General features: G+C 60.6%; 57 protein-coding genes (2 of these 57 only partly in view). 22 read left to right on the top strand and 35 right to left on the bottom strand.

The features are described from left to right. Positions 1-69, top strand: the 3' portion of a protein-coding gene (locus ACMDB8_RS10880; RefSeq protein WP_056722993.1) for an Lrp/AsnC family transcriptional regulator. 405 nt of this gene lie to the left of the window's left edge; only the last 69 of its 474 coding nucleotides appear in the window; its start codon lies beyond the left edge, outside the window; it ends in the stop codon at positions 67-69. Positions 70-84: 15 nt separating this feature from the next. Here ACMDB8_RS10880 and ACMDB8_RS10875 read toward each other — a convergent pair whose 3' ends face one another. After that, positions 85-1,098 (bottom strand): AraC family transcriptional regulator, encoded by a 1,014-nt coding sequence (locus tag ACMDB8_RS10875; protein ID WP_223541859.1) that lies wholly within the window; start codon positions 1,096-1,098, stop codon positions 85-87. 456 nt (positions 1,099-1,554) lie between these two features. Here ACMDB8_RS10875 and antA point away from each other — a divergent pair, with 456 nt between their 5' ends. The 3 genes from antA to antC are packed head-to-tail and all read left to right on the top strand — an operon-like array spanning position 1,555 to position 4,478. After that, positions 1,555-2,946: an anthranilate 1,2-dioxygenase large subunit gene (gene antA, locus ACMDB8_RS10870; RefSeq protein ID WP_409079315.1), complete on the top strand. Its 1,392-nt coding sequence runs from the start codon at positions 1,555-1,557 to the stop codon at positions 2,944-2,946. Next, complete coding sequence (gene antB / locus ACMDB8_RS10865; RefSeq protein WP_056723011.1) at positions 2,946-3,437, top strand: anthranilate 1,2-dioxygenase small subunit; 492 nt, start codon at positions 2,946-2,948, stop codon at positions 3,435-3,437. Before antA ends, antB begins: the two co-directional genes overlap by 1 nt. Before the next feature lie 18 nt (positions 3,438-3,455). After that, positions 3,456-4,478: an anthranilate 1,2-dioxygenase electron transfer component AntC gene (gene antC / locus ACMDB8_RS10860; RefSeq protein WP_223541857.1), complete on the top strand. Its 1,023-nt coding sequence runs from the start codon at positions 3,456-3,458 to the stop codon at positions 4,476-4,478. A 38-nt stretch (positions 4,479-4,516) separates the two neighbouring features. Here antC and kynB read toward each other — a convergent pair whose 3' ends face one another. The 3 genes from kynB to ACMDB8_RS10845 all read right to left on the bottom strand — a co-directional run bounded on the left by kynB (position 4,517) and on the right by ACMDB8_RS10845 (position 6,463). Next, a complete protein-coding gene (kynB, locus tag ACMDB8_RS10855; protein WP_056723141.1) occupies positions 4,517-5,179 on the bottom strand; it encodes an arylformamidase in 663 nt (220 codons plus the stop codon). Positions 5,180-5,447: 268 nt separating this feature from the next. Next, positions 5,448-6,086, bottom strand: coding sequence for a hypothetical protein (locus ACMDB8_RS10850; RefSeq protein WP_409079314.1), 639 nt, complete (start codon positions 6,084-6,086; stop codon positions 5,448-5,450). A gap of 53 nt (positions 6,087-6,139) precedes the next feature. Next, on the bottom strand, positions 6,140-6,463 hold the full coding sequence (locus tag ACMDB8_RS10845) for a hypothetical protein (RefSeq protein WP_409079334.1): 324 nt from the start codon (positions 6,461-6,463) through the stop codon (positions 6,140-6,142). A gap of 467 nt (positions 6,464-6,930) precedes the next feature. Here ACMDB8_RS10845 and ACMDB8_RS10840 point away from each other — a divergent pair, with 467 nt between their 5' ends. From ACMDB8_RS10840 to ACMDB8_RS10830, 3 genes are all read left to right on the top strand, one after another. Further along, positions 6,931-7,416 (top strand): adenosine-specific kinase, encoded by a 486-nt coding sequence (locus ACMDB8_RS10840; protein ID WP_223542282.1) that lies wholly within the window; start codon positions 6,931-6,933, stop codon positions 7,414-7,416. 322 nt (positions 7,417-7,738) lie between these two features. Then, entirely contained in the window at positions 7,739-8,548 is an 810-nt protein-coding gene (locus ACMDB8_RS10835; RefSeq protein WP_409079313.1) for a glycosyltransferase, read from the top strand. 83 nt (positions 8,549-8,631) lie between these two features. Beyond that, on the top strand, positions 8,632-9,435 hold the full coding sequence (locus ACMDB8_RS10830) for a 2OG-Fe(II) oxygenase (RefSeq protein WP_409079312.1): 804 nt from the start codon (positions 8,632-8,634) through the stop codon (positions 9,433-9,435). Positions 9,436-9,527: 92 nt separating this feature from the next. On the opposite strand, the gene ACMDB8_RS10825 is transcribed toward ACMDB8_RS10830, so the two are convergent. From ACMDB8_RS10825 to ACMDB8_RS10805, 5 genes are all read right to left on the bottom strand, one after another. Continuing rightward, positions 9,528-10,277, bottom strand: a complete 750-nt coding sequence (locus ACMDB8_RS10825; protein WP_056723023.1) for a hypothetical protein — start codon at positions 10,275-10,277, stop codon at positions 9,528-9,530. 102 nt (positions 10,278-10,379) lie between these two features. After that, a complete protein-coding gene (locus tag ACMDB8_RS10820) occupies positions 10,380-12,029 on the bottom strand; it encodes a DUF5666 domain-containing protein (protein ID WP_409079311.1) in 1,650 nt (549 codons plus the stop codon). Continuing rightward, on the bottom strand, positions 12,026-12,868 hold the full coding sequence (locus tag ACMDB8_RS10815; protein ID WP_056723028.1) for a DUF6502 family protein: 843 nt from the start codon (positions 12,866-12,868) through the stop codon (positions 12,026-12,028). The genes ACMDB8_RS10820 and ACMDB8_RS10815 overlap by 4 nt, the downstream gene beginning before the upstream one ends. A gap of 198 nt (positions 12,869-13,066) precedes the next feature. Beyond that, on the bottom strand, positions 13,067-13,639 hold the full coding sequence (locus tag ACMDB8_RS10810) for a hypothetical protein (RefSeq protein ID WP_056723030.1): 573 nt from the start codon (positions 13,637-13,639) through the stop codon (positions 13,067-13,069). Between the two features lie 13 nt (positions 13,640-13,652). Continuing rightward, on the bottom strand, positions 13,653-13,784 hold the full coding sequence (locus ACMDB8_RS10805; protein WP_263291783.1) for a hypothetical protein: 132 nt from the start codon (positions 13,782-13,784) through the stop codon (positions 13,653-13,655). A gap of 181 nt (positions 13,785-13,965) precedes the next feature. On the opposite strand from ACMDB8_RS10805, the gene ACMDB8_RS10800 reads away from it, so the two are divergent. Beyond that, a complete protein-coding gene (locus tag ACMDB8_RS10800) occupies positions 13,966-14,772 on the top strand; it encodes a glycosyltransferase family 2 protein (protein WP_223542279.1) in 807 nt (268 codons plus the stop codon). A gap of 75 nt (positions 14,773-14,847) precedes the next feature. Here the strand turns inward: ACMDB8_RS10800 and ACMDB8_RS10795 are convergent, their stop codons facing one another. The 3 genes from ACMDB8_RS10795 to mqo form a co-directional block, all read right to left on the bottom strand. Continuing rightward, positions 14,848-15,495, bottom strand: coding sequence for a c-type cytochrome (locus tag ACMDB8_RS10795; protein ID WP_409079310.1), 648 nt, complete (start codon positions 15,493-15,495; stop codon positions 14,848-14,850). A 10-nt stretch (positions 15,496-15,505) separates the two neighbouring features. After that, positions 15,506-16,765 carry a molybdopterin-dependent oxidoreductase gene (locus ACMDB8_RS10790; protein WP_223542278.1) on the bottom strand — a complete coding sequence of 420 codons (1,260 nt, stop codon included), beginning with the start codon at positions 16,763-16,765 and terminating at the stop codon, positions 15,506-15,508. 306 nt (positions 16,766-17,071) lie between these two features. Next, complete coding sequence (gene mqo / locus ACMDB8_RS10785; protein ID WP_056723037.1) at positions 17,072-18,718, bottom strand: malate dehydrogenase (quinone); 1,647 nt, start codon at positions 18,716-18,718, stop codon at positions 17,072-17,074. A 393-nt stretch (positions 18,719-19,111) separates the two neighbouring features. On the opposite strand from mqo, the gene ilvD reads away from it, so the two are divergent. Then, on the top strand, positions 19,112-20,794 hold the full coding sequence (gene ilvD, locus ACMDB8_RS10780) for a dihydroxy-acid dehydratase (RefSeq protein WP_056723040.1): 1,683 nt from the start codon (positions 19,112-19,114) through the stop codon (positions 20,792-20,794). 83 nt (positions 20,795-20,877) lie between these two features. Here the strand turns inward: ilvD and ACMDB8_RS10775 are convergent, their stop codons facing one another. Beyond that, positions 20,878-21,528 (bottom strand): DUF2238 domain-containing protein, encoded by a 651-nt coding sequence (locus ACMDB8_RS10775; RefSeq protein ID WP_056723042.1) that lies wholly within the window; start codon positions 21,526-21,528, stop codon positions 20,878-20,880. Positions 21,529-21,685: 157 nt separating this feature from the next. Between ACMDB8_RS10775 and ACMDB8_RS10770 the strand changes: the two genes are divergently transcribed. After that, positions 21,686-22,117, top strand: a complete 432-nt coding sequence (locus ACMDB8_RS10770) for a nuclear transport factor 2 family protein (protein ID WP_223515445.1) — start codon at positions 21,686-21,688, stop codon at positions 22,115-22,117. A gap of 47 nt (positions 22,118-22,164) precedes the next feature. On the opposite strand, the gene ACMDB8_RS10765 is transcribed toward ACMDB8_RS10770, so the two are convergent. Beyond that, positions 22,165-22,980 (bottom strand): AraC family transcriptional regulator, encoded by an 816-nt coding sequence (locus ACMDB8_RS10765; RefSeq protein ID WP_056723046.1) that lies wholly within the window; start codon positions 22,978-22,980, stop codon positions 22,165-22,167. A 133-nt stretch (positions 22,981-23,113) separates the two neighbouring features. Between ACMDB8_RS10765 and ACMDB8_RS10760 the strand changes: the two genes are divergently transcribed. Continuing rightward, entirely contained in the window at positions 23,114-23,632 is a 519-nt protein-coding gene (locus tag ACMDB8_RS10760) for a carboxymuconolactone decarboxylase family protein (protein ID WP_056723048.1), read from the top strand. A 100-nt stretch (positions 23,633-23,732) separates the two neighbouring features. On the opposite strand, the gene ACMDB8_RS10755 is transcribed toward ACMDB8_RS10760, so the two are convergent. Further along, positions 23,733-24,821, bottom strand: coding sequence for a polyamine ABC transporter substrate-binding protein (locus tag ACMDB8_RS10755; protein ID WP_056723050.1), 1,089 nt, complete (start codon positions 24,819-24,821; stop codon positions 23,733-23,735). 54 nt (positions 24,822-24,875) lie between these two features. Continuing rightward, complete coding sequence (locus ACMDB8_RS10750) at positions 24,876-26,177, bottom strand: NAD(P)/FAD-dependent oxidoreductase (RefSeq protein WP_409079309.1); 1,302 nt, start codon at positions 26,175-26,177, stop codon at positions 24,876-24,878. Positions 26,178-26,337: 160 nt separating this feature from the next. On the opposite strand from ACMDB8_RS10750, the gene ACMDB8_RS10745 reads away from it, so the two are divergent. Further along, on the top strand, positions 26,338-27,237 hold the full coding sequence (locus tag ACMDB8_RS10745; protein WP_056723054.1) for a LysR substrate-binding domain-containing protein: 900 nt from the start codon (positions 26,338-26,340) through the stop codon (positions 27,235-27,237). Between the two features lie 121 nt (positions 27,238-27,358). On the opposite strand, the gene ACMDB8_RS10740 is transcribed toward ACMDB8_RS10745, so the two are convergent. The 3 genes from ACMDB8_RS10740 to ACMDB8_RS10730 are packed head-to-tail and all read right to left on the bottom strand — an operon-like array spanning position 27,359 to position 30,332. Beyond that, entirely contained in the window at positions 27,359-28,867 is a 1,509-nt protein-coding gene (locus ACMDB8_RS10740; RefSeq protein WP_056723056.1) for a tripartite tricarboxylate transporter permease, read from the bottom strand. A 15-nt stretch (positions 28,868-28,882) separates the two neighbouring features. Further along, a complete protein-coding gene (locus ACMDB8_RS10735; protein WP_223542273.1) occupies positions 28,883-29,365 on the bottom strand; it encodes a tripartite tricarboxylate transporter TctB family protein in 483 nt (160 codons plus the stop codon). A 1-nt stretch (position 29,366) separates the two neighbouring features. Beyond that, positions 29,367-30,332: a Bug family tripartite tricarboxylate transporter substrate binding protein gene (locus ACMDB8_RS10730; RefSeq protein ID WP_409079549.1), complete on the bottom strand. Its 966-nt coding sequence runs from the start codon at positions 30,330-30,332 to the stop codon at positions 29,367-29,369. Between the two features lie 312 nt (positions 30,333-30,644). Between ACMDB8_RS10730 and ACMDB8_RS10725 the strand changes: the two genes are divergently transcribed. After that, positions 30,645-33,056 (top strand): DUF3772 domain-containing protein, encoded by a 2,412-nt coding sequence (locus ACMDB8_RS10725; protein WP_409079427.1) that lies wholly within the window; start codon positions 30,645-30,647, stop codon positions 33,054-33,056. A 105-nt stretch (positions 33,057-33,161) separates the two neighbouring features. On the opposite strand, the gene ACMDB8_RS10720 is transcribed toward ACMDB8_RS10725, so the two are convergent. The 4 genes from ACMDB8_RS10720 to feaR (ACMDB8_RS10705) form a co-directional block, all read right to left on the bottom strand. Continuing rightward, a complete protein-coding gene (locus ACMDB8_RS10720; RefSeq protein ID WP_409079426.1) occupies positions 33,162-34,652 on the bottom strand; it encodes an aldehyde dehydrogenase family protein in 1,491 nt (496 codons plus the stop codon). 48 nt (positions 34,653-34,700) lie between these two features. Beyond that, positions 34,701-35,090 carry a c-type cytochrome gene (locus ACMDB8_RS10715; RefSeq protein WP_056723067.1) on the bottom strand — a complete coding sequence of 130 codons (390 nt, stop codon included), beginning with the start codon at positions 35,088-35,090 and terminating at the stop codon, positions 34,701-34,703. A 328-nt stretch (positions 35,091-35,418) separates the two neighbouring features. Further along, on the bottom strand, positions 35,419-35,751 hold the full coding sequence (locus tag ACMDB8_RS10710) for a hypothetical protein (RefSeq protein WP_223542451.1): 333 nt from the start codon (positions 35,749-35,751) through the stop codon (positions 35,419-35,421). 454 nt (positions 35,752-36,205) lie between these two features. After that, on the bottom strand, positions 36,206-37,114 hold the full coding sequence (gene feaR / locus ACMDB8_RS10705) for a transcriptional regulator FeaR (protein WP_056723069.1): 909 nt from the start codon (positions 37,112-37,114) through the stop codon (positions 36,206-36,208). A 281-nt stretch (positions 37,115-37,395) separates the two neighbouring features. Here feaR (ACMDB8_RS10705) and ACMDB8_RS10700 point away from each other — a divergent pair, with 281 nt between their 5' ends. Then, positions 37,396-38,718 (top strand): hypothetical protein, encoded by a 1,323-nt coding sequence (locus tag ACMDB8_RS10700; RefSeq protein WP_409079425.1) that lies wholly within the window; start codon positions 37,396-37,398, stop codon positions 38,716-38,718. A gap of 239 nt (positions 38,719-38,957) precedes the next feature. Here the strand turns inward: ACMDB8_RS10700 and ACMDB8_RS10695 are convergent, their stop codons facing one another. After that, positions 38,958-39,254, bottom strand: coding sequence for a DUF6124 family protein (locus ACMDB8_RS10695; protein ID WP_056723073.1), 297 nt, complete (start codon positions 39,252-39,254; stop codon positions 38,958-38,960). 237 nt (positions 39,255-39,491) lie between these two features. Next, positions 39,492-40,001, bottom strand: coding sequence for a 4-hydroxyphenylacetate 3-monooxygenase, reductase component (gene hpaC / locus ACMDB8_RS10690; RefSeq protein ID WP_056723075.1), 510 nt, complete (start codon positions 39,999-40,001; stop codon positions 39,492-39,494). A gap of 259 nt (positions 40,002-40,260) precedes the next feature. On the opposite strand from hpaC, the gene ACMDB8_RS10685 reads away from it, so the two are divergent. Next, complete coding sequence (locus tag ACMDB8_RS10685) at positions 40,261-40,890, top strand: response regulator transcription factor (RefSeq protein ID WP_053161157.1); 630 nt, start codon at positions 40,261-40,263, stop codon at positions 40,888-40,890. 152 nt (positions 40,891-41,042) lie between these two features. On the opposite strand, the gene feaR (ACMDB8_RS10680) is transcribed toward ACMDB8_RS10685, so the two are convergent. The 9 genes from feaR (ACMDB8_RS10680) to ACMDB8_RS10640 all read right to left on the bottom strand — a co-directional run bounded on the left by feaR (ACMDB8_RS10680) (position 41,043) and on the right by ACMDB8_RS10640 (position 48,963). After that, positions 41,043-41,963, bottom strand: coding sequence for a transcriptional regulator FeaR (gene feaR, locus ACMDB8_RS10680; RefSeq protein ID WP_409079424.1), 921 nt, complete (start codon positions 41,961-41,963; stop codon positions 41,043-41,045). 152 nt (positions 41,964-42,115) lie between these two features. After that, entirely contained in the window at positions 42,116-43,066 is a 951-nt protein-coding gene (locus tag ACMDB8_RS10675) for a PDR/VanB family oxidoreductase (protein WP_056723078.1), read from the bottom strand. 156 nt (positions 43,067-43,222) lie between these two features. Further along, positions 43,223-43,963 carry an SDR family NAD(P)-dependent oxidoreductase gene (locus ACMDB8_RS10670; protein WP_409079423.1) on the bottom strand — a complete coding sequence of 247 codons (741 nt, stop codon included), beginning with the start codon at positions 43,961-43,963 and terminating at the stop codon, positions 43,223-43,225. A gap of 10 nt (positions 43,964-43,973) precedes the next feature. Beyond that, a complete protein-coding gene (locus tag ACMDB8_RS10665) occupies positions 43,974-44,474 on the bottom strand; it encodes an aromatic-ring-hydroxylating dioxygenase subunit beta (RefSeq protein WP_409079422.1) in 501 nt (166 codons plus the stop codon). Beyond that, on the bottom strand, positions 44,471-45,754 hold the full coding sequence (locus ACMDB8_RS10660; RefSeq protein WP_409079421.1) for an aromatic ring-hydroxylating oxygenase subunit alpha: 1,284 nt from the start codon (positions 45,752-45,754) through the stop codon (positions 44,471-44,473). The genes ACMDB8_RS10665 and ACMDB8_RS10660 overlap by 4 nt, the downstream gene beginning before the upstream one ends. Positions 45,755-45,777: 23 nt before the next feature. Further along, positions 45,778-46,926 carry an amidase gene (locus ACMDB8_RS10655; RefSeq protein WP_409079420.1) on the bottom strand — a complete coding sequence of 383 codons (1,149 nt, stop codon included), beginning with the start codon at positions 46,924-46,926 and terminating at the stop codon, positions 45,778-45,780. Next, positions 46,923-47,393 carry a nuclear transport factor 2 family protein gene (locus ACMDB8_RS10650; protein WP_223542134.1) on the bottom strand — a complete coding sequence of 157 codons (471 nt, stop codon included), beginning with the start codon at positions 47,391-47,393 and terminating at the stop codon, positions 46,923-46,925. Before ACMDB8_RS10650 ends, ACMDB8_RS10655 begins: the two co-directional genes overlap by 4 nt. Positions 47,394-47,396: 3 nt before the next feature. Further along, positions 47,397-47,768: a hypothetical protein gene (locus tag ACMDB8_RS10645; RefSeq protein ID WP_056723091.1), complete on the bottom strand. Its 372-nt coding sequence runs from the start codon at positions 47,766-47,768 to the stop codon at positions 47,397-47,399. Positions 47,769-47,799: 31 nt separating this feature from the next. Beyond that, positions 47,800-48,963, bottom strand: coding sequence for an acyl-CoA dehydrogenase family protein (locus ACMDB8_RS10640; RefSeq protein ID WP_409079419.1), 1,164 nt, complete (start codon positions 48,961-48,963; stop codon positions 47,800-47,802). A gap of 321 nt (positions 48,964-49,284) precedes the next feature. Between ACMDB8_RS10640 and ACMDB8_RS10635 the strand changes: the two genes are divergently transcribed. The 7 genes from ACMDB8_RS10635 to ACMDB8_RS10605 all read left to right on the top strand — a co-directional run bounded on the left by ACMDB8_RS10635 (position 49,285) and on the right by ACMDB8_RS10605 (position 55,270). Continuing rightward, complete coding sequence (locus ACMDB8_RS10635; protein WP_409079418.1) at positions 49,285-50,766, top strand: PAS domain-containing sensor histidine kinase; 1,482 nt, start codon at positions 49,285-49,287, stop codon at positions 50,764-50,766. A 223-nt stretch (positions 50,767-50,989) separates the two neighbouring features. Beyond that, positions 50,990-52,138 carry an amine dehydrogenase large subunit gene (locus tag ACMDB8_RS10630; protein ID WP_056723097.1) on the top strand — a complete coding sequence of 383 codons (1,149 nt, stop codon included), beginning with the start codon at positions 50,990-50,992 and terminating at the stop codon, positions 52,136-52,138. Positions 52,139-52,149: 11 nt separating this feature from the next. Further along, on the top strand, positions 52,150-52,689 hold the full coding sequence (locus ACMDB8_RS10625) for a MauE/DoxX family redox-associated membrane protein (RefSeq protein WP_409079417.1): 540 nt from the start codon (positions 52,150-52,152) through the stop codon (positions 52,687-52,689). Positions 52,690-52,694: 5 nt separating this feature from the next. After that, positions 52,695-53,321: a methylamine dehydrogenase accessory protein MauD gene (gene mauD, locus ACMDB8_RS10620; RefSeq protein ID WP_056723101.1), complete on the top strand. Its 627-nt coding sequence runs from the start codon at positions 52,695-52,697 to the stop codon at positions 53,319-53,321. 18 nt (positions 53,322-53,339) lie between these two features. Further along, positions 53,340-53,861, top strand: a complete 522-nt coding sequence (locus ACMDB8_RS10615; protein WP_008050506.1) for a methylamine dehydrogenase light chain — start codon at positions 53,340-53,342, stop codon at positions 53,859-53,861. Positions 53,862-53,964: 103 nt separating this feature from the next. Continuing rightward, on the top strand, positions 53,965-54,486 hold the full coding sequence (locus tag ACMDB8_RS10610) for a hypothetical protein (protein WP_056723103.1): 522 nt from the start codon (positions 53,965-53,967) through the stop codon (positions 54,484-54,486). A gap of 112 nt (positions 54,487-54,598) precedes the next feature. Next, the gene (locus ACMDB8_RS10605; RefSeq protein ID WP_056723106.1) at positions 54,599-55,270 is read left to right on the top strand and encodes a class I SAM-dependent methyltransferase; all 672 of its coding nucleotides are present in this window, start codon (positions 54,599-54,601) and stop codon (positions 55,268-55,270) included. Positions 55,271-55,460: 190 nt separating this feature from the next. On the opposite strand, the gene metE is transcribed toward ACMDB8_RS10605, so the two are convergent. Beyond that, a protein-coding gene (metE, locus tag ACMDB8_RS10600) for a 5-methyltetrahydropteroyltriglutamate--homocysteine S-methyltransferase (RefSeq protein WP_409079416.1) crosses the window boundary here: on the bottom strand, positions 55,461-55,652 show its 3' portion. Its footprint extends 2,097 nt past the window's final position; 192 of the gene's 2,289 nt are visible here — the last part of the coding sequence; its start codon lies off the right edge, out of view; its stop codon occupies positions 55,461-55,463.

The following is a 55,652-nucleotide window of genomic DNA, read 5'->3' as shown; positions in this document are numbered from 1 at the left end:
CGTTCGGAAATCGTCCTGCAAAAAATCAAGGAGCGCGAGCAGTTGCTTGATCTGGTGTTACGCAAGTAAGGCCGGGGCGGCCCGTCAAAGTCCCTGCTGGCGTCGGGCTTCGTTGCGTTGCAAGGTCATGCTCGGGGTTTCGTCGAACAGCTTGCGGTACTCGGTGGAAAAACGCCCCAGGTGCATGAAGCCCCAGCCCATGGCGATCCCGGAAATACTACGCACCGTGCCATGCTCGAGGATCTCCTGGCGCACGGCGTTCAAGCGATACTTTTTCAGGTAGGCCATCGGCGACAGGGCGAAGTATTTCTTGAACGCGTCGAACAACTTGAAGCGCGAAACGCCGGCCGCGGCTTCGATGTCCTCCAGATGCAACGCTTCCCGGGCGTTGTCGTGGATGTATTGCCGGGCCCTGACCAGGTAGTGCGGCAACTTCACACCCAGCGCGTCCCGCAGTTCCTGCGAATAGTTGTTCGGCTGGGCGAGGATCAAGCCCTTGATCAGCGAGCTTTCAATGTCCCGGGTGAAGGCCACCTGCTCGAAGAGTTCACTGCTGCGCTCCATCTCGTCGATGAAATAGCGCGCCATGCGCCACCACGACGCCGACGGCCCATCGATCGCATCCATCACCGGCTCGAAGCGCAGCGGCGCATCCAGGGGCCGTTGCAACATCCCCTCCAGCGCCTCGCTCATCGCCACTCGGGTAATCACCACCTGGATCTTGCGACAGTCACCGGAAATCGCCAGCAGCTGGTTTTCATTGGGGGAAATGATGACCCCTTGATCGCGGTCCGACCTGACCACGCTGCCATCCTTGCTCAGCTCCTGTTCGCCCACCAGCGGCAAGCTCAGGCTGTAGCTGCGAAAGTGCTCGGCGTCCTCGATATCGATGGTGACATCGGTACCGTATTCGATGGTGCCCAGGGTGGTGGCCATCGACTTGAACATGTTGGCGTTGTGATGAAAGCGGATCCGCTCGGGGTTCGCGCTCACCAGCCGATGGGGTCCGCAGATACCGGACATCCAGCTTCTGGCGGCCTCCAGGTCATCACTGTCGACACGAATGTCGCGAAATTGCGGATCGACGTTGTTGCTCATCAAGGTGCACTCAAGGTTTTTTCAGCGCGCTCTGACGGCGCGTATACGGTTTGCAAAGGCAAGTTCCAAGCCACAGGAAGACGGCGCTGACCCAGTGGATAGCAATCGCCAATTAAGTGGATAACACGACTATCAAATCGCATTCGAGGCCTCGCAAAACAGTACCTGATTGCTGCAGACAGGTGCAGCCGTTTATCACTTGGTGCGTGGTTTGGGTAGTTGCTGCCCAGCCCATCACACGCTGTTGTTACCCGGCGCGCGCGCGATCGCCAGCATCGCAGCCTGCGGCAGCTCCTACAATTACACGCGTCCGATGTAGGAGCTGCCGAAGGCTGCGATCTTTTGGGAACCCACCAATTTTACGGACTGCCTTCGCCCACAAAGCGGATAGACCCAGGCACACCCCACTCCCTTTAATGACGTACCGATTAGCCCCAATAAAAACAGGTACACCTCATGAGTGGCGAAAGAAACGTCGAGCAATGGAAAACGTTCATCGAAAGCTGCCTGGACTTCCGCCCCGTAGAAGGCGTATTCCGCATCGCCCGGGACATGTTCACCGAGCCGCAGTTGTTCGATCTGGAAATGGAGATGATCTTCGAGAAGAACTGGATCTACGCCTGCCACGAAAGCGAGCTGGCCAACAACCACGACTTCGTGACCCTGCGCGCCGGCCGCCAGCCGATGATCATCACCCGCGACGGTGACGGTCAGCTCAATGCACTGATCAACGCCTGCCAGCATCGCGGCACGACGCTGACCCGCGTCGGCAAGGGCAACCAGTCGACCTTCACCTGCCCCTTCCATGCCTGGTGCTACAAAAGCGATGGCCGCCTGGTCAAGGTCAAGGCGCCGGGCGAGTACCCGGAAGGCTTCGACAAAGCCACCCGCGGCCTGAAAAAGGCGCGTATCCAGAGCTACAAGGGATTCGTCTTCATCAGCCTTGATGTGCAGGCCGACAACAGCCTGGAAGACTTCCTCGGCGATGCCAAAGTGTTTTTCGACATGATGGTCGCCCAGTCGCCGACCGGTGAGCTGGAAGTGCTGCCCGGCAAGTCGGCCTACACCTACGACGGCAACTGGAAACTGCAGAACGAAAACGGCCTCGACGGTTATCACGTCAGCACAGTGCACTACAACTACGTGGCCACGGTGCAGCATCGCCAGCAGGTCAACAGCGAGAACGGCAGCGCCGCCAGCGGCACCCTCGACTACAGCAAGCTCGGCGCCGGCGACGCCAATACCGATGATGGCTGGTTCGCGTTCGATAACGGACACAGCCTGCTGTTCAGCGACATGCCAAACCCGTCGGTACGCTCCGGCTACGCGACCATCATGCCGCGACTGATCGAAGAACACGGCCAGCAAAAGGCCGAGTGGATGATGCATCGCCTGCGCAACCTGAACATCTATCCGAGCCTGTTTTTCCTCGATCAGATCAGCTCGCAATTGCGCATCATCCGCCCGGTGGCGTGGAACAAGACCGAAATCATCAGCCAGTGCCTGGGGGTCAAGAACGAGTCGGACGCCGACCGCGAAAACCGCATTCGCCAGTTCGAGGATTTCTTCAACGTCTCGGGCCTGGGCACACCGGATGACCTGGTGGAGTTCCGTGAAGCCCAGCGTGGTTTCCAGGCACGCCTGGAGCGCTGGAGCGACATATCCCGCGGCAGTCACCGCTGGGCCAGCGGCGCCACGCCCAACAGCGAGGCGATCGGCATTGCCCCGGCCATGACCGGCACCGAATTCACCCACGAAGGGCTGTACGTCAACCAGCACAGCAACTGGCAGAAATTCCTGCTGGACGGTCTGGACGCCAAATCCCTGAAACTCCGTGAGGTGCAATGATGAATGCGCAATTGCAGTACCAGATCGAACAGTTTTTCTATCGTAAATCCGAACTGTGCGACGCCCAGGACTGGGATGCCTACCTCCAGCTGTTCGCCGGGCACAGCGAGTTCCACTTGCCGCAATGGGACTCCGAACACGTCTACACCCGTGACCCCAAGCGCGAAATGTCGCTGATCTACTACCCCAACCGTTCAGGCCTGGAAGACCGTGTGTTCCGCCTGCGTACGGGCAAGTCCGCGTCCTCGACGCCGATGCCGCGCACCCTGCATCAGATCAGCAACGTGCGAATCGGCGAGCTTGCAAATGGCGAGCTGGAGGTGCGCCTGAACTGGCACACGCTGTACTACCGCCTGGCCACGGCCGAGCAGTTTTTCGGCCGCGCGACCTATCACCTCAAGCCCCACGCCGATAGCTGGCTGATCACCCGCAAGCATGTGTTGCTGCTCAACGACACCATCAACTCGGTACTCGACTTCTACCACCTGTGAATCCAAGGAGACCGGGGCATGAACCATAAGGTCGCGTTCAGCTTTGCCGACGGCAAAACGCTGTTCTTTCCCGTACAACCCAACGAAATCCTGCTCGACGCTGCCTTGCGCAATGGCATCAACATTCCCCTGGATTGCCGCGAAGGTGTCTGCGGAACCTGCCAGGGGCGATGCGAATCAGGCGATTACAGCCAGGACTATGTGGATGAGGAAGCCCTCTCCAGCCAGGACCTGCAACAACGTAAAATGCTCACCTGCCAGACACGGGTCAAATCCGACGCGGCGTTCTACTTCGACTTCGCATCCAGCCTGTGCAACGCCGCCGGCCCCGATCAACTCAGGGCAACAGTCACCGATGTCAAACAGGTCTCGGCCAGCACGGCGATCCTGCATCTGAACCTGGGCAATGCGGGGCAATCGCTGGATTACCTGCCCGGACAGTACGCCCGGCTGTTGATTCCGGGAACCGAAAACAAGCGCTCCTACTCGTTCGCCAATCGGCCGAGCGCCAGCAATGAGCTGCAGTTTCTGATTCGCCTGCTTCCCGATGGCGTAATGAGCAACTACATCCGCGAACGCTGCCAGGTGGGGGACGAAATTGCCCTGGAGGCACCGCTGGGGGCGTTTTATCTGCGACACGTCGCCAGGCCGTTGATCCTGGTGGCCGGTGGCACCGGTCTTTCGGCATTGCTGGGCATGCTCGACGAACTCGCCGAACGCGGCTGCGAGCAACCCGTGCACTTGTACTACGGCGTGCGCGATGCGGCCGATTTGTGCGAACAGGCGCGTATCCAGGCGTATGAACAACGCATCCCTGGGTTTCGCTACACCGAGGTGGTCAGCGAACCGTCGCCGCACTGGACCGGCAAGCGCGGCTACATTGCCGAACACTTCGACGTAGCGGAACTGCGCGATGGCCAGGTCGATATGTACGTCTGTGGGCCGCCGCCGATGGTGGAGTCGATCAAGACCTGGCTGCTGGCACAGGCACTGGACAACGTGCAGCTGTACTACGAGAAATTCACCGAGAGTAATGCCTGACACCGCTCACCCGAAGGGGGCGCCAGGCTGGCGCCCCTTCAGATCTGATGAATGGGTTGTGAAGTACTCAACGGCCGCAAAATCGCCCTGACCGGACTGGCATCCAGATGAGCGAACCGCAGCGGCAAGGCGATCAGTTCATAATCGCCCTCCGGGACCTCGTCCAGCACGATGCCTTCCAGGATCGCCATGTGATGGCGGGCCACGGCGCCGTGGGAGTCCATGGTCCTGGATTGCTGCGGGTCCAGTGACGGCGTATCGATGCCGATCAAGCGCACGCCAAGGCTCGCCAGCAGGTCGATGGTTTCCTTGGCAACCGCCGTGAAATTCGAATCCCAGGTCGTCAGCGGTGCCTGTCGATAGGTTCGCAGCAGCACACGCTCGGGCACATTGTGCAAACGCCCTTCCAGTTGCCCCGGCTGCACCAGCTCGCCGCTGTCCAGACAATGCAAAACACGGCAAGGGCCGATATAGACGTCCAACCCGACCTCGCCAATCGCCGCGCCGTCGGCGCTGTAATGCAGCGGTGCATCGACGTGGGCGCCGGTATGGGGCGACAGGGTGATGCGTCCGACATTCACCGGACACTCGGGACCGTAGGTCCAGACACGCTCCTCCTGAAAGGGCGTGTCACCCGGCCAGGTCGGTGTCTCGCTACTCAAGGGTGGACTGATGTCCCACAACGCTGTGTTTTTTGTCATCGCCATGCTCACGGTGGTTTCCGGGAGAAATGATACGAGCGACAGGCGTGAAGATTCGTGCAAAAAACCCGGAGCAACGCACGGGATTTCGCATAAACCACTATGAATGAGCGGTATTGCGGCAGGAAATTTCAAAGACACGAAGTCGAAAAAAAGTCGCAAGCCCCGTGATTCTTCAGGGCTTGCGACGCTTTGACGATACGTCCCTCAAACGCCCGGGACGTAATCTACGGGTATGCCCGTGGTGTTCGCCATCGAACGTGCGGGCCTAGTTCTCTACCTCAACCGTGTCGAAATCCGGCGCGTCCGGGGCATCCGGCGCATCCGCTACATCCTCTCTGGCAGCCTTCGCCTTGGCTTTGTCAGCCTCTTTGACTGCCTTGTCAGCCTCTTTGACTGCTTTGTCAGCCTCTCTGGCTACGTTCGCCTTGGCCTTGGCTGCGTCCCTGGCAGCATCTGCGTCGGCCTTGGCTGCGTCTCTGGCAGCATCCGCGTCGGCCTTGGCGGCGTCACGAGCTGCATCCGCGGCGGCACGTGCAGCGTCTCTGGCTGCATCTGCATCTGCGCGCGGTACGCCAGCAGCTCTTGCGGCATCCCGGGCGGCATCCGCCTCAGCTCTGGCGGCGTCCCGGGCTGCATCTGCATCAGCCTTGGCCGCGTCCCGAGCTGCGTCTGCATCAGCCTTGGCCGCGTCTCTGGCTACATCAGCGTCATTTCTGGCAACGCCCCTGTCTTCCGCGGCTTCCCTGGCAGCGTCCCTGGCGTCTTCCGCGGCTTCCCTTGCAGCGTCACCGGCGTCTTCTGCAGCTTCCCTGGCTGCATCTGCGGCGTTATCCGCGTCGTTGTCATCATCGTTGTCACGCGCGTCTTTGTCTTTTGCTTTGCCTGGGCCTCTGTTTCCGGCCATTCCACCATGGTCATCGTCGTTGTCATGCGCTTTGCCCGGGCCTTTGTTCCCGGCTACACCACCATGGTCAGCGTCGCCGCGCCCCGGACCTCCACGACCGTCACCGTCATGGCCTGTTGCACCATGACCGCCACCCTCTCCTCCATGGCCGCCGCCGTCGCCACCGTGACCACCGCCTCCAGAACCTCCACTACCGGAGCCACCGCCACCGTGGCCGCCTCCGCCGCCGTCACCACCGTGACCGCCGCCTCCGGAACCACCGGAACCACCGCCACCACCGGAGCCACCGCCACCACCGTGACCACCCCCGCCGGAACCGCCGCCACCGCCGTGACCGCCACCGCCTCCACCGCTACCACCACCGCCGCTGCCGCCATCTTTGGCATACACGCTGGAGAAACTACTGATGTAATCGGGCACCAGGACAGTCGATGCCGACAGGACCCCGCCTATTGCCAGAGCCAACAAACATTTCTTGAGCAGCATGATGCACCTCCGTTTGGAGTTGCGTTTTCACCTCCGTATCGAACGCAATGTCCAGTGAGTTCCCGGCCGCCCATTGGAGCGGCCCGCCAACCGGCACGGCCATAAATCTGCAGCAACAATGAACCACTGCGGTTTCCGTACGATCCCTCGGAGCCAGCTGGAATCTTTGCGTGGGAAATATTCCCACACCACTTAGATTAGCCCTGTCAGCCCAAGTGTCAACGACCGGGTATCCGGTCCGGGGCATGCGTTGAGCAGTCGGCCAAAAGCAGAAAGAGGACGCGGCAATAGCAAATGAGTGGCTATGCTTGGTTTGTTGCCAGGCTCTCCTGGCAACCCGTGAAAGGAGGCGTTTGAAATGCAACTCATCACGTTGAAAATCGAAAAGCCGGATGTGACGAACTTCATTCTGGGACAGACGCACTTCATCAAGTCCGTCGAGGACATCCACGAAGCGCTGGTCAATACCGTGCCAGGGATCCAGTTTGGCATGGCCTTTTGTGAAGCCTCCGGCAAATGCCTGGTGCGATGGTCCGGCACCGATAACTCAATGATTGAACTTGCACAAAAGAATGCGAAAGCCATCGCCGCAGGCCATAGCTTCATCATTTTCCTGGGCGACGGTTTCTATCCGTTGAACGTGTTGAACACCATCAAAATGGTTCCAGAGGTATGCCGTATTTTTTGTGCAACAGCCAATCCAACCGAAGTGATCCTCGCTGAAACGCAGCAAGGGCGAGCAATCCTGGGCGTAGTGGATGGCTTTTGTGCCAACGACATCGAAGGCGATGAAGACATCCTGTGGCGCAAGAACTTGCTGCGCCAGATTGGCTACAAGCAGTGAGTTGCAGAACGAACCCCACCCACGCTCAACCGGCGCATGGTATTCGGCGCATGACGCCCTGTTTGGGAGGCTGGCCTGAGCAGCCCCCTGATGTAACGAATCAAGTCAAAATGTTTACCTGCAGGGCAGATCCTTATACGATGAAGTCCGTTTCTACTGCTCTCCATCGGGCCTGAGCAGTCCGTGGTTACTATGCATGAGAATGCGACTTAACAAATTGTGCTCTAAGGCCATGCAAGATTTTGCGCGGCAAACAAGCAAAAAACGTATAAAAGTTCATTCATTCATACAGTCAAATAAAATAACATTGAGCACCTGAACGATGAACAACCCTGATTTACTGACTGAAAGCCCCAAAGCCTTCAGCATAGTTATAGTAAATTACAAAACACCAGAAATCACCAAGATATGCCTGGACTTATTACACCAGCATTTTGGCAGCAACAGCGTTCCAGTATGGGTAGTTGATAACTATTCCGCCGACGAGAGCACTGAGTATTTACGAACTCTTGACTGGATCAACTTGATCGAGCGCTCTATTTCCGAACCAGAAGCGGGACATATTGCGCATGGCAAGGCACTTGACCTTGTCTTGGAGCAAATAGACACCGATTATTTATTCCTGATGCACACCGATACATTTGTTTTCGACAAAAATGTATTTTCGATGATGCTGAATAAATGCCTGAAAAATCCAAACGTCGTGGCCGTCGGTTGTGTCGAGCAAATAAACCGCGGCACCATGAGAACTGCGTGGCGCTTTAGCTCACGACTATTCAAGCATCACTTCAGACGCCTGAAAATCTCCATGGGATTGCGTTCAAGAGAACCAAAGCCGTACAAAGAAGTCTATTTGAAAAGCTTCTGCACATTGTGGAACTGCAAACTTGTAAAACAGCACAACATGCACTTTTCGATGGATGATCGCGTGCCTGGCTATACTCTTCAGGACCGCATGACCGCGCTGGGTTATGTCGTAGAGATGATATCGCCGCGTAAAATCTTCAGTTATCTGGATCACATTCAGGCCGGCACTGTTGCAGCGGCTGGTGGCTATGATAAAACTCATAGACGAACCAAAATGTACAACAACATCCTTAAGCGTCTGAACAAGGATGACAGAACAAATTAAGCTACGAACAGACGCAACGAGCAGTGCATTCAACATTGCTCCAAGTCACCCACAAGTCTTTATATCAAGTTACTGGAGCGGTAATGGCACCCATCACTCAAGCACTACCTATCACCCTGTCCCCGGAGCTTGATTTCGACCAAAATGCCGCCAGCGCCCTTGGTGCCTCGTTGACCGACCGCTATGTTCAGGCTACGCCATTTCCGCACATAGTCATCGATAACTTCTTGCACGAAGACCTGATTGCGAGCATCTGCTCGCACTTCCCGGTCGAACCAACCAACAATGAAATGCTCTACGAGCGCGGCTATAAAGGTCAACGCAAACGTCAAATCAGTCCCAACGAATGTGACCCTTTTTTGAAGACTGTTTTCAATGCGTTTAACTCGGCCCCCATGTTGCAGTTTCTTGAAAAGCTCACAGGCATCGAAGGACTGATACCTGACCCCTACTTTAGCGGTGGTGGCCTGCACGAAACAAAAAGCGGTGGTTTCCTGGGGGTACACTCGGACTTCCGGCTCAACAAAAAACTTAATGTCGAGCGCAGACTGAATATCATCATTTATCTGAATGAAGACTGGCAGGAGGAATACGGCGGCAACCTGGAACTTTGGGATGTCGGCATGAAGAACTGCCTTAAAAAAGTACTGCCCATTTACAATCGCTGCGTCATTTTCAACACAGACAAAGACAGCAATCATGGGCACCCGGAGCCTTTAACGACTCCAGAGCACATTACCCGCAGGTCTATCGCGCTTTATTACTATACCGCGGGAACCATGGCGATCGATCCGACACAAAGAAACAAGACCCACTACAAACCAAGGCCCAAGGATCGTTTAAGCCTGAAGTACTACATTAATAAACTGATCAGGAAGAAAAACTGAACTGCAAAATGCCCGGGAGCGGACAATGACGTCATACCGCTGACCATCAGGAACTGTCCCGGTATGCCGGTACGGCGGATAACGGGCAGGAATCAGAAAGCGTGGCTGAGCAACAGTCCGGCCTCGCCGTCCGGGCTGGCGTCGGAAAAACCCTTGACGGCATACAACTGAAACTTCCACTCCTGATTGAGCTTGTGCGTAAGGAAGAGTGTGAGTTCCTTGATTTCGTCGCCGGTGGAAACAACTTTTTGCCGCCAGTCGTAGGACACACCCGCCGTGGTGCGCGCGAACACGGGCATGGCGAAGCCCAGGCCGGCGAATATCGGGTTGTCGAAGTCGGAGCCCGACGGGTCGCCGAACTTTTTCCAGCCCAGGGTCGCGAACCCGGTCACGGGACCGAAGGCTTTGGCGACATCGACCTGGGCGGAATAGTCGGTTTTGCCGGTGCCCAGGCACTCGTCTTCATCGGCGGTGGGCAACTTGACCTTGCCGATCAGGTCCACGAACAGCCCGCCAACGCTGCCGTCAAGCACGGCATAGTCGGCACCGGCAACGGTGTCGCCCAGACCGCTTTCCACCTTGCCGCAACCGCCGGGCAGCGGTTCGCCGCCAGGGCCGACCGAAGGATTGGTGATGCGTAGCCAGGGCACGGTGAGCTTGTAGGTCATGGGACCGGTTTCGTATCTGCCCACCAGCGGGACGTACCAGGTTTCGGACGTAGTACCGGTGCCATAGTCGCCCCGGGAGTAGTCGGTTCCGATCGAGGTCGTGAAGGTATCGGCCAAGGCCGGCAAGGCCAGGCTGGCAAGCCAACCGACGAGCAGGATGCGCTTGGGATCCATGTTCACCTCGTGTCTGGCGTCATCGAAGTTCACACGCATGTTTTGTTGCGTGACTTACCCAGACTAGTTACTTATGACGAAAGTGCATCATGGCTGCGCTGCTTAACCCGACCTGCCGGAGTGATCGATTTTTTCAGCTGGCTCCACTTTCTCGACTTTTTCTGGCCGATCAACTTTTTCGATCTTCTCAACTTTTTCCGGCCGATCGACTTTCTCAACCTTCTCTGGCCGATCAACCTTCTCGACTTTCTCCGGACGTTCTACCTTCTCTACTTTCTCTACCCTCTCTACCCTCTCCACTTTCTCGACTTTACCGGATTGATCGACCTTCTCGACTCGCTCTGACTTGCCAGACTTGTCCACATCAACGCGCTCTATCTTGTCGCCACCGCCATGACTGTCACCGCCCCCGTGGCGGGTATCGTCGATGACACTGCCTGTACTCTCGGAGCGGCCGCTCCTGTCACTGCCCGAGTTCCCCGAACCCCGCGAACTGCCGGAATTGCCGGAATTGCCGGAACTGCCGGAATTGCCGGAGTCTCCTGAGCCACTTGAGCCACTTGAGCCGTTCGAGTTGCCCGAGCCACTTGAGTCGTCGGTGTCTTGCTCGCTGGAACCGAGTCGTCCGTGCCGGTTGCTGGCGGGCGAATCGGAGCGCTCGCGAGGCAATTCGATCCGCGTTGCCTGCACCTCCCGCGCGCCGGTGAACACGCCGTTGATCCGCACGCGTCGATCCAGACCCAGCTGCGAAGCCTGCACACCGACAAACACGGTGTCGTGCGCCAGCGTCACATTAAAGCCGCCCACCACCAGATGGCGGTCCTGCCGGCCCTGTACCAGCCCCTCGATCACCGCATTGTGTGCCCGGCCAATGAAAGGCAGGCTCGGATCGGGGCGGCTTTGGTTCACGTCCAGCTCGCGACCGGACCAGTGGCCGCGCACCAGCATTTCCTGCGCCGGGCCTGGGTGATTGCTGAGCTTGAGCCCCTGGAGATAGCCGCTGCGATCCACCGGGCCGATGGCACTGGCCTCCTTGAGGCCGGGCGCCCGATCGATGCGACTAGCCACCACTTCGCCACGAGCATCGCGCAGCCCGCTGACCCGTACGGGATCACCCGGGCGCAGACCGGCAGCGACCTGGGCACCCTTGGCCAGGCGTACCGGTTGCCCCATGACACGCATGGGCATGGAATCGCGCGGCAGCGCTGTCAAAGGACCTTCGTAGGCGTGCAGGATAGAAATGCGTCCGGCCTCCAGACCGCGCCGGGAGTTGAACGCTTGCACGGCAACCACTTGGCCTATCGCCAGGCGGGTACTGGAACTGGCGATACCGTTCTCGCTGACAGGAACGTTGTTGTTGAAGTGCACTTCCACGCCATTGACGCAGATCGAGGCGAACCCGGTGATGGTGCCGACAATGCCGGTGCCACCGACTCCTCCGTTATCGTCGCTGATGCCTGTCCCCCCCACGCCGCCTGCAACGGCCCCGGTGCCGCCAATGCCGCCAGGGCGTTTTTTCAACGGTGCGCCGGTACCACCGACTCCACCGTTGTCGGCGTCGATCCCGGTACCGCCCATGCCGCCAGGCGCTGCGCCCGTACCGCCGGTGCCCCCTGGTGCCTGGATGACCGGCACTTCGCTGGTGCCCGCGTCATTCTGGCTGACACAGGCTGGGGCGGCTTGCAGCACAATCGCAAACCCGAGGCCCAGAACGAGGGCGATTGCACGAATCAGGCGCAATTTGACGGTCATGATTCAGGAGCTTTTGGTGAATTGGGATCGGAAGCTTCAGTGTAGAAGTACAGGCCGACCGTGATGCGCTGGCGCGGCTCAAGGCTGGGCAGGTCCCGGAATTCCAGTTCGGCGGCGAGTCGGTTGAAGCTCAACAGGGCCTGCATTCCCTCGCTGGCCACGGCCTCGCGCAACGCCTCGACGCTCATCGGGGCCAATGCATCATAGTGGACACTGCGTTCAAAAAAGGCCGGGCCTTCGCTGCTCAGGTTGTGTACCGCAGCGCAGGCATGATCATGCAGATTATGCCCCAGGTAAGCCGCTTTCTCATCGAAGCCCTTTTGTGGCACGAAGGCCTGGGCTTCAAGGTGCACGCGCTCTTTTTCGTCGAGGCGCACGATCCCCAGGCGCAGCCACTCGTCCAACACCACCCGTGCCCTGATATCCGTGCTGACCTTCGCCACCAGGGCGTCAAAGGAACGGTCGCCACCGACACTGGCCAATCGAGGCAGTGGCTGTGGCTGGCCGGCGTCGTTGCAAAAGGGCGCGCTGGCCCAGGCGTTGACCAGTTGCGCACCGAACGTGATGTTTTCCGGAAGCGTGGAAGCAGCCGGATCGCCGGTATTGCGCAGGCGCCGTACATCCTTGCGATGCACACCGGTGAGCAGGCTGATGCGGCTGTCGCTCGGCGCCTTCTCGCCCAGGCGAAACTCACGGTCCGCCACTTCGACGAAAACCTCCTTGAGCAGGTCGGCAAACACCAGGTAGGTGACGCCTTTGCGCAGCATCAGGCGCACCAGCGGCTGCATGACATGCCGCAAGGCTTTGAGGAGCGAGGTGGGCAGCGTGGATGATTGCATTCAGCGAATTCCTGGGTAGATAACCCCAGTATAGCCGCGTGGGAAATAATCCCATGAATTTACAAAGCGCGGTGCCAACGCAATACCCGTTGCAATCCGGGAACATCTTGGGAGAAGCCTGAATTTCATGCGCGGGAATTATTCCCGCGCAATGAAGCTAGCCCGAGTTTACAGGGATGAAATACGCTCTGTCGGGCGCTACCCCGGTACCGAGGATTTTTGCGCACCGACACTGCCCGCCCTGCCGGCGACTGCCAGTGCCACACAACAAGCCAGTAACGAGAATGCGGCGAATGCGCCCATCACATGCAGGTAAGGCAACACGTGATTCCAGGCTCGAGCCACCCCCAGGAAAGCGGCGAACAGCCAACCGCTCATGGAAAGCGCCCCCAACAGGGCGAGTCGCGTGCGGCCTGCACTGCGCAGTGCGACGAAGGGAGCCTTTTGCAGCAGTGGGAAGCCGACTCGATGCAACAGTGCACCGTTGAGGCTCAACAGCGCGACGACCGTCACCTTGGCCCAGAGTTTCTGATTGAGCAGATACGCCTCGCCTTCATAGAGATAACCCTGAAGCACCAGCAACAGCCCGCTTGCCCATAGAGCCAGCAATGCGAGGCTGACAATTTTCTGGGTTTCATCGAGGTATTCAAGCCTCGCCTGGTCCAGTAATTCCTTGCGCCAACTCCAAAGCTTGTGATCCGCCTGCAACACCCTCCCCAGGGCAATACACGTAGCGAGCAGATGACCGTACACGAGAAGCATTTTGAGCATTGCCTTGACCTTATTATTGTTTTGGCGCGGCGTTCCCTGCTTCGCTGACTTGAAAACGAATGATACAAATTTGCAATTGCGCTTTCAAGACAAAAGCCAAATAACATTTGGCAGCACCAACCGCCATACGACTTTCGTCGAACATGAAGCCGGTCATTCCCGTGGCGGATAATCGCCCGCTACACCCGCAGCGGCGAGGTGCGCACGGGCTCGTTCGAGGCGTCAGGCAGCGATAGCCAGCGTCTGTGTCGTGCAGGTGAAATTAAGCTTGGGCTAAGGTTGTCTCGTTAGTCTTCGACACTTTCGGGTAGTCGAGCATTTCGAAGATGGGCAGTGTCGATACAAGCGCCAAACCTCCGTTCAGCATCGTTCTGGTTAATTACAAAACCCCCGAGCTCACCAGGATCTGCCTGGAGCTGTTGCAGGAGCCTGCACAAAAATCAGGTATTGCGGTCTGGGTGGTCGATAACGGTTCGGCGGACGCCAGCGTCGAGTATTTGCGCTCACTGGACTGGATCAACCTGATCGAGCGCGATGCCCCCGCCAAAGAACCGGGGCACATCGCCCATGGCAAAGCGCTGGACATGGCGCTGGCCAGAATCAATACCGACTACCTGTTCCTGATGCACACCGACACGTTCGTCTTCGATGCAAACGTCTTTGCGATGATGATGGACTACTGCACCAAGGATCAAAACGTCATCGCGGTCGGTTGCACCGAGCAACTCAACCGCGGACTGCCAAGGACCGTGTGGCGCTTCACTTCACGCCTGTTCAAGCACCACTACCGACGCCTGAAGCAATCGCTGGGCCTGCGCTCGAAAGACCCGAAGCCCTACCGGGAAACCCACTTGAAAAGCTTTTGCACGTTATGGAATGGCAGGCTGATCAAGCAGCGCGGTTTGCATTTTCAGATCGATGACCGTGTGCCCGGTTATGAGCTGCAAGACCGCGTGATAGGGCTTGGCTACAAAGTCGTGTTTCTTTCGCCCGGCAAAATATTCAAGTACCTGGACCACGTCCAGGCCGGCACCGTCGCCGCTGCTGGCGGCTATGGCCAGAATCACCGGCGGACCAAGATGTACCAGGACATTCTCAAGCGCTTCGGTACAACCAACTCCTCAATGCCTTGAACAAGCCCGCGCCTACAAAAAAGCCCACTGACCGTCGCCGGTTCAGTGGGCTTTTCGCATCAGGCTTAGACTGACTTACTGTTGCAGGATAAAGGTCGCCAGGCTTTTCAGGTCGTCCGGGCTCAACTGCGCGTAAGGCGGCATGGGGACATCTCCCCACTTCCCGCTACCGCCGTGCTGGATGCTCGACATAATCCGGTCCATTGCCTGCGGGTCCCTGGCATATTTGGCCGCCACATCGCGGTAGGCGGGGCCCAGCACTTTGTGATCGATCGCGTGGCAGGACAGGCAGGCGTTGTTCTGCAGCAAGGCCTTGGCGTCGACTTTTGCCACGGACACCGCCGGGGTTTGGGGCGCCGGGGCGTTCGAGGCCGCCAGAACATCGGCATCATTGGCCTTCGCACTGCCGTAGGTCACCGCCAGGTAAGCGCCAATAACACTCACATCCTGGTCGCTGATCGGAGCGCCATACACGTGCTGCATCTTGCCCGCTTCGGCGGTCCATTGCGCCAGGCTCAGGCCCGGCGGCTGGAAATTGATGTAATCGGCCGAATGGCAGACGGAACACTTCTGCTGCGCCAACGGGTAGCCAGGCATCGTGCTGGGCTTGAACGCAGCCGTTTCAGGCGGCAACGTGATGGACAGCGGTGCGGCGCCAGCCAGGGTCGTCAGGCAAACCTGAGCGGCGCACAGCAAGGCGGTCATGCATTTCACAAATTTCATGCGGTCCTCCTCAGGCGACGGTCACGTGGGTGGTTTCGATGACGTGGCGGCGGTAGCCCGCGGGGTTCCAGTCGGCTTGTAACGGCTGTGTCTCGCCAGCGCTGTTGCTCGCTCGCACCATCAACTGCGTGGCGCCCTTGCCGGTAAAGGTGATCGGCAGTGTCCACTCACGAAAGGAGAAACGACCAAGGTCTTGCCCGAGCGTGGATTCACGCCAGGTTTTTCCGCCGTCGATCGACACCTCCACCTTGTTGACCCCAACGCCCCCGTCGAACGCAATGCCCTTGAGCACCATGCTTTTATTCAGCGGCAATACATCGCCGTGTTTAACGCTGGTGATGAAACTGCGCACCGGCAATTTGGAAATCGGCAGGGTTTTCGCCGCCGTGGTGCCGGGGGCAATGCACAAGCATTCGTTATCCGGAAGCCGGTACCCCTTGGCCATGAAGAATCCGTCGTAGGTATGGTCGAGGACTTCGATCTCACTCAGGTGCTTGACCCAGTACGTACCGAAGTAGCCTGGCACCACCAGACGAATCGGGTAACCGTTGAGAAACGGCAGGTCGGTGCCATTCATCGACCAGGCGATCATCGGCTCGCCGTCCATGGCATGGCTGATGTCCAGCGCCTTGATAAACTCCGGCGTGCTCGGCAGCACAGGTTTATCGAGCCCACGGAAAGTCACTTGCCGGGCCTCGGCTTTTACCCCCGCCTTTTCCAGCACAGCCTTGAGCGGTACCCCCACCCACCGCGCATTACCCATGGAGCCATTACCCAACTGAGCACCGAACACGCGAGGCATCGAGAAGCCACGGCTGTTACCCGAACACTGATTGACGGCCACCACCTCTACCGGTGTGGCGAGGGCCTTGAGCTCGGCAAGGGAAAGCGACAGCGGCGTGTCGACCGAACCCTTGATCGTCAGGCGGTAGCTGTCCGGATCGATGCTGGTCGGGAAATTGGCCAGGTGGTAACGCACGAAAAAAGCGTCATTGGGCGTGATCGGCCCTTCATTGAAGACGGGGAATGGCGTCTCCAGATGCGGCGGCCGAGTGGTCACCAGGGTCAACGGACGTTTTTGCGGGTATTGCACCAGCGGCCGTGGGCCGGCGGCAAAGGTCACTTCCTCGGCGGATTCGCTGGCCGCTGCGGACTCGTCGGCTGCCCTGGCCAGGCTTGCCAACGGCGAGGCCGCCAAAGCCAGGGTGAAAGCATCGCGCAAGACCCGTCGGCGGGTCGGCTGGCTATTGTCTACAAAACTGAACTTCATTCTGCGCTCTCTATGATTGTTTTATTGAGATGCAACTGACAGTCCCTCGTCAGGGTGAAGAGGCATCGGCCTGAAGGTGCCAGTGCGGTTTCGCTTTACGGTTCGACTTCGGAAAACAAACCAGTATCGTCACGTGCAAGCGGGCTGCTTCACATTGAGCGTCAGGGACTTTGCAATTGATGACAGGGGGTGGCGAAACGTTCGGCATAGAGAGGTTTTGTTTGAAACGATGTCTTTGTTGTCGCCCACAAAAAAACCCACTGACCGTTACCGGTTCAGTGGGCTTTTTTTGATCCGGCAGTCTAATTAGAGAGCCATATCACTCGCAGCACTAGCCTTCGGAGCCTTCGCATCCGTATCGACAGTCACTGGTTTCACAGCCGGCGCGATCACCGCGGGTGGCGGAGTCAGTTCCAGCACCTTGGCGGTGTAGGCCCACTCCTCAGCGACTTTCTCAGGGCTGGCGTTCAGCTGGGTGCCGTAGCTCGGTACGATCTGGTGCAGTTTTGCCTGCCAGTCAGGGGTCGCGACCTTGTCCTTGAACACTTTCTGCAGCACGGTCAGCATGATCGGTGCGGCGGTCGATGCGCCTGGGGAGGCGCCCAGCAGGCCGGCGATGCTGCCGTCCTGGGAAGCGACGATCTCGGTGCCCAGTTTCAGCACGCCACCGGCGGCTTCGTCACGCTTGATGATCTGCACGCGCTGGCCGGCTTGCCACAGGCGCCAGTCTTCAGCCTTGGCGTTCGGGAAGTATTCCTTCAGGGCGTTGAGGCGGTCTTCGTCAGACAGCATCAGCTGGCCTGCCAGGTACTCCACCAGCGGGTATTCCTTGATGCCGACCTTGGTCATTGGCCACACGTTGTGGGTGGTCGTGGTGGTCAGCAGGTCCAGGTACGAACCTTCTTTGAGGAACTTGGTGCTGAAGGTCGCGAACGGGCCAAACAGGATCACGCGCTTGCCGTCCAGCACGCGGGTGTCCAGGTGCGGAACCGACATCGGCGGAGCGCCAACGGAAGCTTTGCCGTAGGCCTTGGCCAGGTGTTGCTCGGCGATGGTCGGGTTCTCGGTCACCAGGAACGAGCCGCCTACCGGGAAGCCAGCGTATTCCTTGGCTTCAGGAATGCCGGACTTCTGCAGCAGGTGCAGGGCACCGCCGCCGGCGCCGATGAACACGAACCTGGCGTCGGTTTCGGTCTTGCTGCCGTCTTTGAGGTTCTTGTAGCTGACGCGCCAGCTGCCGTCTTCGTTCCTGGTGATGTCCTGTACTTCGCTGGACAGCTTCAAGTCGAACTTCGGCGTGGTTTGCAGGTGTGCAACGAACTGGCGGGTGATTTCGCCGAAGTTTACGTCGGTACCCAGCGGGCTCCAGGTGGCCGCGATTTTCTGGCTCGGGTCACGCCCTTCCATCATCAGCGGTACCCACTGCTTGATCACAGCCGGGTCTTCGGAGTACTGCATGCCGGCGAACAGCGGGCTCGCTTGCAGGGCTTCGTAGCGTTTTTTCAGGAACTTGATGTTGTCATCGCCCCACACGAAGCTCATGTGCGGCGTGGAGTTGATGAACGAACGCGGGTTCTTCAGCACGCCTTGCTGAACCTGCCAGGCCCAGAACTGACGGGAGATCTGGAACGCTTCGTTGATTTCAACGGCCTTCGGGATCGAAACCTTGCCGTTCTCGTCTTCCGGGGTGTAGTTCAGCTCGGCCAGGGCGGAGTGACCGGTACCGGCGTTGTTCCAGCCGTTGGAGCTTTCCTGGGCGACGCCGTCGAGGCGCTCGATCATTTGCATCGAGGTGCCGGGTTCCAGCTCGTTGAGCCACACACCCAGGGTCGCGCTCATGATGCCGCCACCGATCAGCAGCACATCGACTTTCTTGGCTTCTTCCGCGTGGACGGCAGACATCCCCATCGACAAAGCCAGCCCCAGCAGGGCCGTGTTCACTTTTTTAAACATCTGTAGCACCTATGATAAAACGCCATCCGCCCTTCCATCCTCATGCGCACTGCCCCGTATTTCACGGCAGTCACGGGTGCGGCACTCAAGGATTGCAGGGTGGGCACACAAGGCCGATGAACCGCATCGACCCCACTTTAATGTCCCTTCTGAACTGACTTCTTATCTTTATTGGCTTCAGCTACTTGAGCGACAGTGATTCCGTCGGCACGTCTCAAGGACACGCAAACTGAACAGGTCAAACCAAGTTGTCGCCAAGAATATCACGACAAGGCTTACCCGCGCGTCTGTTCCCGACCGGTTAGTCCGGGCCCGGGCGCCCGGCCTTCTATACTCATCCTGTTTTTTCCCAACGCGTGTGTGAGCAACAGCCATCAGCGACAGGAGCCAGTCATGAGCGACAAAGACGATCTGCGCAAGTACTCCTCGCAAGTGATCGACGGCGTGGAGGCCGCACCGGCACGCGCCATGTTGCGGGCCGTGGGCTTTACCGATGCAGACTTCACCAAGCCGCAGATCGGCATCGCCTCGACCTGGGCCATGGTCACGCCCTGCAACATGCACATCGACAAGCTGGCGCTCGAAGCCGAAAAAGGCGCGAATGCCGCCGGGGCCAAGGGCGTGATCTTTAACACCATCACCATTTCCGATGGCATCGCCAACGGCACCGAAGGCATGAAGTATTCCCTGGTGTCCCGCGAGGTGATCGCCGACTCCATCGAAGTGGTCACCGGTTGCGAGGGTTTCGATGGCCTGGTGACCATCGGCGGCTGCGACAAGAACATGCCGGGCTGCCTGATCGGCATGGCGCGACTCAATCGCCCGTCGATCTTTGTCTATGGCGGCACCATCCAGCCGGGTGCCGGCCACACCGACATCATTTCCGTGTTCGAGGCCGTGGGCCAGCACGCGCGGGGCGACATCAGCGAGATCCAGGTCAAGCAGATCGAGGAAGTGGCGATTCCCGGCCCCGGTTCCTGTGGCGGCATGTACACCGCCAACACCATGGCCTCAGCCATTGAAGCCTTGGGCATGAGCCTGCCCGGTTCCAGCTCCCAGGACGCCATCGGCGGCGACAAGGCTTCGGACAGCTTCCGCGCCGGCCAGCAGGTGATGGAGCTGCTCAAGCTCGACCTCAAGCCTCGCGACATCATGACCCGCAAAGCCTTCGAGAACGCCATTCGCGTGGTGATCGCCCTCGCCGGCTCGACCAACGCCGTGCTGCATCTGCTGGCCATGGCCAACGCGGTGGATGTCGAACTGACCCTGGATGACTTCGTTGAGTTGGGCAAGGTTTCCCCGGTGGTCGCTGACCTGCGCCCCAGCGGTCAATACATGATGAGCGAACTGGTGGCCATCGGCGGCATTCAACCGCTGATGAAGCGCATGCTCGACGCTGGCATGCTGCACGGTGATGTGCTGACCGTCACCGGCCAGACCCTGGCGCAAAACCTGGCCAGCGTGCCCGACTACCCCGCCGGCCAGGACGTGATCCGCCCTTTCGACCAGCCGATCAAGAAGGACTCTCACCTGGTCATTCTGCGCGGCAACCTCTCGCCCACCGGCGCCGTGGCCAAGATCACCGGCAAGGAAGGCCTGCGTTTCGAAGGCACGGCCCGGGTCTATCACGGCGAGGAAGGTGCGCTGGCCGGCATTCTCAATGGCGAAGTGCAGCCCGGCGACGTCATCGTGATCCGCTACGAAGGGCCCAAGGGCGGCCCGGGCATGCGCGAAATGCTCTCGCCGACCTCCGCGGTCATGGGCAAGGGCCTCGGCAAGGAGGTGGCGCTGATCACCGACGGGCGTTTTTCCGGTGGTTCCCACGGTTTCGTGGTCGGGCATATCACGCCGGAAGCCTTTGAAGGCGGGCCGATTGCGCTGGTCGAGAATGGCGACAGGATCATCATCGATGCGCAAACCCGGCAGATCACGGTGGATGTCTCCGATGCCGTGCTGGCCGAGCGCAAGTCGCGTTGGGTGCGGCCGCCATCCAAGTACACGCGCGGGGTGTTGGCCAAGTATGCGAAGACGGTGTCCAGTGCTTCGGAGGGGGCTGTGACGGATAAGTACCTGTAAGGTTTGAGTCTGGCGCTGTTTGGTCTAATGCCATCGCGAGCAGGCGGCCTGTCAGGCAACCTCTACTTCAAAGCCTGAACCGATCACCTTGCAGTCGTCATTGCTTGCTTTTGCACCCTGTCGCGCAAGGACACCGGCAACAGGCTGACAAACGCCCCGGCAACCGCGATGGCCATGTCCTTTTGCGAATCCCACGGATCGTTTTGCGCGCCGACGAAGGCCTTCGCCGTGTCATTGCCCAGGAAGGCACCGCCAACCCACTCCACCAGTTCATACAAGGCGGATGTCGACAGCATGATGTTCAGGGTCACGAAAAACAGCCAGAACCCGCGCAGCGGCGTCAGTCGCCGCAGCACTTCGCGCACCGGATAAGCCAGCAGCAACCCGTAGCTCAGATGCACCAGGCGGTCGTAGTGATTGCGGTGTGTACCTGCCGCCCGGTCAAAACTGAAGCCCAACCACGCCGAAGACCAGTGATCGTAAGGCACCAGGGAATAGGTGTAATGGGCGCCCAATTCATGCACGCACAGAAACGCAAACACCAGCGTGATGGACATCGCCGACAAGCGGAACCGACGAGATACCGCCACCAAAGTCCCCACCAGCAACAGCACCAGCAGGTTTTCCAGCGCCCAGTCCACCCGACTGCGGGGAGAAAAACCCGACGCCACGACCACCAGCACAAACACCATGAGCAACGTCAGGTCGAACCGTATACGCGGATCAGGCTGCATGGCGCACTACCTCGAAGTCAGGGCATCGCCCTTTTAACTTCGAGGCAAGGGCACCAGGCAAGTTCGCTTTTTTCCTCTGCCCCATGATAAGTTGTACGATGACTGATGAATGCTCATCCAGTCATCGCGCTATCCCTACAACAACAAGGAAACACCCATGAAAAAAGCAAAAGTGCTGATCGGTTTTCTGTGCCTGTTCAGCGGCTACGTCGCCGCCACCCCGGCCGCCGCGGACAAGGATGTGGCCCAGGCGGTCGACCACCTGACCCAGGCCATGCTGCACAAAGACATCCCGGAACTGAACGCCTTGACCGCCGAGAACCTGACCTACGGGCATTCCAGCGGCAAGATCCAGGACAAGCAGGCCTTCATCGCCGACATCGAAACCGGCAAAAGCGCGTTCAAGACCCTTGAGATGCAGAACCAGACCATAACCGTCTCCGGCGATGTCGCGCTGGTTCGTCACCACTTCTCGGCGCAAGCGCTCAAAGGCACCGAAGTGGTGCCGACGGAAATCGAAAACTTCCAGATCTGGCAAAAGCAGGACGGTAAATGGCTGTTGGTGGGACGGCAGGCGTTCAAGTTCTGATGCCCGCGTAAAGAAGCCGCACCGCTCCCACAAGGTTTTCAGGTGAATCAACTACCTTTCCACTCCCTGGGACTGAGCCCGGTTTTACGCCGAAACGCCCGGGCCAGCGCCGAGGGGCTCTCATAACCAACTTCCTCGGCAATCAGCGCAATCGGCCGGCCCTCGCGCAGGCGTTTCTGGGCCAGGCTGATGCGCCAGCTCACCAGGTAATCCACCGGCGTCTGCCCGACGACCCGGCGAAAATGCTCGGCGAAACTGGCCCGCGACATGTTGGCGGCAACCGAGAGTTCGGCCACGCTCCAGGCCTTGGACGGGGTTTGATGCATCAGGCTCAGGGGCCGCGCCAGGCGCGCATCGGCGAGGCCGGCCAGCATGCCCGGTTGCTGGCCTGTGGTGCTCAGGATGTGCCGCAGCAACAGAATCACCAGCAGCTCGAACAGACGATCCATCACCGCTTCGCGCCCGCAAGTACCGTCGAACGCCTCGTTGAACAGCCATTCCAGGGTCCCGGCCAGGGTCGGGATTTCATCGAGCTTGAGCACCAGATAATCCGGCAGCGCCGCCGCCAGGGCATTGCCCGCACCGCCGTCGAAATCCAGGGTCGCGCACACCAGCTGCGTGCCGGACGACTCAGACGCAAACAGGCGATGTCGATAGGGCCGGGGGAAAAAGATCAGGCTCGGTTCGGTCAGTTGCAGGTCCGGCTGGTCGCCCATCTTGAGCAGTAACTCGCCCGCTTGAAGCAGGTGCAAATGACCGCTGGCCTGTTGTCCGTCGTAGGCGGCGGTGCCGCAGAACGTACCGCTATGAAAAGTGCCGGCATTGACGCCGAAGTGTGTGAGCAACGTAGACAAGCGATCCATGACAGGCTCCCGGAAGCAGTTCTGGACGATCTGTCGCATATCCTCGACGATTCGCACCCAAAACACCAGGCACTCTCCCTAACATCAGCTCCGTAGCCAGCGCATACCGCGCTTCACACCACGGAGTATCACCATGACCCGCATTACCCCGATCAGCCTGGAACACGCCACCGACGCCACCCGCCCGCTGCTGGAAGGCGTGCAGAAGAAAATCGGTTTTCTGCCCAATCTCTTCAAAGTACTGGCCCATGCCCCAGCGGTGCTAGCCTCGTATCTGCAAAACTCAGCCGCACTGAGCAAGACATCCCTGAGCGCCACGGAAAAGGAAGCGGTGTTCCTTGCCACCTCGCAGGTCAACGGTTGCGACTACTGCCTGGCGGCTCACACGCTGTTCGCCGGCAAGGCCGGGCTGTCGAAGCAGGACATCCTCAGCGCACGACACGGCGAGCTCAACGCCATTGCCGCCCTCGCCCGCCAGATCACCGAAAGCCGTGGTCACCTGACCGTCGAGCAGCTCGCCGCTGCCCGTAGCGCCGGTATCGACGACAGCAAGATCATCGAAGTGATCGCCCATGTGGCTTCGCAGACATTGACCAACTACCTGAACAATGCTGTGCTGACCGACATCGACTTCCCGGCCATCGACGCCTGAATGAATCGTTGACTCAGGCAAAAGAGTAACCGTGGCGAGGGAGCTTGCTCCCTCGCCACAGGTGCAGTGTCACATCTGATTGACCGGAATCACCAATCGGTCAGGTATTGGTTTTCAGCTTGGTCCACAACCGCGTGCTCAACCGTGCAATGGCCGCGGGCAAGTCCTCGACGGTAAACAGCTTGTCCATCACGCTCTTGGGCGGATAGATCGCCAGGTCCTGCTTCACCGCCGGGTCGACGAAGGCATCCGCCGCACTGTTGGGGTTGGCGTAGTGGATGCTGTTGCTGATGTTGGCAATCACCTTCGGCTCCAGCAGGTAGTTCATGTAGGCGTAGCCGTTCTTCTCGTGTGGCGCGCTCTTGGGCATGACCACCATGTCCAGCCACAAGGTGGAACCCTCGTCCGGGATCGAGTAGGCAATGTCGATCCCGTTTTTCGCCTCCCTGGCACTCGCGGCGGCCTGCACGATGTCGCCGTTGAAACCGATCACCGCGCAGACGTTGCCGTTGGCCAGGTCGCTGATGTACTTGGACGCGTGGAAATACTGGACGTAAGGCCGGATTTTCAGCAGCGCCTGCTCGGCTTTCTTGTAGTCGGCCGGCTCATGGCTGTGGGGTGGCAGGCCCAGGTAATTGAGGGTGATCGGCAGGATCTGCGTCGGGTTGTCAATGATCGCCACCCCACACTCGCTGAGCTTCTTGATGTTGTTTTCGTCGAAGAACAGGCTCCAGGACCGGGTGACGTCGGTATTGCCGAAGATCGCCTTGATCTTCTCGACATTGTAGCCGATGCCCGCCGTGCCCCACATGTAGGGGTAGCCGTACTGGTTGCCCGGATCGTTGACCTCAAGCTTTTTCATCAGCGCCGGGTCGAGGTTTTTCCAGTTGGGCAACTGGCTCCTGTCGAGTTTCTGGATGGCCCCGGCCTTGATCAGGCGTGACAGGAAGTGGTTCGACGGGCTGACCACGTCATACCCGGTGTTGCCGGTCATCAGCTTCGATTCCAGCACTTCGTTGCTGTCGTGGATGTCGTAGGTCGCCTTGATCCCGGTGTCCCGGGTGAAATTGGCCAGGGTGTCATCGGCGATGTAGCCGTTCCAGTTGGAAATGTTTACGGTTTCGTCGGCATGGGTGACAGCGGAAAACGTCGAAATCAGGGCCACAAGGGAAAGCGTATTGACGCGCATGTTGAATCACCTTCGATGGGAAGTGCTTTTGTTCTTGTTGTGAAACGGGTGTTTTCAGATTTCGCTTCTGGCCCGGACCGCTTCCACGCGCATACGCAGCATGGCACCGATGTCGAGCAAGGGTTTGGGCGGCAGCCAGCCGGGTTGTGCCCGTTGCATGACCGACCGCATCAGCGGCGACTCACGACCCGAGGCCAGCTCCGCCAGCAAGCGGCCCCACAGCGTGCCCCGCGCCACGCCGGAACCATTGCACCCGGCCACGGCAAACACGCCCTCCTCGACTTTGCCGAAATACGGTTGCCCGGAACGCGAAGCGCTGAGATGTCCGGTCCAGGTGTATTCGATGTCCTGCTCGCCGAGCATCGGGAAACGTCGTTGCAACCCCAGCACATGGTGCTGGCGGCGAGTCGACAATTCGCTCAATGACAAATCCCTCGAGCGGTACTCCGCGGTGTTGCGGATCATCACCCGGCGATCCGGGGTCAGGCGCACCGTCGCCCCGAGCGGACGGGTCGACAGCACGCCCCAGGACGCTGGCGCACCCAGGGTTTGAAACTCTAGATCGCTGAGGGGGCGCGTGAGGCTGGCACTGAGTTCCATCGCGAATGTGCCACTGTCCTCGATGCCTGCGCGGGGGATAAAGGCGTTAAGGCAGACCAATACCTGTTTGGCCTCGACACAGCCTTTTTGGCCCCTGGCGCGAATCCGGCCGTTACCCAGGCGCTCAAGGCCTGTGATATCGGTGTTCTCGTAGACCGTCACTTTCGGCGGCAGGGCATCGAGCAAGCCCCTCACGTACTTCGCAGGTTGCAGCAGCGCATTGCCGTTGCCGCACCAGATCGCGGCGCGGTAGTGCCGGCTGCCGAGTTTCTCGAGCAACGACTCGCCTTGCAGAAACTGCGCACTGGCGCCCACGGCACGCAGGGTCTGCAGCTTGACCTCGACCTGGGTCAGTTTGCGTGGATCGCTGACGGCGAAGAAATAGCCCGACTCCCTGAAGTCGCATTCGATGCCATGGCGGGCTATCTGCTTACGGACCTCGTCGGCAGCCGCGCGGCCGATGGACGTATCTACCTGATACCCGGCGAATCCGTCACTGCCCACCAACTCGCCAGCGGCAGGATGCTCATGGGCCACCACAAAACCGGAATTGCGCGCCGATGCCCCCTGCGCAGCCCGCTGCCGGTCCACGACCACGATGCGTGCCTGGGGGTGCATTTGCGCCAGGGCGTGCGCGGCACTGAGGCCGGTGATGCCGGCACCGATTACCAGCCAGTCGGCCTGCTGCGTGCCTTTGAGCGGCTCGCGCAGGGGTGAACTCCCCGCTTGCGCAATCCAGCCACAGATATTTTCCATGCGTCACCTCGTTTTCTTGTTCTGCGAACCGTCTCGATCCAAAGCACTGCATGCAGGATTTGCATAAATGGTTTTCGAGGACGGCGGCGATGACTAGAATCTAAAGGCTCAAAACCCGGGCAACCAACGTTATTAAATCATCGAGGCATTCTGAAAACGCATGGACAAGATTCGCCACGTGCCCTCACTGCAGGGCTTGCAAGCCCTGGTCGAGGTCGCCGGGTCGGGCAGCTTCACCCAGGCGGCGCAAAAGCTCTGCCTGACCCAAAGCGCCGTGAGCCGACAGATCCAGCAACTGGAGGGCCACTTTGGCGTGGCGCTGTTTGTCAGGAGCAGCCGCAGCCTTCAGCTGACCGCCGAGGGCGAACAGGTACTGGCCAGCGCCCGCAGCATCCTCGAACAGTTGCGCACCCTCGAAGACCGGCTCGCGCCGCAAAAGCGCCCGTTCCGCATTCGCATGCACGTGTCACTGGCGGTGCGCTGGTTGTTGCCCAGGTTGAACGAGTTCTACCGGCATCACCCGGACGTATCCCTGGCAATCGAAACCGTGGCCACTGAAGTGGTCGAGCCGGCCAGTGACAGCGACGCCTACATTCTCTATCTGCCCGAGCCGGCCACAGCGCCCGATTGCCTGACCCTGTTCGAAGAAGCGTTGGTGCCCGTATGTGCACCAGGGCTGGGCACCACCGATCGGCCATTGGCTTCGCTGGAGGATCTGTCGGGGTTCGCGTTGCTGCACCGTTCCTCCGATCAACATGACTGGCAGGTCTGGCTGTCAGCCCATGGCGGCAAGGCGCTGCATGACTATCGGCACATCCCCTTCAATCTCGACGAACTGGCGCTCGATGCCGCCGCCCGGGGCCTTGGCGTGGCGATGACCGACATGACCCTGGCGGGCGAGTCGATTCAACGGGGAGAACTGGTGATTCCGTTTGGTGAGCCGTTGAAGACCCGGGGGATTTACTCGTTGTGCCTGCAACCATCGGCGGCATCGCATCCAGCCTGCGCACCCGTCATGCAATGGTTCACCGCGCAAACCACAACGCAGTCCGCCAAGTAGGCCCCAGAACCTGTGGGAGCGAGCTTGCTCGCGATGAGGGCGTGACAGTCGACATCACAGGTGTCTGACACTCCGCCATCGCGAGCAAGCTCGCTCCCACAGGGGTTGCGCATCGCAGGACTCAATCATCCTCATGCAACTTGATGCCGCGTTTATGCAGCACATGGGGCACCACCAGCACCAGCAGCGTCAGGGCGAGGAAGAACGCCGAGATCGGTTGCGTGAGGAACACCGTCCAGTCGCCCTCGCTGATGGACAAGGCGTTACGCAATTGTTTCTCCGCCATCGGCCCCAGCAGCATGCCGACGATCACCGGGGCGACGGGGAAGTCGAAACGGCGCATCAGCACCCCGCCCCAGCCAATGGCCAACATCAGGATCAGGTCGAAGGAGGAGTGGCGCATGCCATACACGCCAATGGTGGCGAAGACCAGGATGCCGGCGTTCAGGTACGGCCGGGGGATTTGCAGCAGTTTGACCCACAGCCCCACCAGCGGCAGGTTCAACACCAGCAGGATCACGTTGCCAATGTACAGCGAGGCCACCAGCGTCCAGACCAGTTCCGCGGAGGTTTCGAACAGCATCGGCCCCGGTTGCAGGTTGTAGTTCTGGAATGCCGCCAGCAGAATCGCCGCGGTGGCGGACGTCGGGATGCCCAGGGTCAGCAACGGCACCAGAGACCCGGTCGCGCTGGCGTTGTTGGCCGCTTCCGGGCCGGCCACGCCTTCGATGGCGCCTTCGCCCTTGTTGGCGGAAAACTCCTTGGGGTACTTACTGAGTTTGCGTTCGGCGGAATAGGACAGGAAGGTCGGAATCTCGGCGCCACCGGCCGGAATCGAGCCAAACGGAAAACCGATCAGCGTGCCCCGAAGCCACGCAGGCACCGAGCGTTTCCAGTCGGCGCGGGTCATCCACAACGAGGTCAGGCGATGCCGGCCTTCGTTTGATTCCTTTTGATAGAGCAGGCTGTACAAGGCCTCGCCCACCGCGAACAAACCGACCGCCACCAGCACTACTTCGATGCCGTCCACCAGTTCGGGAACACCCAATGTGTAGCGGGCAATGCCCGAGGTCGAGTCCAGGCCGATCAAACCGATGGTCAGCCCGACGCCCAGTGAGGCAAACCCGCGCAGCATGGAAGCGCCGAGCACCGCCGACACGGTGGTGAACGACAGCACCAGGATCGCGAAATACTCGGTCGGGCCGAAGTTCAGGGCCAGCCTGGCCACAATGGGCGCAAACAGCGTCAGCAAAATCGTGGCGATGGTGCCGGCGACGAACGAGCCGATCGCCGCCGTTGCCAGCGCGGGACCGGCCCGGCCGTTGCGCGCCATCAGGTTGCCTTCCAGGGCCGTGACCATGGAAGACGATTCGCCGGGTGTGTTGAGCAGGATCGAGGTGGTGGAACCACCGAACTGCGCGCCGTAATAGATACCGGCGAACATGATCAGCGCGCCGGTAGGATCGACCTTGGCGGTGATCGGCAACAGCAGGGCCACCGTCAGCGCCGGACCGATCCCCGGCAACACGCCGATGGCAGTGCCGAGCAGGCAGCCGATGAACCCCCACATCAGATTGATCGGCGTCAGCGCCGAGGAAAAACCCATCGCCAGGCTTGAAAGAATGTCCACGGTGTCGAGCTCCTTTCAAAGCCAGATGTTGATCAGCGACGGCAGGGAAACCCCCAGCCCGGCGTTGAACAGCCAGTAGATCGGCAGGGTCAAGGCAATGCCGATGGCCAGGTCCCGCAGGGGATGACGGCTGCCGAACCCCCGCGCCGAACAGGCGAACAGCAACCCGGCTGCCAGCACAAACCCGATCAGGTTGATCAGCAGCGCCACCCCGACAAGCCCCGCCGTCACCCAGGCCGCACCGGCTTTTCCACCGGGCACCGTGGCGGCGTCATTATCCAGCTCGCGAAAACCGCCACTGACCGCCTGATACCCCAGCAGCAGTCCCACTGCACCGAGAAACGCCGCCACGACATAGGGATAGACGTACGCCGGGAGGATCACGAAGCCCATTTCCGGCGGAAACCGATAGGCGCCGATCGCCAATACGACGCTGATGGCGATCAGGCCGATGCCGACCGCCAATTGCGTCGGTACCACTGCGCGCTGTGTGGCCATCTCAAAGCAGCCCGACCTTGACCAGCATGGCGCGCAACCGCACGTGTTCTTCCTCGACGAATTTGCCGAAGTCATCGCCAGTCAGCACGCTGGGCGTCCAGGCATTGGCCTGGATATTGTCCTGCCAGACCTTGCTGTTGGTGGCGGCCACGACCGCGTCTATCACCTCTTTACGCTGCTGCGGGGTAAGGCCCGCTGCACCATAAACGCCGCGCCAGTTGCCGATCGTCACGTCATAGCCGCTTTCCTTGAGGGTCGGTGCATCAATGCCGGGAACCCGCTCCGGCGCGCCGATGGCCAGGACACGAAACTGACCAGTCTTGATGTATTGGCCCAGCTCGGCATAACCGCCGGTGATCACCTTGAGCTGGCCGCCCAGCGCCTGGGCAACCACCTCGCCACCACCGCCAAAGGCCACGTAGTTGACCTTGTTGACCGGCACGTCCAGCTTGCCGGCCAGCTCGGCAATGCCAATGTGATCCACCGAGCCCTTGGAGCCGCCGCCCCAGGTGATGCTCGTTGGACTGGCCTTGAAGGCCTTGATCAGATCATCGAGGGTCTTGTATTCAGACTCCTTGCGCACGGCGATCACGTTGTACTCGGTGAACAGCCGGGCAATGGGCGTCACATCCTTCAGGCTGATCTGCGGTTTGTTCTGTTCGATGCCCGCGACCATGATCGCGCCGACCACCAGCAATGCGTTCGGGTCACCCTTGGTGCTGTTGGCAAATTGCGCCAGTCCCAGGGTCCCGCCCGCCCCACCCTTGTTCTCGAAAGTCACGGCCTTGGCCGTATTGGCCTCGACCATGGCCTTGCCCAGCACCCGGGCGGTCTGGTCGTAACCACCGCCCACGGAACCCGGGGCCATGAATTTCACGGTATCCAGCGCAAAGGCTGGTGCGACAAGCACGGCAGCGGTCAAGCCGGCGGCCATGCAGCGACTGAAACGACGGATCAAGGCGGACATGGGTATCTCCTGATTGCATTGTTTTTATAGGTGCCGCTTGCCCATCGAGGTGCACGATGAGCAGGGGCCTGCAAACAAGCTTAGGCCATGGTTCCGTGGGTTGATCTGTTTTGCTCAAACCACCCGCCAACGGCGCCGCAACCCGCTGAGGGATCGCCTCGCTAACCTGAACGCTGTCAGGCCAGCCACCGGCTACATGAGTCACACCCAGGCAAAAACCAGCCGGGGCCCTTCCGACAAAACAATGCTCTAGGGTGCGTGTCTTGACCTAACCTCATTGGCTAAGTGACTAACAACCCGTCGAGCTCGCCGATGCGCAATGTCTTGAAGTCAATGATTCACGTCGCCTTCGCGGTTCTGGCGGCAAGCCCGGGATGGCTGTTGGCGGGGGACATGGCCGACGCCCCGACTCCTGCACTTGCCCCCGCTCCCGCTCCCGCCCCCGCGGCCCCGATCATCAGCATCTCCGACGGCGAATTGCTGGGGGTGCAGAACCAGCTCAACAGCCTCAAGCAGCAGGTTTCCCAGGCCAGCAATTACACCCAATTGGAAAGCTCACAGGACCAGGTACAAGTACTGATTCAGGAGATTGAACGCCTGTCTACATCGCTGCTGCCTGGACAGGCGCAATTGCAGGCGCAACTCAACGTGCTGGGGCCAGTGCCGCTTGACGAGAACGCACAGGTGACGTCTGCCATCACCACCCAACGAGATGCCCTCGGCGAGCAAAAGGACAAGATCGACAGCCAACTCAAAACCCTGGCCGCGCTAAAAATAAGTGCCGCCGAACTGATCACCCAGATTGCCAGTATCCGGCGCAGCCTGCTGGAAGCGGAAGTGACCCAGCAAACCAGCAGCATCCTGAACCCGGGTTTCTGGTCGCCATTGTTCGCTCTGCCGATCGAGGACCGTCAGCGGTTCAGCGCCCTCATCGAGCAACTCGAGGCCACGCACCGGGCCGCCTGGCAACCCGGACAACGCGGGATCACGGCCGCCCTGCTGTTGCTGGCCCTGGTCATATGGACCGTGGGGCGAAACCTCGCCGGCCGGGGCCTGGCGTGGCTGTGCTTTCATCGAATGCCTGCAGGCCGGTTGCGGCGCAGCTCCCTTGCGCTGGCGTCGGTGATCGCGACGCTACTGACCGCCGGCATCGCCCTGCAATTGCTGCACTTTGCCGGGACCCGGCAACTGCCCTACACCCCCCTGCTGGCCGACCTGGCGCAATACCTGGAAAAGCTGGCCTATACCTGCGTGCTGATCACCGGATTGAGCCGCGCGTTGTTATCCACCAAACATCCTTCATGGCGCCTGCCCGATATTGCCGACCCGGTGGCTCTGGCGATGGAGCCTTATCCGCGGTTGCTGGCCAGCCTGCTGCTGGTGCTGGTGACCCTGGTGCAGATGAGCAATGTCACCGGCATGAGCGCCGAAGTGGTGTTGTTCGGTCGGGGCATCGTGGCACTGGTCGCGGCACTGGTGATCGGTGCGCTGCTGTTGCGCGTCAGCAAGACACGCAGAGACCTGATCGTTGCCGGAGAAGCCCCCGAAGGCGTCACCACCTTCGCCGGTCTGATTTACACCTTCACCGGCGCGGCCGTGGTGGTGTCCCTGTTCGCCCTGCTGATCGGCTATGTGACGATGGCCCGGTTCATCACCTATGAACTGGTCTGGATATTCATCATCTTCGCCGGTTTCTACCTGCTGACACAGGTCTACCAGGACACCTGCGACTACCTTTTCTCGCCCCGGCAAGCCTCCGGCAAGGCGATCAAGCAGCTGTTGGGCATCGGCAATCCGCGCCTGGAGCAGATCTGCACCGTCATGTCCGGGGCTGGCCGCGCCATCCTGATGCTGATCGGCGTCATTGCCCTGTTCGTCGGCGGCGTGGGGACGACGCTCGGGCAACTGGTCACCGGCACCGTGGCCATTCTCGGTGGTGAGGGGCTGCGCAAGCTGAACATCGTCCCGGACAACCTGCTCAATGCCGTCCTCGCCCTGGTGATCGGCATCTACCTGATTCGCGCCTTCCGACGCTGGCTGGATAACGAGTTCCTGCCAAAAACCGAGATGGACCCGGGCATGTGCGCCTCGCTCAGCACCCTGTTTGCCAACATCGGTTACGCATCCGTGGTGCTACTCACACTGTCGTCGCTGGGGGTCAAGTGGACCAACCTGGCCTGGATTGTCAGTGCATTGTCGGTGGGCATCGGCTTCGGTCTCCAGGAGATCGTGAAGAACTTCATCTCCGGCCTGATCCTGCTCACCGAGCGTCCGGTGAAGGTCGGCGACCTGATCAGCATCAGCGGAGTCGAAGGCGATATACGACGGATCAACGTGCGGGCCACGGAAATCCAACTGGCCGACCGTTCGATCATGATCGTGCCCAACTCCCACCTGATTTCGCAGAACCTGCGCAACGTCACCCTCGGCGGCAGCGCCCAGGGCGTGGTGATACTCGAACTGATGTTCCCGCTGGATATCGACCCGGAGCTGGTGCAAAACCTGCTGATGGACACCTACACCGAGCATGAATCCATTCTGGATAAACCCGCGCCGTTTTTGCGTTTCAGTCAGCTGAAGCCTGAAGGCATCACCTTGACCATCACCGGTTATGTCGGCAGCCCACGCACGGTCGGCGCGATCAAAAGCGAGCTGCTGTTTGAAATACTCAAGCGGCTGGGGGCCGCCGGGATTGAACTGGCGAAATCGCCACCTGGCGCGTAACACCAATCCGTAGGAGCTGCCGAAGGCTGCGATCTTTTGATCTGATTTTTAAACCAGGATCAACAGATCGCAGCCTCGTGGCACTCGACAGCTCCTACAGGTATATCAATGGGCGATACACACCGACTTGAGCTCGGTGTAAGCCTCGATCACCGCACGCCCGAACTCACGGCCCATGCCCGATTGCTTGACGCCACCGAACGGCATCGCCGGGTCGAGCAGCACGTGGGCGTTGACCCACACGGTGCCGGCCTCGATGCGCGGCACCAGGTTCATGGCTTTGCCCAGGTCGTTGGTCCACAGGCTGGCGGCCAGGCCGTAGCGGTTGTCGTTGGCCAGTTCGATCACGGCGTCTTCGTCGTCGAACGGCATCACGCCCAATACCGGGCCGAACACTTCTTCACGGGCCACGGCCATGCTGTGGTCGATGTCCGCCAGGATGGTCGGCTGCACGAAGAAGCCGTCGCCTTCCAGCAACTCGCCGCCAGTCACCACCCGCGCACCTTGCTGGCGGGCCAGTTCGATGTGTTTGAGCACGCTTTGTTGTTGCTTGCGCGACACCAGCGGGTTGATGGCCGCGTCGCAATTCATGCCGGCGCCAATCGGCATCGAGGAGACGGCGGCGGCCAGGGCTTCGACGAATGGGTCGTGGATCGAGCGGTGCACGTAGAAGCGCGAGGCCGCCGCGCAGACCTGGCCGTTGTTCAGCAAGCCGCCGAGGATCGCACCCTGCACGGCTTTTTCGATGTCGGCATCGGCGAGCACGATCATCGGGTTCTTGCCGCCCAGTTCCAGGGAGAAGCGCGTCATGTTTTCCATGCACGCCACGCCGACGCTCTTGCCCACGGCGGTGGAACCGGTGAACGACACTTTGCTCACCAACGGATGCGCGGTCAGCACGCCGCCAACGGAGGCGCCGCCACCGGTGACCACGTTGAATACGCCGGCCGGGATGCCGGCTTCCATAGCCAGTTCAGCCAGGCGCATGGCGGTCAGCGGGGTTTCCATGGCCGGCTTGATGATCACCGTGCAACCGGTGGCCAGGGCTGGCATCAGTTTCCAGGCGGCGATCAGCAGCGGGAAGTTCCACGGCACGATACCGACCACAACACCGACCGGCTCGCGCTTGGTGAACGCGGTGAACTTGGCGCCCGGTGGCAGCGGGATCGACACATCGAAAGTCTGGCCTTCGATCTTGGTCGCCCAGCCGGACATGTAGCGCATGAATTCCACGGTGGCGTTGAGGTCCAGCGCGCGGGCCATGTTGATCGACTTGCCCTGGCTCAGGGTTTCCAGCTGGGCCAGTTCTTCGGCGTGTTCTTCGACCAGGCGGGTGAAGTTCAGCAGGATGCGTTCACGGTCCGCCGGGCGCAGGCTCGACCACACACCGGACTTGAACGCCTTGTGGGACGACTGCACGGCGCGCTCGACGAGTTCCAGCGGCGCATCCAGGGTTTCACACAGGGTTTGCCCGGTGGCCGGGTTGACCACGGCGATGCTGTCACCCTCGGCAAGCACCCACTGGCCATCGATGAAGCAGCCGTGGCGACGTGCAAGGAATGCAGCAACCTGGGGCAGGATTTCAACGTTGCTCATAATTCACCTTTCATTCAGACGAGTTGTTCAGGCGCCAATCCGGCCTGATCAGTGTTGTTCTTTGAGGAAGCACGCGACCGCCTGGCGGTCGTCGGCGGAAGCCAGGCCCATATAGGGCATGTAGGTACCCGGCACGAAGGCCTGGGGCTGGGTGATCAATTGCGTGATGTTCTCGGCCAGCCAGTCGACGTCTTTGTCGCGCATCGCCTGGGAGTAGCTGAAACCCGCCAGCGAGCCGGACTTGCGCCCATACACACCGAACAGGTTCGGCCCCATCATGCCGGTCGTGCCCTTGGTCACCGCGTGGCAGACGCTGCACTCGGTGGCAAACACTTCGCCGCCACGGCGCGTGTCCGGGGCACACTCAGCGGCGGACACCGTCTGGACCAGGGTGAAGGACAGCAAACCGATCAGGGGCACACGCAGCGAAGTGAACATAGGAAAACGACCTTGAAAATCCATGCGCCCGCCGGCAGGCGAACGCCAACACTAAAAATGCCGAGGCAACGGTGCTTCGGCAGGTTGGTAGGGATTGTCGGCGGTCGTCGGCACGCAGGTTTTGCCCTGCGTGCCAGTTGTGTTGGCGGTTGTGCCAGATTGCGCGGGAGCTGCCGCAGGCTGCGATCTCTTGATCTTCATGCTCTCGATATCGTCGACAGCAAGATCAAAAGATCGCAGCCTGCGGCAGCTCCTACCGGAAGGTGCACTCAATTTATGCAGTGCAGATTTGCGAGACCAACACTTGTACTAGCCAATCAGGTGATGACTACTTGAGCTTTTTCAACTCTAAAAGCTCGTAATCCGCTTCCGGATTCAAGCCATACTCTGACAACACCTCATCAAATTCTGCCTTTGAAACATTCTTGTAGTTTTTTAGTTTGGCCAGAGCCACCGCTAAAGATGGTGAACGCATTATCGACCTGCCGCTCTTCGAAACCTCCACACTACTGGAGTCAAAATAAAGTATTTCGTAGCTTTGTATATTTAACATCATGAAGTCTCTTTGCAGGGTCAGGTATAGCATTCCTGCCACACCCACCGTCACATCCTCTGCCACTTTGTGCCCCAAGGCCTTCGGCAATACGCGGAGATGAGCCATATTCAAGCTCATCGTCAAAACAAGGAACGTCCCAAAAATTTTCGCATTTCATTTTTGATTACTCGCTATTAGAGAGAACGCCACCAAAATCAAGTGACGCATTTGCTTTTAATAACTTTCAAAACAGAGCGCAAGAAACGATTTCTTTTACACGTAGGAGATTTCACTCAATATAAAAGGAGGGTTCGCACAGGACATTCGGAATATTTTTTTGCTTATCAACATCGTAAAAGCATCATTATATCGATAAGTTTTTATAAGCTTTTAAAAACAAAATAAACGTTAACCACAAAGCGAACGATGCTGGCGTCGGCCTTCTGTAGGTCGGAGTAGGAAATTTCTTTCTTTTTCCAAAGTATCTTTTTTGAATTTGCATTTTAGCTTTTTAAAAAGGCGACGGACGGCAACCTTGCTGATCGGTTGCCATTGCGTGACGGGATCCTGACCGGACCACTCAATTCGTATACCGCTTCCGATACTCACCCGGCGAAACGCCAAACCGCGCCTTGAACGCCGTAGAGAAATAGCTCGAATCGTTAAAGCCCCACTCATAGCCCAGTGCACACAGCTTGCCCTCGCCCCGGGCATGGCGCAGTTGTTCGGCGCAAAGGTCGAGGCGACGGTTTTTCACGTATTGCGCCACCACCAAGCCGTGTCGGGAAAACAGCCGGTACAGGCCGCGCACGGAGACGCCCACCTGGGTCGCCAGCCATTCGGGGCACAGCGCCTCGTCACCAATGTGCTCATCGATAACGCGCAAGGCCTTGCGGAAGGTGCGCACCTGGGGTGAGTCGTCCAACTCGCTCGCCCCCATCGCCGGACGCAGCAGGCTGATCACCGCGTCCAGCGTCGCTTCGCTTTCTGTGTGACTGAGGCCTTGTTCCGTTGAACCGAGGATCAGGCGCTGGGCCAGCCCCGCCATCGGCGCCGACGCCTGAATGCGTTGCGCGGGTTTGACCGTGGTGAAGCGCAGTTGCTGCTCTACTCGCTCCCTGGGCAGTATCAATGACAACTGACGGGCGTTGTTGCGGTAGACAAAGTTGCTTGGGCGCGTGGAGTCGATCAGCGTGATATCCCCCGGCAACAGAGTGATGCAACTGCCCTGCTGCTCCATCACGGCTTCGCCGGCCAGCTGGAACGCCGCGTAATAATGCGAGTCTTCGCCCTGATCGATCTCATGCTGCGTGCGGAACAGTCGGGCCTGGGCCACGTCGACAAAACTCATCTTGAGCTCACCGCTGCGGTACTCATCGATCGAGCCCGCAAACTGCGTCCCCAACACATTGGCACCAAAGCGCCCGCACACCTGATTGACCTTGTCGAGCCATTGATCAAAGCGCTCGACCTGTTGTGCATTGCTCATCGCAGCCTCATCCATTGCATTAGTCGCTGCGAGGCGTCCTGCACTTTTCGTTCCTGTCGCTGGCCACCGCGAAATACCGCGGCGGCCATGCCCATCCGTGCGCGATTACTGCGCAGCGCCTGTTTTCGCGCACCAGGAACCGGCGTCGTGGCAACGCGCCATGCAATCTGGCATGCACAACCAACTAATTGGCAAACAGGGAAAAGGGCAAACAATGGCCGCGTCTTAGTATCCGGACAGACCGCAAACCTGCGCTCAAGAACAAGAACGGATGCCACACCATGCTCAAGTCCCCCTTGCTTCGTCTCTCGACGCTCGCGCTGATGATCAGTGCCGGCAATGCCGGTGCCTATGAACTCTACGCCGACGACGACAGCCATCTGAACGCTACCCTCGAAGCCGTGTTCGGCATTTTCCACAGCCAGGAAAACTACGCCCTGTCCGGTCGCCTGAGTGAAGGTAGCTCGTCGTGGCGCGAGGGCTACATCAAATACGGCTTGAGCTTCGATCAAGGCCTGGGCGGTGTGGGCACCGCGTACGGCGCGGGGAACATGCTCAGTTCCGGCACCTGGGGCGATGGCGATGCCGCAGGCTTCTCCGATGGCTCGGAACGCACCACCAAGTTCGAAGACGCCTACCTCGGCTGGCGCTCGGCCGATCTGTTCGGCGCGCTGGGCAGTGACGGTGTCGACCTGTCCTTCGGCCGACAGAACATTGTGGTCGGCGACGGCTTCCTGATCGACGGCGACGCGCTGAACATGGGCAAGGGCCTGGCCGACGGCGAATTCAACCGTGGCGGTGCCTACTACCTGGCGGCGCGCAAGGCCTTCGACGAAACCGCTGTATTGCGTCTGGGTGGCAAGGAAGGCTGGCGCAGCGACCTGATGTGGCTCAAATCCGACAACCGCGCCCAGGCCAAGACCGAAATGTACGTCGGCACCCTGGAGCACGTGGCCGAGGCCGGCACGGTCGGCCTGACCTTCATCAAGACCACCGATATCGATGAACAGTACGCCTCGCCGATCCAGCTCGAACGCGACGGCATGAAGACCTACAGCCTGCGTGCGGCGGGCAACGCCGGGGTGAAAGACCTGTTCCTGTCCGGTGAATACGCCAAGCAGGACAAACCAAACACCTCCAGCGAAGACGCCTGGTACCTGGAAGCCGGCTGGACCTTCTCCGACGCAGTCTGGACACCGAGCGCCAGCTACCGCTACAGCCGCTTCTCGGAAGGCTACGACACCCTGTTCTACGGTTTCAGCCGTGGCTACGGCACCTGGTTCCAGGGTGAAGTAGCGGGCAACTACGCCGGGCCGTTCAACAGCAACTCGCGCATCCAGAACGTCACGATGAAGGTCTCGCCGCTGGAGAACCTCAACATCGGCGCAATGTACTTCAACTACGACACCATCGACCGCAACCTGGGCAACACCGATGGCCACGAAGTCGACCTGTACGCCGAATGGCACGTCAACGACCACCTGACCGTGATGCCACTGGTGGGCATCTACCAGCCGGACAAGAGCGCCGAAGACGGTGGTACCCAACTGGGTAACAACGACAAGAACGTCTACGCCCAGGTGGTGTTCGCCACCGGTTTCTGATTTCGGCCGAGGGGAACTTTCGTATCTGAGATTTGCAGTGCCTGATACACCGCCTTCGCGGGCAAGCCCGCTCCCACATTTGGATTTCTGCTGCACACAAAATCCGTGTACACCGCAGATCCCCTGTGGGAGCGGGCTTGCTCGCGAAGAGGCCATCACATCCAACATCTCCACTGACTGACACTCCGCAATCGTCGGAACGCCGCCCGGAGCAAGCTCGCTCCCACAGTGTTTAGTGGTTAGCCGGGCCGATCGACCTGATCCAAAGCCCGATTCACCGCCAACTCCCCCAGCATGATCACTTGCGCGATGCCCAGCAGGGTGTTGCGGTGCGTGCCTTCCAGGAATCCCGCCAGGTCATTGGCCATGACGTTCGCCGAGGCCAGCGATTCGCAGGCGTGGGCCAGCAGGGTTTCGGTGTCGATGTCGGGGTTGATGGTGAACAGCGTGGAGGGTTTGTGCGGGGTGGCCATGATGTGCAGGGCCGGGTTGGGACAAGCGTCGTTGTCCGATGGATCAGGGGTAACCTTCAACATCCTTCGGTCTCCAGGGCGCACAAGCCGGCGGATTCTGGCGTACCTGTAGGCAACGACGCAAGGCGCTGTAGCTTGCAGGAAGTGACGCCTACAGCTGTTAAACAACCCACCAATACACACCCAATCCGTAGGAGCTGCCGAAGGCTGCGATCTTTTGATCTTGCTTTTCTGTTAGATCGAGAAAAGCAAGATCAAAAGATCGCAGCCTTCGGCAGCTCCTACAAAAGAAGGTCTCAATCAAGCCGCGCTGGCATGCTCAACACGATGAAACAAGCGGTTGAAATACACCAGGCTGTCACGCGGTTCGCGCACGCCCACCTTCGTCAGTTCCACGAACATCACCGAATGCGAGCCCACTTCCTTGCACTCGCTGATCCGCCCTTCAAGCTGCACCAGGGCATCGCGCAGCACCGGCACATCGGCCGCGCCGTCGTCCCACAGGTCCCAGGCAAAACGTTCGTCCATCGGCACCTTGGTCATGCCGGCGAAATGCCGGGCCAGTTCTTCCTGCTCGCCACACAGCACGTTGACGCACAGGTGGCCATTGGTGCGGAACACGTCGTGGGTGGCGCTGTTGCGGTTGACGCACACCAGCACCGTAGGTGGCGAGTCGGTCACCGAGCACACGGCGCTGGCGGTGATGCCGCAACGACCGCCGGGGCCGTTGGTGGTGATGATGTTCACCGCGGCAGGCAGCTGCGCCATGGCGTTGCGAAAGTCGATTTGCTGCTGGCTCAGGTCGGCCATGTCGATGCCCCTTCCTTCAGGAGGGCCGCGATCTTGCGGCCCGTAGGTGATGGAACAAGACTAAGGCTGCGGGCGCGGCGCAACTATTCTGACGATCCCCATGGCAGGGTTGGGTTTCCGCTAGTCGACTAGGTGGTTTCTTTATCGCAAGGGCCGGTCACAGTGGGTATTCTGCATACTGGTTCCAGAAAGATGAGCCAATGCGTGCCGCACGCTCCCGTGCGAAAACAATAATTAGAAAACTTTCGTGGCAGCCCCGATGGAAATCCGTAAACCGATTGTTTATATCGTTGACGACGACAAGGACCTGCGAACCTCACTGGCCTGGTTGCTGGAGTCGGTGAGTGTGCAGGCGCAGTGCTTTGCCGGCGCCGAAGAGTTCCTCAGCCAATACGACCCCAAGCAGCCCGCCTGCCTGGTGCTCGACGTGCGCATGCCGGAAACCAGTGGTTTCCAGCTGCAGGAAATCCTCAACCAGCGCGGCAGCACCCTGCCGACCATTTTCGTCTCGGCCCATGGCGACATTCCGATGTCGGTCACGGCGATGAAGAACGGCGCGCTGGATTTCGTCGAGAAGCCCTACAACCCGCAGCAGATGATCGACCGCATCCAGGCCGCGCTGAAGACCGCCGTGCACGCCCAGGCCGATCAGCAGCAGCGTCAGAACCTGCAAGGCAAGTTGGCACTGTTGACCAGCCGTGAGCGGGAAGTGTTGATGCTGGTGATCGATGGCAAGGCGAGCAAGGTGATCGCCCGGGAGCTGAACATCAGCGTGAAGACCGTTGATGTGCACCGTACCAAGATCAAGGAGAAGATGGGCGTGAGCAGCATCGCCATGCTGGTGCGCGAGGTGCTGCATTTGCCGGTGGATGAGCCGGTGCGGCACTGATCATTCTGTATTCGCCGTCAGGCCGCCATCGCGAGCAAGCCCGCCCCCACAGGTTGGTCCCGGTCGTACACAGATTTTGTGTTCACCGCAGACCTACTGTGGGAGCGGGCTTGCTCGCGAAGGGGCCGGCACATTCAACATCAATGGCGGATTCAGATCTGGCTATACCGCTTGCGATAAGCCCCTGGTGACACGCCAAAGCGCGATTTGAAGGCCGACGAAAAGTAGCTCGAATCCGAAAACCCCCACGCATAACACAACGCCGACAGCTTCTGTTCGACATCGGCGCGGCGCAGGTTTTCGGCGCAGAAGTCCAGGCGGCGGTGCTTGATGTATTGCGCCACCACCAGGCCGCGCTTGGAGAACATCCGGTACAGGCCGCGCACGGAAATCCCGACTTCACGGGCAATCAGCTCGGGGCACAGTTCTTCGTCGCTCAGGTGCGCGTCGATGAAGGCGATGATCTTGCGAAATTGCCGCTCATGGGCGTCCGCACCGCAGTCGCGGGCGCTGATGCCCGGCAGCAACAGGCTGGCCAGGGCATCGAGCACGGCTTCGCTTTCCTGCATCTCCAGCCCGTCCTGCTGGCGGGTGTCCAGCACCAGCTTGCTGGCCATCGCCGCCAGGGGGCTGCCGGCCGCGATGCGCGTGGCGCAGTTGACGGCATTGAAGTGCGAACCGCGCTCGACCACCTGGCGCGGCAAAATCAGCGACAGCTGTCGGCAATCGTAGTTGTAGATCATGTCGCTCGGACGGCTGGCGTCGATCAGGGCGATGTCGCCACAGCCCAGTTGCGCGCGGTTGTCGCCCTGCTCCAGTTGCGAGCTGCCACGCAGCTGGAACACCGCGTAGTAGTGGCCGTCGCTGCTGGTGCTGACGTCCTTGCTGGTGCGGTACAAATGCACGTGCGCCATGTCGACCACACTCAGGTTGATCGCGCCGCTGCGAAATTCTGTCAGTTCGCCATAGAAATCGGAGTCCAGCGCCCGGGCATCGAAACGCCCACAGGCCTGGTTCACCTGGCTCAACCAACTTTCGAACGCCTCGTTGCGCACCGTCGATGCTGTAATCATGTCCGCAAAGCCTCACGTTTTTGTTGTTATTTTTCGACCGCTTCATCGAGCGGTTCGTCAAAACGGTAATTTCTGTAGCCATCTCCTCCTTCGACGGCAGCCGGGCGCCCATTCAACAGACTCCGGCCCAAGCTTTCCAGTGAACTTTCGGTTTAAAGGTCCAGTACCAGACGAGCGGAAAGTGCCCGTGATACACAGGCACAGATCTGCTTGTTGGAGGCCTTTTCCTTGTTCGACAGGCAGTTGTCGCGGTGCTCCGGCAAGCCGTCCAGCACCTCGACGATGCAGGTACCGCAGATGCCTTCGCGGCACTCGGTGTCGATGTCGCAACCATGGGCCTGCAACACGTCGACCAGGCTGGCATTGGCCGGCACTTGCAGCACCACGCCGGAACTGGCCAGTTCCACTTCGAAGGTGCCCGCCGGGGCGCTGTTGGCGGCCGGGTCTGCGGCGAAGTGTTCCAGGTGAATGGCATCGTCCGAGCGACTGCGGGACGCCACTTCCACCACTTTGTTCATGAAAGGCGCCGGGCCGCAGGTGTAGACGTGGGCCGCAGCATTGGCGCGGTTCAGGCATTCGCTCAATGCGCCGTCCAGATCCGCAGGTTCAACGCCGTAGTGGAACTCCACGTTATCAGCGAAATTCGTCGCCAACAGTTCGGTAAACGCCGCGTACTGCGCCGAACGAGCGAAGTAATGCAGACGATACGGCTGGCCGCTTTCCGCCAGTTTGTAGGCCATGCTCAGCAGCGGCGTGACGCCGATACCGGCGGCGAACAGCACGTGTTCGCTGGCCGTTTCATCGAGGCGAAACAGGTTGCGCGGCGCACCCATTTCCAGCTCCATGCCCTCTTCCACTTGCTCGTGCAACGCCAGTGAACCGCCGCGCGACTGCGCTTCTTTCTTCACCGCCACCAGATACGCACGGCGATCCTGTGGCGGGCTGCACAGCGAATACTGGCGGGTCACCCCGGTCGGCCCGGTCAGGTCGACGTGGGCACCCGGTTCATAGGTGTCGAGCGGCTGGCCGTCACTGCGCACGAGGCGAAAGGAACGGATATCCAGCGCTTCGTCGACGATCCTTTCGATCTTCACCTTCATCATTGCATCACCTGAATACTGTTGTTTGTGTTAAACACGCTTGCTACCCCTGTAGGAGCTGCCGAAGGCTGCGATCTTTTAGAAGCAAGATCAAAAGATCGCAGCCTTCGGCAGCTCCTACGGGTTCATTTGTCCGGCCAAGAAATCCATGGCCAGCGCTCAGCGCATGAACAAGCCGCCGTTGACGTCCAGGCACGCGCCAGTCACGGAGGTCGCGTTATCGGCGATCAGCAGTAACACGCTGTCGGCGATGAACTCGGGATTACCGAGGGTGCCGGCCGGGATCATTTTCAGGATCTGTTCCAGTCGCTCCGGGGCCACGGTCTCGCGCACCACGGGCAAGTCCAGCGGGCCTGGCGAGATGCTGTTGACCGTCACACCCTGGGGCGCCAGCTCGCGGGCGAAGACCTTGGTCAGGGTCGCCACGCCGCCCTTGGCCGCCGCGTAATGCGCGCCGGTGGCGGTGCCGCCGTTCTGTCCGGCCAGGGACGCGATGTTGACGATGCGCCCGAAGCCGCGCTCGGCGAAGTGCGCGCCGAACACCTGGCAGGCAACAAAGGTGCCGCGCAGGTTGATCGCCATCGACTCGTCGAACTCTTCCGGCGTGATGTCCATCAGCGCCGCGACTTTCGACACGCCGGCGTTGTTCACCAGAATGTCGGTGCCGCCCCACTGCTCAGTGAGCAGGTCGCGAGCACGCTGGAAGTCGGCTTTGCTGCGCACATCCAGCTTGATTGCCACGGCAGTAACGCCGCTGCCATCCAGCTCGGCAGCCAGTTGCTGCACGCCATCAAGACGCACATCGGCCAGGCCGACGCGATAACCCGCCGCGTGCAGACGGCGGGCGATACACTCGCCCAGTCCGCGCGAGGCACCCGTTACAAGGGCTACTCGACTCATGATATTGCCCTCACAAAAGGAAGCCGAGCGCGCTCAGGCTGTCGGTGGAGTTGATCAGGCGCACCACTTTGCGCTCCAGGGTCGGCACGCCGTCGGTGAATCGAATGCGGTGGTTCAGGTCGGCCACGAACGGCGTGTGCACGCCGCGCTTGTAGGCGTACAGCAACTGCGCCGAATTGACTTCGACGATGTCGCCGGCCGCTTCCACCAGGCGGAAACGCGAGATCGTGCGGATGGTTTTCGCCGCGTCCACCGCCGACGGCGAGTAGCCGGCGGTCAGGCGTTCGATGCGCAGGCCACGCATGCGCGCATCGTCGTAGGCGTAGTTCAGGGTCGCTTCGAAGTCTTCGGTGTCCGGGTCGATCGGCACGATGTACTTGCCGCTTTCGCTCCACAAGGTCGCCCACTCGGCGTAGTTCTTGTGGTCGAGCAGTTCGGCTTCGCGCCAGATGAATTCGATGGCCTGGGCCAGGGGACCGGAAAAACCGTTCAGGGTGTCTTGATTGCTCATTGGCTCATCATCCTTTTCCACATGTCGTAGGCACCGCGCATGCCGCCTTCGTCGGTGGCGTGGCTGACCTTGTCGCCGTTTTCAGCGGTGATTTCGCGGTTCAGGCCGCGGTTGACCAGGATTGGCGCATCGACGCCGGCATACGAGCCGCGCTGCACGCGGTCCCAGGCTTCGGCATCGTCAGGGCTGCCGAAACCGAACGGGCCCTGGAAGTGTTCGTGGATGCGCATGCGTTCGCGGTTGGCAATTTCCGGGCCGCCGTCCATGCCAAGGGCCACGTGGCGGATCTCGGTTTCGCTGACCGACACCGGGCGCAGCACACGCAAGAACGACATCGACATCGCCACGTTGGGGAACAGGTTCAGGTTGAAACCGGCGCCGTGCAGCGAGCGCACGATGCGACGCACCTGATCGGCCGGCAGGGTTTTCGACAGTTCTTCGGTCACATGGGCGAAGCGTTCCTGCAACTGTTCGGTGCCGTCGTCATGATCGAGATCGACGTGCTCCGGCACCATCACCATCACGCTGTGGCCGTTGCCCAGCGAATGGGTCACGGCTTGTTCGTCGGTCATGAACGAGAGCATTTCCGAGGTTTCTTCATCGACCGACGACATGAACGACTTGTGCACGATCGGGAAATGGTAACCGTCGGTGGTGTTTTCCAGCTGGATCTTCCAGTTGCCCTTGAAGCTGAACTTGTGTTCGCCCTGAGTCTTTATCGGGTAACCGGCGCCCTGTTTCATGAACAGGTCCATCCAGTGTTTCGCGCCGCCAAGGAAGTCTTCCAGCGGTTCGATCTCGTCGTTGTAGCTGGCGAAGACCATGCCGGCGTAGCTTTCGACGCGCAGGCTGGTCAGCGGCAATTCGGATTTCTCCAGGATGCCTTCGTAGCCATCCGGATACGGCAGCGCACGCAACTTGCCGTCCAGGCCGTAGGACCAGCTGTGGTACGGGCAGGTGAAACCGGTGGCGTTGCCCTTGTGCTTCTCGCACACGGTGGCGCCACGGTGGCGGCAACGGTTTTCCAGCACGTTGATGTTGTTCTTCTTGTCGCGCACGACAATCACCGGGCGACGGCCGATGGTGGCGGTCTTGAAGTCGCCGCTGTTGCGCACTTCGCTTTCGTGGGCAACCCACACCCAGGTGCGGTAGAAAATCTTGTCCAGCTCGGCTTCGAACAGCGCCGGGTCGTTGTACAGCGAGACGTCGACGCGGTCGTGTCGGACCAGGTCTTCCGGGCTTTTCGACGATGCGATCAGCTGATATTCATGAGTGCTCATGCGGTTCTCCTCATGGCTTCTTTTTATGATTTTGATTTAGAGCCAGGCCGCTCACCGGCCATGCTCTGTTGCAGTTGCGCACCAAAGGCGCAGACCAGTTCGTCCTGGCCCTTGCGGCCGACGATTTGCAGGCCGACCTTCAGCCCGCCGCAGTCGAGTTCCACCGGCACCGTCAGGGCCGGGTGGCCGCTGAGGTTGAAAGGCCGAACCAGCGGGGTCATGCCGGCCACGGCTTTGCTGCCGGCGCGGGCTTCGCTGAGGGTCGGCGGCAGGCTCGGCATTGTCGGCAGCAGCAATACGGCAAAGTCTTCCAGCACCGCGTCCACCTGTTGGGTGAACGCTGTGCGCACGGCTTCGGCCTCAGCCAGTTCCTGGCGCGTGGTGCGGCTGGCCGCCAGCAAACGTGTTTCCACATCGGCGCCGATCAGGCCCTTGCCGGTCAGGTGACCGAACGCCGCCCAGTTTTCGAAATTGATCACGGTCAGGCCGGCGGCGAACGCCGCTTCGAATTCACTCAGGTGCAGGTTGCTGCGACGCCATCCGGCGCGGTCGGTGGCGGCTCCGAGACTTGCTTGCAGATGCGCATCGCAGGCCACCTCGAGAAAGCCGACCCTGGCGCCGTCACCTGGCAACCCTTGAGCGGTAAAGCCCGGGCAGATCACCTGCATCGCAGCGATCAGGTCCTCCATGCTTTTGGCGAACGGCCCGACGCAATCGAGGCTCGATTCCAGCGGATGGGCGCCGACACGGCTGACACGGCCATAAGTCGGCTTGAGCCCGGCAATCCCGCAGCAGGCTGCCGGCACGCGCACCGAACCACCGGTATCAGTGCCGATGGCGATGTCCGCCAGGCCTGCCGCGACCGCCGAAGCCGAACCGCTGGAGGAGCCGCCAGGAACGCGATCCGGCGCTTGCGGATTGATCGGTGTGCCAGTCCAGTCGTTGATGCCGGTCACGCCGAACGCCAGTTCATGCAAGTTGGTCTTGCCGACGATCTGCCAGCCAGCGTCGAGGATCGCATCGACCACTTCGGCGTTTTTCGTCGCCGCCGGTGCATCGGCGAAGGCGCGGCTGCCCGAGCGGGTCGGATGGCCGGCGATGTCGATGGAATCCTTGATGGCGACGCGCTTGCCGTTGCCACCGAGGAGGAATTCGCTGATGAAAGTACTCATGCATTCAGCTCCGTGTTGAACAGCCGTTGCGTACGGAAATGCGCGATCAGCCAGACGCCGTCGACACAACGAAAATCGATGTTCAGGCGCGTGCCGAACAACTCGTTGCGGCCATCGGCGTACGTCGAGATCTGCTGCATGATCCACTGCCCCTGCGCCGCCTTGCCGTCGACCACGATCGACTCGCTGGTGAGGTAATGCAGGTTCAGCTTGAAGTGGTCGGACGGCGGCAGATAACCGCCGACAAACGCCGCCACCGCTTCACGCCCCTGGTGCTGACCGAAGGTCTGTGCGGTCTGGGTGCCGAGGCCTTCCCAGATCGCATCCTCGGTGAACAGTTGCGCCAACTGACTCAGATGAATCGCCGCCCGCGGCACGTCGCACAGGTCCATGTAGCGCGCCATCAGGCGACGCACTGCGCTTTCCCCTTCGAGCGTCGCCAGACGCTGCAGCAAGGCCTCGTTCATGGCTTACACCTTGGCCGCATCAGGAATGGTCAGCGGGCGACCGATGCGCGCTTCGATCCTGGCGTAGCGCCACAGGCTGTACTGGCCGACCGGCGTGGTGCGGAACAGGTTGCAGGCGTCGATTACCGACTGGTGGCAGTCGACGTCGGCCATGATGTACACGGTCCAGGGCGAGGTGGTGGATGGGCCGACCATCAGGCGGTCGTCATCCATCGCGCCGAGCACGGTGATGCCGGGCATGGCGCCGAGGTCACCCATCATCTGGCTGAAGCCTTTCCACACGCTCAGGCCTTCGCCGGTGGGCAGGTCGAAAAAATTCTGGGTGATGCCGATGCAGAAGACGACGCGCAATGGTTCTTGGGTGGTTTGCGACATGGGTGCGATTCCTTGAAAAAGTAATGGGGATTCAGATGTAGCCCGGGAACGGCGGCACGCCGAGGAACACCGAGCCGGCGCCGTCGTACAGGCCTTCGCTGAGGAAGGCGTGCTGGGTCACCACCATCGAGTCGCGCAGGTAGCGTTGCAGCGGATGGCGCAGGTAAATGGCGGTGGTGCCGGCCAGGCTGTAGGCGCTCTGCACCACCTCGGCACCGGCCTGGGACACGTGAATCGCCGACAGGCGCAACAGGCTGGTCTGCTCCGGGGTGACCGGGTTGCCGGCCAGGATCGAGTTCCACACCTGTTCGGTGGCGTTGTAGAAAAAACCGCGGGCGGCGCTGAGCTTGGCTTCAGCCTTGGCGATCTCGATGCGCACGTAGGCGCGGTCGGACAGTTTCGGCGCGCCGGTGATGCCGCTGCCGGCCGCCATACGGCTGATTTCGTCGAGGGCCGCACGGGCCAGGCCGAGGTTGACCACCGCCAGCACTTGCGCGGCATAGGCGATCGACGGGTAGCGGAACAGCGGTTCGTCGATGGTCGCGGCTCCGCCACGGATGAACGTCCAGCGCTCATCAACGCGTTTATCGCTCACTCGCAGGTCATGGCTGCCGGTGCCCTTGAGGCCGACCACTTCCCAGTTCTCGACGATGTCGACCTGCTCCGGGCGGAACACAGCGGTGCGCGGCTTGCCGCCGGCAGCGCCGATGCCAACGCCCAACAGGTCTGCGCCTTTACAGCCGCTGGCGAATTTCCAGGTGCCGTTGACCTGATACCCGCCTTCCACGGTCTCGGCCGGTTGCAAGGGGAACAGGCCGCCGGCGAATACCAGGTCAGGGCTTTCGGCGTAGAGCTCAGCCAGGGTTTCCCGTGGCAAGGCTGCCAGGTAGACACCGGCGCTGCCGAAGCTGGCCACCCAGCCCGCCGAGCCGTCGGCTTCGGAGATGCGCTCGATCATTTCCAGGAACAGCACCGGTGCCAGGGCGTCACCACCGAAGCATTTCGGCGTGGCGGCGCGAAAAATGCCCACCTGCTTGAAGCGCTCGATCATGTCCCGAGGCACGTGGGAGCCGGCGTCGAATTCTTCGCGACGCTGGCGAACCTCATCCAGCACTTGCTGGAATAGCTGACTCTCGACCATTGGCACGACCGGGGCGGACACAGGGTCTTGTTGCGCGACAGCTGAACGCAGCATGGGCTAGTTCTCCGTTTTGATTATTGTTAGTAGGCTCCGCTGCTCCCCTGCCTGTAGGAGCTGCCGCAGGCTGCGATCTTTTGATCCCGACAAATCAACATCAAAAGATCGCAGCCTTCGGCAGCTCCTACAGAGAAGATGTGTGGATGCCTTTGCATTGAGGTCCAGTGTAAAAACCGCGTCCCGGCACAACTATTGGTGCGTGCAACCCCCCCGCTAAAGAAATCCCCTAGCCCGCCACCGATTACCTCTGAGCGCATCCCGCTGTGCGAGCAGGTATAAAACGCCATACTGCAAATCTCTGCCGCCAGGGGCCGTGCGATGTACCAGCCAAAACCGAACGACTTTTATGCGCTGATCGAAGCCATGCCGCTGTGCATCATTCTTCATGACGCGCACACCAAGGAAATTCTCTGGGCCAACGGCGCTGCCCTGGCGGCGCTGGGCTTTACCCTGGAAGAACTGACGCCGCTCAAGGCCCCGGACATGACCCGCGACGCCCCGAAGTACCGACGCTCGGTGGGCTTGCGCTGGCTGGAAGGCGCCGCGCGCACCGGGCAACGGGCCATCGAATGGTGCTATCGCTCCAAGCAAGGGGTGGAGATTCTTTCCGAGGCGGTGGCGACCCTGGTGCACCTGGACGATCGCGATGTGCTGATGGTGCAGTTCCGCGACATTTCCAAGGAAGACAAGGTCAAGCGCGACCTCAAGCGTTTCGAGAGCCGGCTCAAGGCCTTCATGCAGGACCTGGCCGAAGGCGTGGCGGTGCTCGGCCCCGAGGGTGATATCGGTTTTATCAGCGACTCCGGCGCGCACCTGCTCAACAGCGAAGTGCACCAGCTGATGGGCAAGAACTTCCTGGCCTGGTGCGACGACGCATCCGGCCAGCGCCTGCTGCAACAGCTTGCCCAGGAGAGACCGAAGCACGCGCCGTTCAACGTGCATTACAAGGTGCAGCGCCGCGATGGCGAATGGCGCTGGCATGACGCAACCTGCCGCTACATCGAGATCGAGGACGATCTGGTCGGCCACCTGCTACTGTTCCGCGACGTGACCGAACAGGTGCAGGCCGAAGAGGCGCGGCGGGTCAGCGAGCAGAAACTCGAATACCTGGCGCGCTACAACGCCATGGGTGAAATGGCCGTGGCGATTGCCCACGAGTTGAGCCAGCCATTGGCGGCGACCCGCAACTTTATTGAAGGCGCGGTGATTCGCCTGGGCAACGCCGGCGAAACCGATCAAGGCGTCGCCTGGGGCTTGCAGAGCGCCGTGCGGCAGATCGAACACGCCTCGGTGATCATCAAGAGCGTGCGCGATTACGTGGTCAAGCTGGAGCAGAGCGAAGAGCTGCTCGACCTTAATGAGCTACTGCGCGAAACCCGCTACTTCATCAGCCTGCGGGCCGATCCGAGCCTGGTGCGCGTGGAAATAGTCACCACCTCAGAACCGCTGCGGGTGAGTTGCGAGAAGGTGCTGATCGGCCAGGTGATCCTCAACCTGGCGTTCAACGCCATCGAAGAAATGGCCGACCTGCCTACCGAACGACGCTTGTTGCGTATCCATGCCAGCCGCGAGAACGATGTGGCCCTGGTGCGCATTGAAGACAGCGGGCGCGGCATCCAGGCCCAGGCGCAAGAGAAACTGTTCGACGGCTTCTTCTCGTCCAAGGTCAGCGGCAACGGCATCGGCCTGGCGCTGTGCAAGAACATCATCGGCCGCCACCGTGGCGATATCTGGGCGCAAAACCTGGAGCCGTGCGGCGCTGTTTTCAGCTTCTCCCTTCCCCTCGCTTCCCTCGTCTAAAGCAAAAGATCGCAGCCTGCGGCAGCTCCTACGGGGACCTCATTGCCCTGTAGGAGCTGCCGCAGGCTGCGATCTTTTCGCTCTTCCATACGACTGGCACAGACACACAAACACTTGGCAGGCAGGGCAATTCTCGCGATCGCGGGGCACGGCAGAATCAAAGGGTAAAAATCTGCCAAAGCACCCGCGATCCGCGTTACCAACAATTCAGGAAGTTCCCCTTATGCGAACAAACAGGATCTCCGTACAGTCAGCGCTAGGCCTGAGCCTGCTTGTACTCGGTTTGAACAGTGCCCGCGCGGACTTGCCCGCCGGTACGATTGGCCAGACCGTTCTGGCGTTTCCACCCGAAGCTCACCGCGCGTTTGTCATCGACGTCGAGTTCGACAGCTTCGTGGCGGGCCGCGTGACCGTGGTCGACCCGGACCAGAAGCGCATCCTCGGCATGGTGCCGACCGGTTTCGCGGCGCCGTCGACCCTCAGTCACGACAAGAAAACCCTCTACAGTGCGGACATCTGGTATTCCCGTGGCACCCGCGGCACCCGCACCGACGTGCTCACCGCGTGGGACAGCTCGACCCTGTCGCCGGCCTGGGAAGTGCTGATCCCGAACAAGCGCGCCGAATCGCTGACCCAGCGTTACTCGCTCAAGCCGAGCGGCGACGACAAGTTCGTCTACGTCTACAACTTCACCCCGTCGACGTCGGTGACCGTGGTCGATACCCAGGCCAAGGCCGTTGCCACGGAAATCGCCATCCCCGGTTGCGTACTCAACTACCCGGTCGGCAACCGCCGCTTCGCCTCGCTGTGCGGCGACGGCAGCCTGCAGGTGGTGACCCTCAACGATCAGGGCCAGGAAACCGCGCGCAGCCGCACGCCGTTCTTTGATCCGAACGCGGAAAAACTGGTAGAGCGCGCGGTCAACGTCGGCGATACCTACTACTTCACCACCACGACCGGCACCGTACGCCCGGTGGATTTCGCTGGAGATGCGCCGAAGGTCCTGCCGTCCTGGTCGCTGGTTTCCGACGAGGAAAAGAAAGCCGGTTGGGCGCCGGGGGGCTGGCAGTTGATGGCCGTGGCACCAAAACTGGACCGCCTGTACGTGCTGATGCACGACGCCCACGAACCGTTGAAGTGGGAAGACCCGAGCCCGTTGATCTGGGCGTTTGACCTCAAGACCCACAAGAAGGTGGCGACCCTGGAAGCCCCGGTTCCGGTGTGGAGTATGCAGGCCACTGGCGACGACAAGCCGTTGTTGCTTGGCACCGACGTGGAAGGCGGTTTGCAGATTTTCGATCTGAAGACCAACAAGCTCACCGGCAGCATGCCGAAAGTCGCCAAAACCGCGACTCAGGTCCTGAGCTACTAAGAGGTTCGGCCATGCACACAGATCCGATCTTCATCATTGCCAGCGCCGTCGCCATCGCGGTGTTGCTGGCCAGCGCCGCGACCCACAAGTTGCGCGCGCCGGCCCGCTTCGCCCGGCAAGTGGCGGACTATCAACTGCTGCCCGAGGCGCTGGTGCGCCCGACGGCACGGCTGGTGCCGCTGCTGGAACTGGCCATCGCCTTTGCCCTGCTGGTGCCGGTCAGCCGTGGTTATGCCGCGTTGAGCGCCGCCAGCCTGTTGGCGCTGTACGCCGCTGCCATCGGCATCAACCTGTGGCGCGGTCGCGCCGACATTGATTGCGGTTGTGCCGGCCCCGACCAGGCACAGCCGCTGCGCCCGGTGTTGCTGGCACGTAACAGCGCGCTGGTGCTACTGGCGCTGGTGGCCAGCGTGGCGCCGGTTGCCCGCGACCTCAACCTGTTCGATGGCTTCGTGACCCTGGCTGCGGCCGCCGTTGCGCTGCTCATCTACGCCGCGGCCGATGGCCTGCTGGCGAACTCCCCTCTTCTGCTCAAATTGATTGGTAGGTAATCGAAATGGAAGGCTTGATTGTTTCCAACGTTCTGCTCTGGGTGCTGCTGGTGGCCGTGGCATTTGTCGTCATGGGCCTGGTGCGGCAGATTGGCGTGCTGCACGGTCGCCTGGCGCCGGCCGGCGCGTTGATGGTCGACAAAGGCGTGGCGGTCAATGAACCCGCGCCGCAAGTCACTGCCAGCGACCGTCACGGTCGTCCGGTGAACTTCGGTTATGCCGGCGAGAAATCGCAACTGCTGTTCTTCCTCTCGCCGACCTGCCCGATCTGCAAGTCGCTGCTGCCGGCGATCAAGTCCATCGCCAAGGAACAGGCCGGCACGCTCGACGTGGTGTTCGTCAGCGACGGCGACATGGATGCCCAGCAAGCGCTGATCCGCGAACATAAACTCGAAGACACCACCTATGTGGTCGGCCCGGAAGTGGGTATGACCTACCAGATCGGCAAGCTGCCGTACGCCGCGTTGATCGACAAGGCCGGCACCCTGCGCGCCAAAGGCCTGGTCAACTCCCGCGAGCACCTGGACAGCCTGTTTGAAGTCGAGCACTTGAAGCACGCCACGCTGCAGCAGTACCTCAATGCCCAACCGCACACCCACGATCACGACCACAGCCACGGCCATAGCCACTGATAAGGCAGGGAGACCTTTATGAAACTGCTGGATCTGTTGTTTGAGCGTTCGTCCCGCCGTGTCGCCGACACCACGTCGCGTCGTAAATTGCTGGCACGCATGGGTTCGCTGATGGTGGCCGGTGCCGCCCTGCCCCTGCTGCTGCCGCTGGACCGCACCAGCAAGGCTCTGGCCGCGGAACCCGCGCAGGCCGGCGACCCGGGTGATCCAAACAGTTGCGACTACTGGCGCTACTGTTCCATCGATGGCTTTCTGTGCAGTTGCTGCGGCGGGTCGGTGACGTCCTGCCCACCGGGCACCGAAGCCTCGCAAGTGACCTGGATCGGCACCTGCCGCAACCCGGCCGACGGCAAGGACTACATCATTTCGTACAACGACTGCTGCGGTAAGCAAAGCTGCGCCCAATGCGCCTGCACCCGCAACGACAGTGAAGAACCGGCCTACCGCCCGTTCAACAACAACGATGTGAACTGGTGCCTGGCCGCCAAATCCCACATCTATCACTGCACCGTTTCGGTCATCCGCGGCGTCGCCGTTTAAAACAAACGCGCTTTCCGCCGGTTGTTCGCGCAATCGGCGGCTTTTTTATTTTGTCCGGCTGTTTTTTTAACTTTCGCCCGCAACAAGCAAAAGGTGCTCAGTCATGCGCAAGTTGCTACTCCTCGGTCTCGTCTGCGCCCTTGGCGCCCCGCTCGCCTATGCCCGGGCCATTCCCGACCCGAACCAGCATCACGCGCCGGGCAATGAATCACTGCAAACCCCGATTGCCCAGGCCGGTTACAGCGTCGGCGTGAACTACCAGCTGCAATGCGCCGGTTGCCACCTGGGCGACGGCACGGGTTCGGCCGCCAACGACACGCCACGGATGAAAGGCTTTGTCGGCAACTTCCTGAAAGTCCCCGGTGGCCGAGAATTCCTCGTGCGGGTGCCGGGCATGTCGCAGTCGGCGCTGAACAACGCGCAACTGGCGGACTTGCTCAACTGGCTGATGCGCAAAGACGGCATGGCGGGCGACAGTCTGCCGGCCGACTATCAGCCCTACACCACCGAAGAAGTCACAGAGTTACGGGCCAAGACCATGCTCAACCTGCCCGGCACCCGTAGCGGGTTGATCAAGGCCATGCGCGCCAAGGGCATCGCGATCGATGACGGGATGAACTACTGAGGACAGTCTGTCGTTGGTGCCGGGTAAAACCGGCTGAAAACAAACCAGTAGAATGGACGATCGGAACCCTTGCCCTATCCTTTCATCCAACCCATCACGCCGGACATCGACCATGTCAGCCCCCGAAACCACCCTCCTCGACAGTTGGCACCACAACGCCCGGGCCTGGATCGACGCCATACGCTCGGGCACCATCGAAAGCCGCCAAAAGGTCACCGACCAGGCCATCGTGCTGGCGGTGCTGGGTCGTCAGCCCGAGCGTGTGCTCGACCTGGGTTGCGGCGAAGGCTGGTTGTTGCGTGCGCTGACAGCCCGGGGTATCGAGGCGGTCGGCGTGGATGGCGATGGGACGCTGGTGGCGGCGGCGCGGGCGGCGGGCGCTGCGCCGGTGCATTTGGCGAGTTATGAACAGTTGTTGGAAGCGAAAGTCGACATCGGCCGCGACTACAACCTGATCTGCGCCAACTTCGCCCTGCTGCACCAGGACATCATCCCCCTGCTCGCCGCCATGAACACCCTGCTCGCCCCTGGCGGCGCGCTGGTGATCCAGACGCTGCACCCGTGGGCGGCTGCGGCGGGCGATTATCAGGATGGCTGGCGGGAAGAGACATTCTCCACGTTCAAGGGGCAGTGGCAGCCCATGCCGTGGTATTTCCGTACCTTGTCCAGTTGGCTGAATGCGCTGGACATGGCGGGATTTACTCTTGCCAGCCTGCAGGAGCCACAGCACCCGCAAAGCCCCGTGCCGCAGTCATTGCTGTTGGTGGCCGAGCCACGGCGCTGAGTGGTTTTAACAACGCACACAGTTATTGTGCCCGCCGAAAATCCCTGTGGGAGTGGCGGTGCGGCGATCCGACTTGCCCGCGAAGAGACCGGCACATTCAACATCGATGTCGCCTGACACTCCGCCTTCGTCGGATCGCCGCCCGGACCAAGCCCGCTCCCACAGGTTCAGTGGCGCATCCACTAAAGCGTCAGGCCCATTCTTTACGCAGGTGGCGCGCAGCGTTGACCATGTGCACCAGCGCCGCTTCGGTTTCCGGCCAGCCGCGGGTCTTCAGGCCGCAGTCCGGGTTGACCCACAGGCGGTCGGCGGGAATGCGCTTGGCGGCCTTGCGCAGCAGGTTGGCCATTTCCGTGGAGTCCGGCACCCTTGGCGAGTGGAT

The sequence above is a fragment of the Pseudomonas monachiensis genome, assembly GCF_047345015.1.
In the GTDB taxonomy this organism is placed as follows: domain Bacteria; phylum Pseudomonadota; class Gammaproteobacteria; order Pseudomonadales; family Pseudomonadaceae; genus Aquipseudomonas; species Aquipseudomonas monachiensis.
This window is presented reverse-complemented; position numbering and strand designations above follow the sequence as displayed.

Coding starts and splice junctions, on each gene's coding strand:
- ACMDB8_RS10830 (WP_409079312.1), top strand. CDS start 8,632: ATGGCACCCATCACTCAAGCACTACCTATCACCCTGTCCCCGGAGCTT.
- ACMDB8_RS10635 (WP_409079418.1), top strand. CDS start 49,285: ATGTACCAGCCAAAACCGAACGACTTTTATGCGCTGATCGAAGCCATG.
- ACMDB8_RS10850 (WP_409079314.1), bottom strand. CDS start 6,086: ATGGCCGGAAACAGAGGCCCAGGCAAAGCAAAAGACAAAGACGCGCGT.
- ACMDB8_RS10625 (WP_409079417.1), top strand. CDS start 52,150: ATGCACACAGATCCGATCTTCATCATTGCCAGCGCCGTCGCCATCGCG.
- ACMDB8_RS10630 (WP_056723097.1), top strand. CDS start 50,990: ATGCGAACAAACAGGATCTCCGTACAGTCAGCGCTAGGCCTGAGCCTG.
- ACMDB8_RS10720 (WP_409079426.1), bottom strand. CDS start 34,652: ATGAGCAACGTTGAAATCCTGCCCCAGGTTGCTGCATTCCTTGCACGT.
- ACMDB8_RS10725 (WP_409079427.1), top strand. CDS start 30,645: ATGCGCAATGTCTTGAAGTCAATGATTCACGTCGCCTTCGCGGTTCTG.
- ACMDB8_RS10735 (WP_223542273.1), bottom strand. CDS start 29,365: ATGGCCACACAGCGCGCAGTGGTACCGACGCAATTGGCGGTCGGCATC.
- ACMDB8_RS10765 (WP_056723046.1), bottom strand. CDS start 22,980: ATGGATCGCTTGTCTACGTTGCTCACACACTTCGGCGTCAATGCCGGC.
- ilvD (WP_056723040.1), top strand. CDS start 19,112: ATGAGCGACAAAGACGATCTGCGCAAGTACTCCTCGCAAGTGATCGAC.
- ACMDB8_RS10640 (WP_409079419.1), bottom strand. CDS start 48,963: ATGCTGCGTTCAGCTGTCGCGCAACAAGACCCTGTGTCCGCCCCGGTC.
- ACMDB8_RS10675 (WP_056723078.1), bottom strand. CDS start 43,066: ATGATGAAGGTGAAGATCGAAAGGATCGTCGACGAAGCGCTGGATATC.
- ACMDB8_RS10670 (WP_409079423.1), bottom strand. CDS start 43,963: ATGAGTCGAGTAGCCCTTGTAACGGGTGCCTCGCGCGGACTGGGCGAG.
- ACMDB8_RS10615 (WP_008050506.1), top strand. CDS start 53,340: ATGAAACTGCTGGATCTGTTGTTTGAGCGTTCGTCCCGCCGTGTCGCC.
- ACMDB8_RS10795 (WP_409079310.1), bottom strand. CDS start 15,495: ATGAAATTTGTGAAATGCATGACCGCCTTGCTGTGCGCCGCTCAGGTT.
- ACMDB8_RS10810 (WP_056723030.1), bottom strand. CDS start 13,639: ATGCTCAAAATGCTTCTCGTGTACGGTCATCTGCTCGCTACGTGTATT.
- kynB (WP_056723141.1), bottom strand. CDS start 5,179: ATGACAAAAAACACAGCGTTGTGGGACATCAGTCCACCCTTGAGTAGC.
- antA (WP_409079315.1), top strand. CDS start 1,555: ATGAGTGGCGAAAGAAACGTCGAGCAATGGAAAACGTTCATCGAAAGC.
- ACMDB8_RS10840 (WP_223542282.1), top strand. CDS start 6,931: ATGCAACTCATCACGTTGAAAATCGAAAAGCCGGATGTGACGAACTTC.
- ACMDB8_RS10685 (WP_053161157.1), top strand. CDS start 40,261: ATGGAAATCCGTAAACCGATTGTTTATATCGTTGACGACGACAAGGAC.
- ACMDB8_RS10660 (WP_409079421.1), bottom strand. CDS start 45,754: ATGAGCACTCATGAATATCAGCTGATCGCATCGTCGAAAAGCCCGGAA.
- ACMDB8_RS10710 (WP_223542451.1), bottom strand. CDS start 35,751: ATGGCTCATCTCCGCGTATTGCCGAAGGCCTTGGGGCACAAAGTGGCA.
- ACMDB8_RS10805 (WP_263291783.1), bottom strand. CDS start 13,784: ATGTTCGACGAAAGTCGTATGGCGGTTGGTGCTGCCAAATGTTATTTG.
- ACMDB8_RS10800 (WP_223542279.1), top strand. CDS start 13,966: ATGGGCAGTGTCGATACAAGCGCCAAACCTCCGTTCAGCATCGTTCTG.
- mqo (WP_056723037.1), bottom strand. CDS start 18,718: ATGTTTAAAAAAGTGAACACGGCCCTGCTGGGGCTGGCTTTGTCGATG.
- ACMDB8_RS10695 (WP_056723073.1), bottom strand. CDS start 39,254: ATGTTGAAGGTTACCCCTGATCCATCGGACAACGACGCTTGTCCCAAC.
- ACMDB8_RS10775 (WP_056723042.1), bottom strand. CDS start 21,528: ATGCAGCCTGATCCGCGTATACGGTTCGACCTGACGTTGCTCATGGTG.
- feaR (WP_409079424.1), bottom strand. CDS start 41,963: ATGATTACAGCATCGACGGTGCGCAACGAGGCGTTCGAAAGTTGGTTG.
- antB (WP_056723011.1), top strand. CDS start 2,946: ATGAATGCGCAATTGCAGTACCAGATCGAACAGTTTTTCTATCGTAAA.
- ACMDB8_RS10790 (WP_223542278.1), bottom strand. CDS start 16,765: ATGAAGTTCAGTTTTGTAGACAATAGCCAGCCGACCCGCCGACGGGTC.
- hpaC (WP_056723075.1), bottom strand. CDS start 40,001: ATGGCCGACCTGAGCCAGCAGCAAATCGACTTTCGCAACGCCATGGCG.
- ACMDB8_RS10820 (WP_409079311.1), bottom strand. CDS start 12,029: ATGACCGTCAAATTGCGCCTGATTCGTGCAATCGCCCTCGTTCTGGGC.
- ACMDB8_RS10845 (WP_409079334.1), bottom strand. CDS start 6,463: ATGGCGGCAGCGGCGGTGGTGGTAGCGGTGGAGGCGGTGGCGGTCACG.
- ACMDB8_RS10760 (WP_056723048.1), top strand. CDS start 23,114: ATGACCCGCATTACCCCGATCAGCCTGGAACACGCCACCGACGCCACC.
- ACMDB8_RS10770 (WP_223515445.1), top strand. CDS start 21,686: ATGAAAAAAGCAAAAGTGCTGATCGGTTTTCTGTGCCTGTTCAGCGGC.
- ACMDB8_RS10815 (WP_056723028.1), bottom strand. CDS start 12,868: ATGCAATCATCCACGCTGCCCACCTCGCTCCTCAAAGCCTTGCGGCAT.
- ACMDB8_RS10825 (WP_056723023.1), bottom strand. CDS start 10,277: ATGGATCCCAAGCGCATCCTGCTCGTCGGTTGGCTTGCCAGCCTGGCC.
- ACMDB8_RS10645 (WP_056723091.1), bottom strand. CDS start 47,768: ATGTCGCAAACCACCCAAGAACCATTGCGCGTCGTCTTCTGCATCGGC.
- ACMDB8_RS10655 (WP_409079420.1), bottom strand. CDS start 46,926: ATGAGTACTTTCATCAGCGAATTCCTCCTCGGTGGCAACGGCAAGCGC.
- mauD (WP_056723101.1), top strand. CDS start 52,695: ATGGAAGGCTTGATTGTTTCCAACGTTCTGCTCTGGGTGCTGCTGGTG.
- feaR (WP_056723069.1), bottom strand. CDS start 37,114: ATGAGCAATGCACAACAGGTCGAGCGCTTTGATCAATGGCTCGACAAG.
- ACMDB8_RS10610 (WP_056723103.1), top strand. CDS start 53,965: ATGCGCAAGTTGCTACTCCTCGGTCTCGTCTGCGCCCTTGGCGCCCCG.
- ACMDB8_RS10665 (WP_409079422.1), bottom strand. CDS start 44,474: ATGAGCAATCAAGACACCCTGAACGGTTTTTCCGGTCCCCTGGCCCAG.
- ACMDB8_RS10715 (WP_056723067.1), bottom strand. CDS start 35,090: ATGTTCACTTCGCTGCGTGTGCCCCTGATCGGTTTGCTGTCCTTCACC.
- ACMDB8_RS10835 (WP_409079313.1), top strand. CDS start 7,739: ATGAACAACCCTGATTTACTGACTGAAAGCCCCAAAGCCTTCAGCATA.
- ACMDB8_RS10750 (WP_409079309.1), bottom strand. CDS start 26,177: ATGGAAAATATCTGTGGCTGGATTGCGCAAGCGGGGAGTTCACCCCTG.
- ACMDB8_RS10730 (WP_409079549.1), bottom strand. CDS start 30,332: ATGTCCGCCTTGATCCGTCGTTTCAGTCGCTGCATGGCCGCCGGCTTG.
- antC (WP_223541857.1), top strand. CDS start 3,456: ATGAACCATAAGGTCGCGTTCAGCTTTGCCGACGGCAAAACGCTGTTC.
- ACMDB8_RS10755 (WP_056723050.1), bottom strand. CDS start 24,821: ATGCGCGTCAATACGCTTTCCCTTGTGGCCCTGATTTCGACGTTTTCC.
- ACMDB8_RS10650 (WP_223542134.1), bottom strand. CDS start 47,393: ATGAACGAGGCCTTGCTGCAGCGTCTGGCGACGCTCGAAGGGGAAAGC.
- ACMDB8_RS10605 (WP_056723106.1), top strand. CDS start 54,599: ATGTCAGCCCCCGAAACCACCCTCCTCGACAGTTGGCACCACAACGCC.
- ACMDB8_RS10745 (WP_056723054.1), top strand. CDS start 26,338: ATGGACAAGATTCGCCACGTGCCCTCACTGCAGGGCTTGCAAGCCCTG.
- ACMDB8_RS10700 (WP_409079425.1), top strand. CDS start 37,396: ATGCTCAAGTCCCCCTTGCTTCGTCTCTCGACGCTCGCGCTGATGATC.
- ACMDB8_RS10875 (WP_223541859.1), bottom strand. CDS start 1,098: ATGAGCAACAACGTCGATCCGCAATTTCGCGACATTCGTGTCGACAGT.